The organism is Pseudomonas saudimassiliensis (assembly GCF_000939975.1).
Classification (GTDB): Bacteria; Pseudomonadota; Gammaproteobacteria; order Pseudomonadales; family Pseudomonadaceae; genus Halopseudomonas; species Halopseudomonas saudimassiliensis.
Genome location: NZ_LK391969.1, coordinates 590,693 through 648,363, shown reverse-complemented (window position 1 = coordinate 648,363; position 57,671 = coordinate 590,693). Strand labels below are relative to the sequence as shown.

Annotated in this window: 45 protein-coding genes and 3 tRNA genes (1 of these 48 cut by a window edge); 24 read left to right on the top strand and 24 right to left on the bottom strand. The window is 63.2% G+C overall.

Annotated elements, in window-relative coordinates; translation table 11 throughout:
• Both thiE and VG99_RS03090 read right to left on the bottom strand, forming a co-directional pair.
• A protein-coding gene (gene thiE, locus VG99_RS03095) for a thiamine phosphate synthase (protein ID WP_044498273.1) crosses the window boundary here: on the bottom strand, positions 1 to 462 show its 5' portion. 165 nt of this gene lie to the left of the window's left edge; only the first 462 of its 627 coding nucleotides appear in the window; it begins with the start codon at positions 460 to 462; its stop codon lies beyond the left edge, outside the window.
• Positions 459 to 1,259, bottom strand: a complete 801-nt coding sequence (locus tag VG99_RS03090) for a hydroxymethylpyrimidine/phosphomethylpyrimidine kinase (protein ID WP_044498272.1) — start codon at positions 1,257 to 1,259, stop codon at positions 459 to 461. The genes thiE and VG99_RS03090 overlap by 4 nt, the downstream gene beginning before the upstream one ends.
• A 128-nt stretch (positions 1,260 to 1,387) precedes the next feature.
• Here VG99_RS03090 and VG99_RS03085 point away from each other — a divergent pair, with 128 nt between their 5' ends.
• The 3 genes from VG99_RS03085 to VG99_RS03075 all read left to right on the top strand — a co-directional run bounded on the left by VG99_RS03085 (position 1,388) and on the right by VG99_RS03075 (position 6,314).
• The gene (locus VG99_RS03085) at positions 1,388 to 1,810 is read left to right on the top strand and encodes an Mpo1 family 2-hydroxy fatty acid dioxygenase (RefSeq protein ID WP_044498271.1); all 423 of its coding nucleotides are present in this window, start codon (positions 1,388 to 1,390) and stop codon (positions 1,808 to 1,810) included.
• Positions 1,811 to 1,964: 154 nt separating this feature from the next.
• Positions 1,965 to 3,122, top strand: a complete 1,158-nt coding sequence (locus VG99_RS03080; RefSeq protein WP_044498270.1) for an efflux RND transporter periplasmic adaptor subunit — start codon at positions 1,965 to 1,967, stop codon at positions 3,120 to 3,122.
• Positions 3,123 to 3,188: 66 nt separating this feature from the next.
• On the top strand, positions 3,189 to 6,314 hold the full coding sequence (locus VG99_RS03075; protein WP_044498269.1) for an efflux RND transporter permease subunit: 3,126 nt from the start codon (positions 3,189 to 3,191) through the stop codon (positions 6,312 to 6,314).
• A 110-nt stretch (positions 6,315 to 6,424) separates the two neighbouring features.
• On the opposite strand, the gene VG99_RS03070 is transcribed toward VG99_RS03075, so the two are convergent.
• Entirely contained in the window at positions 6,425 to 7,036 is a 612-nt protein-coding gene (locus VG99_RS03070) for a pseudouridine synthase (RefSeq protein WP_044498268.1), read from the bottom strand.
• A 352-nt stretch (positions 7,037 to 7,388) separates the two neighbouring features.
• The gene (locus tag VG99_RS03065; RefSeq protein ID WP_044498267.1) at positions 7,389 to 9,158 is read right to left on the bottom strand and encodes an SLC13 family permease; all 1,770 of its coding nucleotides are present in this window, start codon (positions 9,156 to 9,158) and stop codon (positions 7,389 to 7,391) included.
• A gap of 244 nt (positions 9,159 to 9,402) precedes the next feature.
• Here VG99_RS03065 and VG99_RS03060 point away from each other — a divergent pair, with 244 nt between their 5' ends.
• A complete protein-coding gene (locus tag VG99_RS03060; protein WP_158023875.1) occupies positions 9,403 to 10,407 on the top strand; it encodes a hypothetical protein in 1,005 nt (334 codons plus the stop codon).
• 63 nt (positions 10,408 to 10,470) lie between these two features.
• Here the strand turns inward: VG99_RS03060 and VG99_RS03055 are convergent.
• Both VG99_RS03055 and VG99_RS03050 read right to left on the bottom strand, forming a co-directional pair.
• A tRNA-Leu gene (locus tag VG99_RS03055) sits at positions 10,471 to 10,557 on the bottom strand.
• A gap of 91 nt (positions 10,558 to 10,648) precedes the next feature.
• A tRNA-Leu gene (locus tag VG99_RS03050) sits at positions 10,649 to 10,735 on the bottom strand.
• Positions 10,736 to 11,002: 267 nt separating this feature from the next.
• Between VG99_RS03050 and rnr the strand changes: the two genes are divergently transcribed.
• From rnr to VG99_RS03010, 8 genes are all read left to right on the top strand, one after another.
• A complete protein-coding gene (rnr, locus tag VG99_RS03045; protein WP_044498266.1) occupies positions 11,003 to 13,486 on the top strand; it encodes a ribonuclease R in 2,484 nt (827 codons plus the stop codon).
• Positions 13,487 to 13,507: 21 nt separating this feature from the next.
• Positions 13,508 to 14,254 (top strand): 23S rRNA (guanosine(2251)-2'-O)-methyltransferase RlmB, encoded by a 747-nt coding sequence (rlmB, locus tag VG99_RS03040; RefSeq protein ID WP_044498265.1) that lies wholly within the window; start codon positions 13,508 to 13,510, stop codon positions 14,252 to 14,254.
• A gap of 469 nt (positions 14,255 to 14,723) precedes the next feature.
• Positions 14,724 to 15,152, top strand: coding sequence for a 30S ribosomal protein S6 (gene rpsF, locus VG99_RS03035; protein WP_044498264.1), 429 nt, complete (start codon positions 14,724 to 14,726; stop codon positions 15,150 to 15,152).
• A 39-nt stretch (positions 15,153 to 15,191) separates the two neighbouring features.
• On the top strand, positions 15,192 to 15,422 hold the full coding sequence (gene rpsR, locus VG99_RS03030; protein WP_044498263.1) for a 30S ribosomal protein S18: 231 nt from the start codon (positions 15,192 to 15,194) through the stop codon (positions 15,420 to 15,422).
• 40 nt (positions 15,423 to 15,462) lie between these two features.
• Positions 15,463 to 16,374, top strand: coding sequence for a YybS family protein (locus tag VG99_RS03025; RefSeq protein WP_044498262.1), 912 nt, complete (start codon positions 15,463 to 15,465; stop codon positions 16,372 to 16,374).
• Between the two features lie 19 nt (positions 16,375 to 16,393).
• Positions 16,394 to 16,840, top strand: a complete 447-nt coding sequence (rplI, locus tag VG99_RS03020; RefSeq protein WP_044501399.1) for a 50S ribosomal protein L9 — start codon at positions 16,394 to 16,396, stop codon at positions 16,838 to 16,840.
• A 168-nt stretch (positions 16,841 to 17,008) separates the two neighbouring features.
• Positions 17,009 to 18,412, top strand: coding sequence for a replicative DNA helicase (gene dnaB / locus VG99_RS03015; RefSeq protein ID WP_044498261.1), 1,404 nt, complete (start codon positions 17,009 to 17,011; stop codon positions 18,410 to 18,412).
• 15 nt (positions 18,413 to 18,427) lie between these two features.
• Complete coding sequence (locus VG99_RS03010; protein WP_044501398.1) at positions 18,428 to 20,632, top strand: YgiQ family radical SAM protein; 2,205 nt, start codon at positions 18,428 to 18,430, stop codon at positions 20,630 to 20,632.
• A gap of 181 nt (positions 20,633 to 20,813) precedes the next feature.
• Here the strand turns inward: VG99_RS03010 and VG99_RS03005 are convergent, their stop codons facing one another.
• The 11 genes from VG99_RS03005 to VG99_RS02955 all read right to left on the bottom strand — a co-directional run bounded on the left by VG99_RS03005 (position 20,814) and on the right by VG99_RS02955 (position 34,358).
• On the bottom strand, positions 20,814 to 23,585 hold the full coding sequence (locus VG99_RS03005) for a response regulator (protein ID WP_162182776.1): 2,772 nt from the start codon (positions 23,583 to 23,585) through the stop codon (positions 20,814 to 20,816).
• 136 nt (positions 23,586 to 23,721) lie between these two features.
• Positions 23,722 to 25,002 carry a phosphoribosylamine--glycine ligase gene (gene purD, locus VG99_RS03000; protein WP_044498259.1) on the bottom strand — a complete coding sequence of 427 codons (1,281 nt, stop codon included), beginning with the start codon at positions 25,000 to 25,002 and terminating at the stop codon, positions 23,722 to 23,724.
• Between the two features lie 177 nt (positions 25,003 to 25,179).
• On the bottom strand, positions 25,180 to 26,787 hold the full coding sequence (purH, locus tag VG99_RS02995; RefSeq protein WP_044498258.1) for a bifunctional phosphoribosylaminoimidazolecarboxamide formyltransferase/IMP cyclohydrolase: 1,608 nt from the start codon (positions 26,785 to 26,787) through the stop codon (positions 25,180 to 25,182).
• A 61-nt stretch (positions 26,788 to 26,848) separates the two neighbouring features.
• Positions 26,849 to 27,175: a DNA-binding transcriptional regulator Fis gene (gene fis / locus VG99_RS02990; RefSeq protein WP_044498257.1), complete on the bottom strand. Its 327-nt coding sequence runs from the start codon at positions 27,173 to 27,175 to the stop codon at positions 26,849 to 26,851.
• Positions 27,172 to 28,188 carry a tRNA dihydrouridine synthase DusB gene (gene dusB, locus VG99_RS02985; RefSeq protein ID WP_420848274.1) on the bottom strand — a complete coding sequence of 339 codons (1,017 nt, stop codon included), beginning with the start codon at positions 28,186 to 28,188 and terminating at the stop codon, positions 27,172 to 27,174. Before dusB ends, fis begins: the two co-directional genes overlap by 4 nt.
• Positions 28,189 to 28,339: 151 nt before the next feature.
• Positions 28,340 to 29,533, bottom strand: a complete 1,194-nt coding sequence (locus VG99_RS02980; RefSeq protein ID WP_044498256.1) for a zinc-ribbon and DUF3426 domain-containing protein — start codon at positions 29,531 to 29,533, stop codon at positions 28,340 to 28,342.
• 81 nt (positions 29,534 to 29,614) lie between these two features.
• Entirely contained in the window at positions 29,615 to 30,496 is an 882-nt protein-coding gene (gene prmA, locus VG99_RS02975) for a 50S ribosomal protein L11 methyltransferase (protein WP_044498255.1), read from the bottom strand.
• Positions 30,497 to 30,629: 133 nt separating this feature from the next.
• Positions 30,630 to 31,970 (bottom strand): acetyl-CoA carboxylase biotin carboxylase subunit, encoded by a 1,341-nt coding sequence (gene accC, locus VG99_RS02970; protein ID WP_044498254.1) that lies wholly within the window; start codon positions 31,968 to 31,970, stop codon positions 30,630 to 30,632.
• A 19-nt stretch (positions 31,971 to 31,989) separates the two neighbouring features.
• Positions 31,990 to 32,445, bottom strand: a complete 456-nt coding sequence (gene accB / locus VG99_RS02965) for an acetyl-CoA carboxylase biotin carboxyl carrier protein (RefSeq protein WP_044498253.1) — start codon at positions 32,443 to 32,445, stop codon at positions 31,990 to 31,992.
• 33 nt (positions 32,446 to 32,478) lie between these two features.
• Complete coding sequence (gene aroQ / locus VG99_RS02960; protein ID WP_044498252.1) at positions 32,479 to 32,922, bottom strand: type II 3-dehydroquinate dehydratase; 444 nt, start codon at positions 32,920 to 32,922, stop codon at positions 32,479 to 32,481.
• A gap of 260 nt (positions 32,923 to 33,182) precedes the next feature.
• Positions 33,183 to 34,358 (bottom strand): NnrS family protein, encoded by a 1,176-nt coding sequence (locus VG99_RS02955; protein ID WP_044498251.1) that lies wholly within the window; start codon positions 34,356 to 34,358, stop codon positions 33,183 to 33,185.
• Positions 34,359 to 34,431: 73 nt separating this feature from the next.
• On the opposite strand from VG99_RS02955, the gene VG99_RS02950 reads away from it, so the two are divergent.
• Positions 34,432 to 34,866, top strand: coding sequence for a membrane protein (locus VG99_RS02950; protein WP_044498250.1), 435 nt, complete (start codon positions 34,432 to 34,434; stop codon positions 34,864 to 34,866).
• Here the strand turns inward: VG99_RS02950 and VG99_RS02945 are convergent.
• Complete coding sequence (locus VG99_RS02945) at positions 34,861 to 35,400, bottom strand: hemerythrin domain-containing protein (protein ID WP_082049974.1); 540 nt, start codon at positions 35,398 to 35,400, stop codon at positions 34,861 to 34,863. The genes VG99_RS02950 and VG99_RS02945 overlap by 6 nt on opposite strands.
• A 162-nt stretch (positions 35,401 to 35,562) precedes the next feature.
• Between VG99_RS02945 and norR the strand changes: the two genes are divergently transcribed.
• The 3 genes from norR (at position 35,563) to VG99_RS02930 (ending at position 40,800) form a co-directional block, all read left to right on the top strand.
• Positions 35,563 to 37,092, top strand: coding sequence for a nitric oxide reductase transcriptional regulator NorR (gene norR, locus VG99_RS02940; RefSeq protein WP_044498249.1), 1,530 nt, complete (start codon positions 35,563 to 35,565; stop codon positions 37,090 to 37,092).
• A gap of 159 nt (positions 37,093 to 37,251) precedes the next feature.
• A complete protein-coding gene (locus tag VG99_RS02935) occupies positions 37,252 to 38,682 on the top strand; it encodes an alpha/beta hydrolase (protein WP_044498246.1) in 1,431 nt (476 codons plus the stop codon).
• Between the two features lie 111 nt (positions 38,683 to 38,793).
• Positions 38,794 to 40,800 carry a peptidase U32 family protein gene (locus VG99_RS02930; RefSeq protein ID WP_044498245.1) on the top strand — a complete coding sequence of 669 codons (2,007 nt, stop codon included), beginning with the start codon at positions 38,794 to 38,796 and terminating at the stop codon, positions 40,798 to 40,800.
• A gap of 145 nt (positions 40,801 to 40,945) precedes the next feature.
• Here VG99_RS02930 and VG99_RS02925 read toward each other — a convergent pair.
• From VG99_RS02925 to VG99_RS02900, 6 genes are all read right to left on the bottom strand, one after another.
• Positions 40,946 to 41,019, bottom strand: a tRNA-Gly gene (locus VG99_RS02925).
• A 44-nt stretch (positions 41,020 to 41,063) separates the two neighbouring features.
• On the bottom strand, positions 41,064 to 42,317 hold the full coding sequence (locus tag VG99_RS02920; RefSeq protein ID WP_044498244.1) for a cytochrome P450: 1,254 nt from the start codon (positions 42,315 to 42,317) through the stop codon (positions 41,064 to 41,066).
• A gap of 79 nt (positions 42,318 to 42,396) precedes the next feature.
• Complete coding sequence (locus VG99_RS02915; RefSeq protein ID WP_044498243.1) at positions 42,397 to 43,395, bottom strand: LLM class flavin-dependent oxidoreductase; 999 nt, start codon at positions 43,393 to 43,395, stop codon at positions 42,397 to 42,399.
• A gap of 81 nt (positions 43,396 to 43,476) precedes the next feature.
• Entirely contained in the window at positions 43,477 to 44,970 is a 1,494-nt protein-coding gene (locus tag VG99_RS02910; RefSeq protein ID WP_044498242.1) for an L-lactate permease, read from the bottom strand.
• 38 nt (positions 44,971 to 45,008) lie between these two features.
• The gene (locus VG99_RS02905) at positions 45,009 to 47,339 is read right to left on the bottom strand and encodes an EAL domain-containing protein (RefSeq protein WP_044498241.1); all 2,331 of its coding nucleotides are present in this window, start codon (positions 47,337 to 47,339) and stop codon (positions 45,009 to 45,011) included.
• A gap of 10 nt (positions 47,340 to 47,349) precedes the next feature.
• Positions 47,350 to 48,522 (bottom strand): tetratricopeptide repeat protein, encoded by a 1,173-nt coding sequence (locus VG99_RS02900; RefSeq protein WP_052508673.1) that lies wholly within the window; start codon positions 48,520 to 48,522, stop codon positions 47,350 to 47,352.
• A 202-nt stretch (positions 48,523 to 48,724) separates the two neighbouring features.
• On the opposite strand from VG99_RS02900, the gene flhA reads away from it, so the two are divergent.
• The 8 genes from flhA to VG99_RS02860 all read left to right on the top strand — a co-directional run.
• Complete coding sequence (gene flhA, locus VG99_RS02895; protein ID WP_420848285.1) at positions 48,725 to 50,830, top strand: flagellar biosynthesis protein FlhA; 2,106 nt, start codon at positions 48,725 to 48,727, stop codon at positions 50,828 to 50,830.
• Positions 50,831 to 50,852: 22 nt separating this feature from the next.
• Positions 50,853 to 52,190 (top strand): flagellar biosynthesis GTPase FlhF, encoded by a 1,338-nt coding sequence (flhF, locus tag VG99_RS02890; protein ID WP_044498239.1) that lies wholly within the window; start codon positions 50,853 to 50,855, stop codon positions 52,188 to 52,190.
• A gap of 25 nt (positions 52,191 to 52,215) precedes the next feature.
• Positions 52,216 to 53,040, top strand: coding sequence for a flagellar synthesis regulator FleN (fleN, locus tag VG99_RS02885; RefSeq protein ID WP_044498238.1), 825 nt, complete (start codon positions 52,216 to 52,218; stop codon positions 53,038 to 53,040).
• Positions 53,037 to 53,774 (top strand): RNA polymerase sigma factor FliA, encoded by a 738-nt coding sequence (locus VG99_RS02880; protein ID WP_420848273.1) that lies wholly within the window; start codon positions 53,037 to 53,039, stop codon positions 53,772 to 53,774. The genes fleN and VG99_RS02880 overlap by 4 nt, the downstream gene beginning before the upstream one ends.
• 112 nt (positions 53,775 to 53,886) lie before the next feature.
• Positions 53,887 to 54,264, top strand: coding sequence for a chemotaxis response regulator CheY (locus VG99_RS02875; protein WP_204216680.1), 378 nt, complete (start codon positions 53,887 to 53,889; stop codon positions 54,262 to 54,264).
• 15 nt (positions 54,265 to 54,279) lie between these two features.
• Entirely contained in the window at positions 54,280 to 55,083 is an 804-nt protein-coding gene (locus VG99_RS02870) for a protein phosphatase CheZ (RefSeq protein WP_044498236.1), read from the top strand.
• Positions 55,084 to 55,131: 48 nt separating this feature from the next.
• The gene (locus VG99_RS02865; protein WP_044498234.1) at positions 55,132 to 57,210 is read left to right on the top strand and encodes a chemotaxis protein CheA; all 2,079 of its coding nucleotides are present in this window, start codon (positions 55,132 to 55,134) and stop codon (positions 57,208 to 57,210) included.
• An 11-nt stretch (positions 57,211 to 57,221) separates the two neighbouring features.
• On the top strand, positions 57,222 to 57,671 hold a 450-nt coding region (locus VG99_RS02860), incomplete at its 3' end, for a response regulator (protein ID WP_044501393.1).

Below are 57,671 nucleotides of genomic sequence, written 5' to 3'. Positions count from 1 at the left end.
AAAGCGCTGGCGGGCGTCGCGCAGCAGTTCCAGGGTCGCGGTTGGGGCACCGGGTTTGGTAGCGGACTGGAAGAACCGGCCAAAGGCAATATAGCTGGCGCCGGCAACTACTGCCTGCTCGGCATAATCGAGGCTGGCGTGGCAGGTGGCGCCGACCAGCGCCTGCGGGCCGAGTTGCTGGCGGGCCTCGCGCAGGCTGCCGTCGTCCCGTCCCAAGTGCACACCTACCTGCAACTGACTGGCCAGCGCCAGATCATCATTGATCAGCAAGTGGGCGCCATATTGGGCGCAAAGCGCCTTGAGCTGGGTCGCTTCTTCAAGGCGCCGCCCGGCGTCGGCGCTCTTGTCCCGGTACTGGACCAGGCTGGCGCCACCGGCGAGGGCGGCTTCCACATAGGGCAGCAGGCGGCCGTCAGCCAGCAGGGTGCTGTCGGTAATCGCGTACAGGCCCTTCAGGCTCATTGGCAGAAGTCCAGCGGCAGGCGGCGCGGTACATATTGACCCTGGCCGGGCTGCTCGGCGTCCCGCAGGGTGCGCCAGGTATAGTCCAGGGCGGTCCTTACGGCGCTGACCAACTCCTCGCCCAGGGCCAGGCGGCCGGCCAGGGCGCTGGCCAGGGTGCAGCCGGAGCCATGGTAACTGCCAGGTAGCCGCGGGCAGGTAAAGGTATGGGTGCTGCCGTCGCGGCAATACAGCCGGTTATGGATGTCCTGCTCATCGCCGTGACCGCCGGTGATCAGCAGGTTCTGGCAGCGTTGCAGCAGCTTTTGGGCGCACTCGTCGGCAGTGCCGTTGGGCAGCTCGGCGAGGATGCGCGCTTCGGGCAGGTTGGGGGTGACGATCCGGGCGATAGGTAACAGCTTCTCGCGCATGGCATAGCCGACCTCATCCTTGCCCAGCGAGCCGCCGCCACCGGCGCGCAGCACCGGGTCGCAGACCAGCGGCAGTTCCGGGTGCGCCTGCATGATCTCGACCACGGTATCGACCATCTCCAGATTGCCAAGCATGCCCAGCTTGACCGCCGATACCGGCATGTCATCGAGCACGGCCTGCGCCTGGGCCAGCACCCATTCACGATCAAGCACACGGAAGTCGATCACGTCGACGGTGTTCTGCACCGTCAGCGCGGTTACCGCCGGGGCGGCATGGCAACCCTGGGCAATCAAGGCTTCTATATCGGCCTGCAGACCGGCGCCGCCACTGGGGTCATGGCCGGACAGGCAAAGTACTACGGGACGAAAGGGAGTAGGCGTATTCATGCGCTAAGCTTACCATCAGCAGGAGGGTATCGGTATGGCAGGCGGATGGCCGCAAGCGCCTTTCTGGCGCGGCGCACCGCCTTCAATGAACCCAGGACTATAACAATTACCGGCGATGGAAGCTGCTGATGAAGACGATCGAACAATGGTTTGAGGAATACGGCGAGAGCCACCAGAATCCGCTGAACAAGCTGGCGCACTGGATCTGTGTGCCGCTGATAACCTTCAGTGTGCTGGGCATCTTGTGGGCATTGCACCCGGTGGTGGCCATGGTCACGGTTGGACTGGCGCTGGTGTTCTACGCGTTGCTGTCCTGGCAATTGGCGGCGGTGATGCTGGTGCAGAGCCTGCTCATGCTGTGGATTCTCAGCCTCTTGCCGCAGGTCTTCTGGCCCTCGGTGATCATTTTCGTGCTGGCCTGGATCGGCCAGTTCATCGGGCACCATGTCGAAGGCAAGAAGCCGTCGTTCTTCAAGGACCTGCAGTTCCTGCTGATCGGGCCGGCGTGGTTGCTGGGCTTTGTGTTCCGCAAGTTGGGCTGGCGATACTGATGGTTTGGCCCGTTCGCCTCGAACGGGTCGCAAAGCTGTAACTCCAGGGCAAATTCGTGGTCTGTTATGGGGCGGACCGCGTGTACTATTGCCCGCTTCTAGTCCGTTTGCACTACCTATCTTATCTTCGTACTCCATCCTCAAGGAACGTCCGATGCGCACCCGCTCGCATTTTTTCCCTCCCCTGGTCCCGCTCATACTGCTGGCCTTGCTGGTCTCCGGTTGTGATCGACAGGATCCCGCCTCCGCCGACCAGAGCCAGCCGCTGCCCAAGGCCAAGGTGCAGGTTATCGAACCGGCTGCGCACATGCTGACCGAGGACCTGCCGGGGCGTATCGAGCCCGCGCGAACCGCGGAAGTGCGTGCGCGGGTTCCGGGCATCGTGCTGGAGCGGCTGTTCGAGGAGGGCGCCGATGTGAAAGCGGGCGACGTCCTGTTCCGGATCGACCCCGCGCCCCTCGAGGCGGCGGTGGCTCAGGCCCGTGGCGAGCTGGCCCGGGCCGAAGCCAGCATTTACCAGGCCAACAGTCTGGTCCGACGCTATGAGCCCCTGGCCGCGGCCCGCGCCATCAGTCAGCAGGAATATGACAATGCCATCGCCGCGCAGAAGAGCGCCGAGGCAGAAAAGCTGTCGGCCCAGGCGGCTTTGGAAACGGCTCGGCTGAATCTGGAATACGCTACCGTACGCGCGCCCATTGCCGGCCGGATTGGCCGGGCACTGGTCACCGAAGGGGCGTTGGTCGGCCAGGGCGAGGCGACGCCGATGGCGCGTATCCAGCAACTGGATCCCATCTATGCGGACTTCACCCAGTCGGTAGATGACCTGCTGCGCCTGCGCGCGGCTGCGGCCGAAGGCCGTATCGAGGTGCAGGAGGATGGCGCCGCCCGAGTCCGCATCACCCTGGGCGAGGATGGCTACAGCCAGGAAGGGCGCTTGCTGTTCTCCGATGTCTCGGTTGAGCCGAGCACCGGACAGGTGACCCTGCGGGCGCAGCTGCCGAATCCTGACGCGGTGCTGCTGCCGGGGATGTATGTACGGGTGCAGACCGAGCTGGGGGTGGAGCCGGACGCGGTATTCATCCCCCAGCGGGCGATACGCCGCGGCACCGACAGCATCCCCCGGGTGCTGGTAGTGGATCAGGAAGGGACAGTGCAGCAACGCACTGTGGAGCTGGGCAGTATGCACGGCAGCGACTGGCGGGTGGTATCCGGCCTGGAGCAGGGCGAGCGGGTTATCGTCGATGGCGTCGCCGCCTTCCAGCCCGGCAGCAAGGTCGAGCCGGTAATCGCCACCCCGTCCCAGGGCGAATGAGCGTAGGGCCGGAGCCACTGGGTCCCCGCCGCCATTCACCCTGTTTGCCGAACCAGAGGAAAGAGCATGCCGCAGTTCTTCATTGATCGCCCCAATTTCGCCTTCGTGGTGGCGATATTCATCTGCCTGGCCGGCCTGCTGGCGATCCCATCGCTGCCGGTGGCCCAGTACCCCAACGTGGCGCCGCCGCAGATCATGATCTATGCCACCTATCCCGGCGCCTCGGCGACCATCCTCAACGAGACGGTCACCAGCCTGATCGAGGAAGAGCTCAACGGGGTCAAGGGGCTGCTGTACTACGAATCGTCCAGCAGCTCCAACGGCATGGCCGAGATCAACGTCACCTTCGAGCCCGGCACCGATCCGGACCTGGCGCAGGTCGACGTGCAGAACCGCCTCAAGCGCGCCGAGGCGCGGCTGCCACAGCCGGTAATGCAGCAGGGGCTGCAGGTGGAGCAGGCGAGCAGCAACTTCCTGATGATCTACGCCCTCAGCTACAAGGACGGGGACAAGGACCCGGTCGGGCTGGCGGATTACGCCGCGCGCAACATCAACAACGAAATTCGCCGTATCCCGGGCGTCGGCCGGGTGCAGATGTTTGCCTCCGAGCGGGCCATGCGGGTGTGGTTGGATCCATCGCGGCTGGTTGGCTACGGGCTGTCGGTGGAGGATGTGAACCGGGCGATCGCCGCGCAGAACGTGCAGGTGCCGGCGGGCAGTTTTGGTGAGCAGCCGGGCACCAGTGAGCAGGAGCTGACCGCCACCCTGATCGTCCAGGGTATGTTGGAAACCACCGACGAGTTCCGCGACATCGTGTTGCGCGCCAACCCGAACGGGTCCGTGGTGCGCCTGGGCGACGTCGCCCGGGTGGAGATGGGGCGCGAGGAGTACCGCTTCAGCTCCCGGCTCAATGGCCAGCCCACTGCGGCGGCAGCGGTGCAGCTGACCTCCGATGCCAACGCCATCGCCACCGCCACCGCCGTCAAGCAGCGGCTGGAGGAACTGTCGGCGCTGTTCCCGGCGGACATGGAATACGCCATTCCCTACGACACCTCGATCTTCGTCGATGTGGCGATCAAGAAGGTGGTGGCCACCCTGGCTGAGGCAGTGGTACTGGTGTTCCTGGTGATGTTCCTGTTCCTGCAGAACTTCCGCTACACCCTGATTCCCACCATCGTGGTGCCGGTCTGTCTGCTGGGGACCTTCGCCGTGATGTCGGTGCTCGGCTTCTCGATCAATATGATGACCATGTTCGGCATGGTGCTGGCCATCGGAATCCTGGTGGACGACGCCATCGTAGTGGTGGAAAACGTCGAGCGGATCATGGCCGAGGAGGGGCTCTCGCCCAGGGAGGCGACGCGCAAGGCGATGAAGCAGATTTCCGGCGCCATTGTCGGCATCACCATGGTGCTGTCGGCGGTGTTCTTCCCGCTGGCCTTCATGGGCGGGTCGGTCGGGGTGATCTACCAGCAGTTCTCCCTGTCGCTGGCGGTGTCCATCCTGTTCTCCGGCTTCCTCGCCCTGAGCATGACCCCGGCGCTATGCGTCACCCTGCTTAAGCCCATACCCAAGGGGCAGCACACGGAAAAGCGCGGGTTTTTCGGCTGGTTCAACCGCCGCTTCGGCAGTCTGACCCAGGGCTACCAGCGCACTACCGGCGGCCTGGTCAAGCGCTCGGGCATCTTCATGTTGGTGTACCTGGCGATCGTCGCCGTGCTGGTGTTCTCCTTCCTGCGACTGCCCGAAGCCTTCCTGCCGCCGGAAGACCAGGGTTACCTGATTGTCGACGTGCAGCTGCCGCCGGGCGCCACGACGCCACGGACCGAGAAGACGGTCGCGGCGATGGAGGAACACTTCCTGTCGCGGCCCAGCGTGGCAGGCATCGTATCGGTGATGGGTTTCAGTTTTTCCGGCATGGGGCAGAACGCGGCGCTGGCCTTCCCGACCCTGGTGGACTGGTCCGAGCGTGGCGCGGAGGAGTCGGTGCAGGCGGAGAGCCAGCGGGCCAACGCGGCCCTGCGCTCAGTGAGCGACGGCACCATTTTCGCCGTGCAGCCGCCATCCATAGAAGGACTGGGCACCTCCGGCGGTTTCGCCCTGCGCCTGCAGGACCGCGGCGGACTGGGGCGTGAAGCCCTGGTAGCGGCGCGTAATCAGCTGCTGCAGAAGGCCAACAGCTCTCCGGTGATTGCCTACGCCATGATGGAGGGGCTGGAGGACGCGCCCCAGCTACGGCTGAATATCGACCGGCAAAAGGCCGAGACCTTCGGTGTCGGTTTCGATGCCATCAGCGCTACGCTCTCGACGGCCTTCGGCTCCGCACTGATCAATGAATTCACCAACTTCGGACGCATGCAGAACGTCGTGGTACAAGCCGATGTGGATAAGCGCATGACGCCGGAAGACGTCAATCGGCTGTATGTGCCCAACAACCGCGGCGAGCAGGTGCCATTATCAGCCTTCGTCGACATGGAGTGGGAAAGCGGCCCCGTGCAGTTCGTGCGCTATAACGGCTACCCGGCGTTCCGCATCTCCGGTGATGCCGCGCCTGGCTACAGTAGTGGAGCAGCCATGGCCGAGATCGAGCGGATCGTGGGGGAATTGCCAAGCGGGATCGGCTACGAGTGGACCGGGCTGTCGTTCCAGGAAAAGGTCGCCGGTGCCCAGGCACCGATGTTGCTGGGGCTTGCCCTGGCCGTGGTCTTCCTGCTGCTGGTGGCGCTGTATGAAAGCTGGGCCATTCCGCTGTCGGTAATTTTGATCGTACCCATCGGCGCCCTGGGCGCCGTGTTGGCGGTCACCCTGGTAGGCATGCCCAATGACGTCTACTTCAAGGTGGGCCTGATCACCATCATCGGTCTGTCGGCGAAGAACGCCATCCTGATCGTCGAGTTTGCCAAGGACCTGTACGCCGAAGGGCGTACCCTGAAGGAGGCGGCAATCGAGGCAGCGCGGTTGCGCTTCCGGCCGATCATCATGACGTCGCTGGCCTTCATGCTCGGTGTGCTGCCGCTCGCCATCGCCACCGGCGCCGGTGCCGCAAGCCAGCGGGCCATCGGCACCGGGGTAATCGGGGGAATGATCACCGCGACTGCGCTGGGTGTGCTGTTCGTGCCGGTATTCTTCGTCTGGATACTGTCGCGCCGCAAGCAGGAGCGGCGGGCCGCTGCGACGCCGGTCAGTGGCGACTGAGTGATGCGGTACGGTATGGAGGCCGTCAGGCCGTCTCGATTATAGGCGCCGATGGATTTACCGCAGGTCGAGACGGAGCTCGACCTTGCGCCCCAAGGCAAGTGGCGGGATCAGAGTTCTCGCCACTGCCCGGGCTGCAGATCACCTAATGTCCATTCCCCGATGCGCACCCGCACCAGCCGCAGGGTCGGCAGCCCGACGGCGGCGGTCATGCGGCGCACCTGGCGGTTGCGGCCTTCGCGGATGGTGATGGCCAGCCAATGGGTGGGAATGTTTTTGCGAAAGCGCACCGGTGGATTGCGCGGCCAGAGTACGGGCTCGGCAATCTGCTCCACCTCTGCCGGGCGCGTAGGGCCATCATTCAACGTCGGCCCCGCGCGCAGCTGCGCGAGCTGCTCCTCACTCGGTTCGCCTTCTACCTGCACCCAATAGGTCTTGGCCAGCTTGTGCTTGGGATCGGTGATGCGCGCTTGCAGGCGTCCGTCATTGGTCAGCAATAATAGGCCCTCACTGTCCCGATCCAACCGTCCGGCAGGGTAGACCCCAGCAATATCCACAAAATCCTTAAGCGTCGCGCGGCCTTGGCCATCGGTGAACTGGGTAAGCACATCGAAGGGCTTGTTCAGCGCGATCAGGCGCGGATTGGCCGGTGGCGCAGCAGCCTTGCGCCGGGGCTTGCCAGGCGGACGGGGTGGTGCGGATCGGCGCGGGCGCTGTTTCATGGTCGCTCGGGATAGTGAGGGGATGGGTATGCTAATTAGCTTCACTAGCAGCGTCCAGAAGAACACCAAGCAGTCCGCTTCACTTGATACCCATACCGTCAGCCATGCGAAACTACACAGGCTCCGGCGGGTAGGCCTCGTTGCAGAACCGTCTACGGCCAGGGACGGCCGTAGACGAGCGCCATGGATGGCGGGGTGCGCGTTCTGCAACGGGGCCTACCCGTCGGGGCCAGACTCCAAACGCGCAGCGAGTCCACCCACCGGGGCCAGACTCCAAACGCGCAGCGAGCCTACCAAACGCGCAGCCGGTCTACCTACCCAGGCCCAGCCGCAAACATGCCGCCCAGGCCACTCAGAACGGCCAGAAGATCGGAATAAAGATCACCCCCAGCACCCAGAAGATCAGGTTCAATGGCAGCCCCACCTTGATAAAGTCGACGAAGCGGTAGCCACCCGCGCTGTAGACCATGGTGTTGGTCTGATAGCCCACTGGAGTGGCGAAACTGGTGGAGGCGGCGAAGGTGATGGCGATAAGGAAGGGGGTAGCGTCGACCCCGAGCAGGTTGGCGGTCGACATGCCGATAGGGGTCAGGATCACCGCGGTTGCGGCGTTGCTCATGAACTCGGTGAGGGCCAACGCCATGAAATAGAGCACTGCCAGTACCGCCAGCGGGCCCAGATGGCTGACCAGCCCCAGGCTGTTGGCCACGATGAACTCCGCGGCGCCGCTCTGGCTCATGGCCACGCCCAGCGGTAGCAGACCAGCCAGCAGGATGATGATGCGCCAATCGATCGCATCGTAGACCTCATCCGCGTTCAGGCAACCTGCCAGGGTCATGGCCACCGCACCGATCAGGGCGCTTATGGCGATGGGCGCCCAGCCAATGGCGGAGATGACGACCACCAATGCCATGGTGATCAGCGCGAAGGGCGCACGCCAGCCCATGGGTCTATCCGCATCGCGCTGGCTGAGCACGATCACGTTGCGGTCCTTGCGCAGCGCCGGCATCTCGCTTTCCGGGGTCAGCATCAGCAGTACGTCGCCGACGTTCAATCGTACATTCTTCAGCTGATCGCGCAGTACCTGGCCCCGGCGATGCACCGCCAGTACCGTGGCGTCGTGCTGCCAGCGGCGGTCGAGCATCGCCAGGGTGCTGCCGATGACCCGCGAGCGGGGGGCGACCATCACCTCGGTCAATACCTGCTGGGTGCCTTCCTCCAGATTGCGGGTCTTGAGCTGGAATTCAGAGTCTATTTCCAGGCCCGTCTGGTTCTTCAGCTCATCCAACTTTGACCAATCGCCACGGGCCAGCAGGATGTCCCCTTCTTCCAGGGTCTGCGAGCGGGGCGACCAGACCTTCTCATCGCCGCGCAGCAATTCCAGAACGAACACACCAAATTCCTCTCCCAGCTTGGCCTCGCCAACCGAGGTGCCAATCAGAGAGGAGTCGGGCATGACCCGCAGCTCGGTGATGTACTTGCCCAGCTCATAATGTTCGACCAGTTCCGTGGCGCGGGTGGAAGGCAACAGCCAGCGGCCCAGAATCAGCAGGTAGGCGCAGCCCGCAACAAAACAGATCACCCCCAGGGGCGTGAACTCGAACATGCTGAAACCGGGGTGCCCCAGGTCCCGCGCCATGGCATTGACCAGCAGGTTGGTCGAGGTGCCGACCAGGGTACAGACGCCCGCCATCTGGGACACGTAGGACAGCGGAATCAGGGCCCGGGAGGCAGACATGCCGATGGCGGCGGTGGCCGTCATGACGATGGGCATGAACACGGCGACGACCGCCGTGTTGTTGACGAAGGGGCCGACCACGGCCAGCACGCCAAACAGCGTAAGCAGAAACATGAAGGGCGACCGGGCCTTGCCCAGCAAGCGACCGATCCCCGACAGCGCCCCGCTGTTCTGCAATCCGGCAGCCAGAATGAACATGGCCGCCACAGTGATCGTAGCCTGGTTGCTGAAGCCGCTCAGGGCTTCACCGGGGTTGACCAGGCCAAGAATGGCCAGGCCGGACAACACCAGCAGCGCCACGGCATCAATGCGAAGTTTTTCGGTTGCAAAGAGGACTATCGCCACCAGGGCAATGCCCAATACCAGCGCTATCTCTGTTGTCATTCTTGTTCCTTGAAGGGCGGTTCGAAGCCAGGCTTCGCCAGGGAGTGCACGATAGCTGTCATCCGTTTGGCTGTACAGCCGTCGAAGCGCCTCGGTTCGGCTGCTCGGGCTGTCTATCCTGCATATCGGGTCTGGCGCCTTGAATCTGTCGTTATGCAGACTGCGTCACACTGCCTGGTGCGCCGAATATGGGATAATGCGTGGCAACGGAGTCCCGTACCCGCAAGCCAAGGAGGCACCTGCGATGAGTCTGATCAGCTACGCGCCCACAGCTTTTTCATCTGCCCGGCTCCCGGCACTCGCGGCCACGAGTCCAGGCAGCGCACCGCTGAGACGGGGCGGATGGCGTATGCCCTGGGGTAATGCCCGGCAGGTTGTTCCTGACTTCCTCATGAGTCCGTCTCCGACGGAGCTGCGCCGAGAAGAGCATGAGGAGCGCGAGCGGACGATCAACCCCGGTGAAGGTCTCTCCAAGGCGCAGACTAACTTTCATAACCACCTCACCCATGAATACCTTCGTTTTGCTCCCGACGCGCTGACTACCCGTTTGCTGCGGGGCGTGAAGCTGTGGAGCAAGGTGGTCTTCTGGTTTCTGGCTGTCATGGGGTTGTGGGTCACGATTACCGGGACATGGAGCGCAGAGGAAGAACGCCTGCGAACCTTTCTGACCTTCTTTCTGTTTACCGTCGTGCTGACCTTTCCCAGCCTGGTCGGATGGGGAGTTTCCGCTTTTCTGATGAGCAGGTTTTTCGCGCGCCTGATCCGGCCGGCTAGAGGACCTGCGTGGGAGTTGAGCCGCCGTACAGGGATGGTTACGCTGTTCAGCTACCGCGGCAAACAGGTAATTACCCAAAGTGCGCCTTTCCATGAGTTCGATGCCTATACCCGAACCCGCAGAGGCCGTCACGAGTTCTGGTTGGAGCACCGCTATTCGAGTGCTTGCATCTCCTTTCTTCCCATCTGCGGGCCGCGCCCCTGCTTTGTGAGCCTGTGGGCGCTGTGGGACTTCCTCCAGAACTATATGGACACCAGCCAGCCGCTGCCGGATATGCCTGGACTGGAAAGGTATCGCGGGAATGATCCGACTACAGTGGCGTACGACAGGGAGATTGGGCGCGACCCCAGATACTGGGTCGATATGGATGATGAGGCTTTTTGGCAGGCGCAGGTATCCATGGAAGAGCAAGTAGAGACGCTGAATACCGATTCGCGGCCCGATCTGATGGCGCGGTACGTGACGTTTTCTTAGGGAGCCAGCCGAAGCAGCGGGCAAAAACAACAAAGCCGAGCATAAGCTCGGCTTTGTTTGAATTGGTGCCCAGGAGAAGACTCGAACTTCCACGGCCGTGAGGCCACTAGCACCTGAAGCTAGCGTGTCTACCAATTTCACCACCTGGGCGTGTCTTTCGATTTTGCGTTGCTGCTCAATCATGCCGACAGGGCATCAGTGCTCTAACTGAAAAACCGGACTGGCGTCCGGTTTTCGGAATTGGTGCCCAGGAGAAGACTCGAACTTCCACGGCCGTGAAGCCACTAGCACCTGAAGCTAGCGTGTCTACCAATTTCACCACCTGGGCAATGTCACTTGACACGTCTGCTATGCTGAACCTGTCTGGCCCGCAGTGCAACCGATGTCGTGTTGACGGCGCGAATGATACGCAGCAGGAAAAATCTTGTAAACCCCTGTTTGCAAAAAAATTATCCCCATGGAAATAAGGTGCAAGAAATCGCGTTTCGCGGTTCAATAGGCGTCTATGACGAAAAAGACCAAACCCCAAGACTCGATGCCCGCATCGAGCACAGCTGTTGACTCGCACTCTGCAGAGTCGACCAGTTGGATCGACATGGATCCGGCCGCCCAGCGTGAAGCAGAGAAATACGAAAACCCCATCCCCAGTCGCGAACTCATCCTCAAGCTGTTGGCCGAGCGTGGCGCCCCGGCGACGCGGGCGCAACTGCAGCAGGAGTTCGGGCTGGAGGACGAAGACGGCATCGAAGCCCTGCGCCGCCGCCTGCGTGCCATGGAGCGTGATGGCCAGCTCATCTATACCCGCCGCGGCGCCTACGCGCCGGTGGACAAGCTCGACCTGATCAGCGGTCGCGTCCAGGGTCACCGTGACGGCTTTGGCTTCCTGGTGCCCGATGACGGCGGCGAGGACCTGTTCCTCGGTCCGTCGCAGATGCGCATCGCCTTCGATGGCGACCGCGTGCTGGGCCGCGTTACCGGTGTCGACCGGCGTGGTCGCAGCGAAGGTGCCATCGTCGAGGTCATTGAACGGGCCCATGAGCTGCTGGTTGGCCGCTACTACGAAGAGGGCGGCATCGGTTTCGTGTCCGCCGACAATGCCAAGATCAAGCAGGAAGTACTGATTGCCCCCGGTTGCTCCGGCGGCGCCCAGCCGGGCCAGTACGTGGAAGTGAAGATCACCCAGTGGCCGACCATGAGTCGTCAGGCCCAGGGAGAGGTGATAGAAGTGGTCGGCGACTACATGGCGCCGGGCGTGGAAATTGAAGTGGCGCTGCGCAGTTACGATATCCCCAGCGTCTGGCCCCAGGAAGTGCTGGACGAAGCCGCACGCCTGCAGGAGCACGTTGCCGAGAAGGACAAGCTCAAGCGGGTGGATCTGCGTCACCTGCCGCTGGTCACCATTGACGGCGAAGACGCCCGCGACTTCGACGATGCGGTTTATTGCGAACCGCGCAAGGCCAGTGGCTGGAGATTGTTTTCCGGCGGCTGGAAGCTCTATGTGGCGATTGCCGATGTCTCCCATTATGTGCCGCTTGGCTCGGCGCTGGATGCCGAGGCGGAGTTGCGCGGGACCTCGGTGTATTTCCCCAGTGAAGTGATCCCGATGTTGCCGGAGGCCATTTCCAACGGTCTCTGCTCGTTGATGCCCAAGGTAGATCGTCTGGCCATGGTCTGTGAAATGACCGTCTCCAAGAGTGGCGAGCTCACCGATTTCCAGTTCTACGAAGCCGTTATCCATTCCCATGCGCGACTGACCTACAACCAGGTCTCCGCCATGCTGGAGAATCCGCGGAGCCGTGAAGGCAAGGCGCTGAGCAGCGAATACGCCGAGGTGTTGCCGCACCTGAAGAATCTGTATGACCTATACCAGGCGCTGGCCAAGGCCCGCCATGGTCGCGGCGCCATCGACTTCGAGACTACCGAGACGCGTATGCTGTTCGGTAAGGACCGCAAGATCAGCGAAATCCTGCCGACCACCCGTAATGACGCGCACAAGATCATCGAGGAATGCATGCTGTGCGCCAACGTGGCCACTGCGCGCTTCCTGCAGGAACTGGATATCCCCGGTCTGTACCGGGTGCATGACGGTCCCAAGCCCGAGAAGGTCGAGCGCCTGCGCCAGTTCCTCGGCACCATGGGGTTGTCGCTGACCCGCAAGAAGGGCGACCCGACCCCTGAAGACTACGCCGCGGTGCTGGCGAAGGTGCAGGACCGCCCGGACGCCCAGTTGATCCAGACGGTAATGCTGCGCTCGTTGAGCCAGGCGGTGTATACCCCGCATAACGCCGGGCACTTCGGGTTGAATTACGAGGCCTATACCCACTTTACCTCGCCGATCCGGCGTTACCCGGACCTGCTGGTGCACCGCGCCATCCGCTCGGTGATCCGTTCGCGCAAGAAGACCGACCTGGTGCAGCGCTGCGGTGCTGGTGTGCTGCCCAAGGCGGCGGTCTACCCTTACGACCTGGCGGCGCTGGAGAAGCTGGGCGAGCAGTGCTCGCAAAATGAGCGCCGCGCCGACGAGGCGACCCGCGATGTGGTCAGCTGGCTCAAGTGCGAATTCATGCAGGATCGCGTCGGGCAGAACTTCGATGGTCTGGTCACCGCAGTGACCGGTTTCGGTCTGTTCATCGAGTTGAAGGATATTTATGTCGAGGGCCTGGTGCACATCACCGCGCTGCCGGCTGATTACTACAACTTCGATCAGGTGCACCACAGCCTGGTAGGCGAGCGCTCCGGCCGCGTCTATCGGTTGGGTGACTCGATCCGTGTGCAGGTGGCGCGGGTTGACCTGGATGAGCGCAAGATCGATTTCGAGATGGCGTCCGACCGACCCGCTGAGCCGGATCACAACAACAGCCGCGCAGTGCGCGAAAAGTTGATGAGTGAGGCGCGCAAGGCCGGAAATTCGAACTCCCGTTCGGCCAAGCCGGGCCGCTCTGACAAGGGTGGCAAGTCCGATCGAGGGCGCGGGGCGTCCGCGCCCTCGACTGCCCGCAGCGGTTCCCGGCAGGGTGGCAGTGAGCGCAAGCCCGGCGGCAAGCCGCCCCGGGCACCGCGCAAGCGCAAGGTGGAATGAGTGCAGTGAGCAAAGCTGAACATGAGTGATCTGGAATATATCTACGGCCTACATGCGGTACAGGCCATGCTCGAGCGCGCGCCGCGGCGGGTAAAGCAGCTGAATGTGCAGCGCGGCCGCCTGGATGCGCGCATGCAGGCGGTCCTCGACCTGGCTGCCAGTGCTGCGATCGATATCGAGCGAATCCTGCCGGAGGATCTCGATCGCCTGGCCGATGGCGGGGTGCACCAGGGTGTCGTCGCCAGGGTCACGCCCAGCCAGCTGTGGTCCGAAGACATGTTGACTCACCTGCTCGACAAGGAGGAGGGCGTGCCCCTGCTGTTGGTGCTCGACGGTGTGACCGACCCGCATAACCTCGGTGCTTGCCTGCGCAGCGCCGATGCAGCGGGTGCCCAGGCGGTGATCATTCCGAAGGATCGCTCGGCCAGCCTGTCGCCCACGGTGCGCAAGGTGGCCTGTGGCGCGGCGGAGACCGTGCCGCTGGTAGCGGTCACCAACCTGGCACGTACGCTCAAGCAGTTGCAACAGCGTGGCCTCTGGGTGGTTGGCACAGCAGGGGAGGCGGACCAGCTGTTGTATCAGGTCGACCTCAAGGTGCCGACGGTCATCGTCATGGGCGCAGAGGGCGCCGGCATGCGCCGCCTGACGCGGGAGCATTGCGACTACCTGGCCAAGCTGCCTATGGCGGGAGGGGTCAGCAGCCTGAACGTCTCGGTTGCTGCGGGTGTGTGTCTGTTCGAGGCGGTACGGCAGCGTACGGCTGATTGAACTCGTTTGACGCCATTCGTGGTGTTTTGTGGGTGCCTGCAAGGGAGAGGCCAGCCGACAGGGCCGTGCCGACACGCCGTAGATACTTCCCTGTAGGCTCGCGGTTGCCATCCATGGCAACCGACGGTCGGCCCGACCCTGTCGGCCAACCTCTCCCGCGAGCTATAAGCTGCTGAGGGTCTAAACCAGCAGCCGCACAAAGCTTGCTCCCTTTGCATCGGGAGCGGCCTACCTGCGACCGTCGGTTGCCAAGGATGGCAACCGCGAGCCCCCATGGATGGGTTCACGGCGTGTCGCAGGTAGGCCGCTGCCGGTGTAAAGGAACGCGGAACATGAAGCAACTTATGTGAGCTTTCCGCTTTTCCTTGCCAGTTCGCTACCACTTCCCTAGAATGGCCGCCCCAAACCTGAGTTCTACTCCTTGCCAGACCATTTTGGGTGGCTGGCTATAACCCGTAAGGAGCACATAATGCGTCATTACGAAATCGTTTTTCTGGTTCACCCGGACCAAAGTGAGCAGGTCGGCGGCATGGTCGAGCGTTACACCAAGCTGATCGAAGAAGACGGCGGCAAGATTCACCGTCTGGAAGATTGGGGTCGCCGTCAACTGGCTTACCCGATCGACAAGATCCACAAAGCTCATTACATCATGCTCAACGTCGAGTGCAGCGCCAAGGCACTGGAAGAGCTGACCGAAAACTTCCGTTACAACGATGCCGTTATTCGTAACATGGTTATCCGTCGTGACGAAGCCATCACCGAACAGTCTGACATGCTCAAGCCTGAAGACACTGGTCGTGGTGAGCGTCGTGAGCGTCGTGAGCGCAATGACGAAGACACCGATTCCGGTAAAGACGCTGATGACAGCGACGATACCGATGCCGGTGACGACGAGTAAGTTTTTCGGTTCCCATTCCAGTTAAAAGGAGACGCTGCCATGGCACGTTTTTTCCGTCGCAGAAAGTTCTGCCGTTTCACCGCTGAAGGCGTTAAAGAGATCGACTACAAAGATCTCAACACCCTGAAAGCCTACGTCACCGAAACCGGCAAGATCGTACCCAGCCGTATCACCGGTACAAAGGCCAGATACCAGCGTCAGCTGGCAGTCGCCATCAAGCGCGCCCGCTACCTGGCTCTGCTGCCGTTCACCGACAGTCACGGTCGCTGAGCAGTAGCTCGAACCCGTAATCAGGGGATACCGAACCGGCATGCGTGGTCTGGCTGAATACATCATGCGCGGTCGCAAGGAGGCCACTCTTGCAGTGGCCATCGCTGCGGCCATACCACTGCTGTTCTGGTTCAGTGCGGCCGCCCTGGCGCTGGTTATTCTGCGCCGCGGGCTGCCGGAAGCGCTACCGGTACTCGCCTGGGGCATGTTGCCGGCGCTGGCTTGGGCCTTCGTCGGTGATCTGACCCCGGTGTTGGTGATACTCGGCAGTGCCGGTCTGGCCGTGGTGCTGCGCCAGCACAACGATTGGGTCCGCGTGGTGCTGCTGGCAGTGCCGCTGGGCGTGGTCTACGCACTGGCGTTGCTGCTGGCGCTGGCTGAGCCCTTGCAGGCCATGGCCGATGGGTTCCGCGAGATGCTGCCCGAGCTGCTGCCCCAGATGGGGCTGCAGCTGGATGGGGCAGAGCAGGCCACCCTAGTGGCCCGTCTCGACGCGTTGATGATCCCCGTGCTCGGTGGGGTGATGGGGGCCATGCATATGCTGATGGCCCTGATCAGTCTCATGCTGGCGCGGTCCTGGCAGGCCCGGTTGTATAACCCGGGCGGTTTTCGTCAGGACTTTCATCGGCTGCGCCTGCCGCCGCTGGTTGCCATCGGCCTGTTGGCCGTTGTCATCGTTGCTCCGCAATGGCCGCAGCTGGCCATGTTGTCGCCGGTGGCCAGCGTGCCCTTGTTGCTGGCCGGGCTGGCACTGGTGCATGGCGTGGTGGGTATCAAGAAGCTGGGTTCGGGTTGGTTGATCGGGATGTATGCGCTGTTTGTCATCTTCATCCGGTTTGCCTACCCCCTGATTATGTTTGTGGCATTTGTAGATAGCTTGTTCGACTTTCGCTCACGCATGAGGCCGCCCTCCGGGTCGCCCGGTGATGACGACCCGAACAGCCAAGGTTGAATTCAAAGAGGTCATCGCAATGGAAGTTATCCTGCTCGAAAAGATCGCGAATCTGGGTAACCTGGGCGACAAGGTCGCCGTTAAAGCTGGTTACGCTCGCAATTTCCTGTTGCCGTTCGGTAAGGCAACTCCGGCTACCGCCGACAACGTAGAAGCCTTCGAAGCGCGTCGCGCTGAGCTGGAAAAGGCTGCTGCTGAACGCAAGGGTGAAGCTGAAGCCCGTGCTGCCAAACTGGCTGAGCTGACGGTTACCATCGCCGCCAACGCTGGCGAGGAAGGCAAACTGTTCGGTTCCATCGGTACTCGCGACATCGCTGATGCCGTGACCGCCGCTGGCGTTGAGCTGGAAAAGAGCGAAGTGCGCCTGCCTGAAGGCCCGCTGCGCGCTGTCGGTGAATTCGATGTTGCTGTGCAGCTGCACACCGACGTTGAAGCTACCGTCAAGCTGGTAGTGGTTGCCGGCTGAGGGGAAGCCCTCGGACTGTTGAGTCGCTCATCACCCACTTCCGACCTGTAGTCGGCAGCGGGTGATTTGCCCAGGCTCAGCGGTTAGACTTGCCAACACGGCGCTTGTCCTCCGACAGCGCCGTGTTGTTTTTTGTGAAGCCTGCCCATCCAGGATCGAGCCTGTACCATGAGTGATCAGATTTACGCCGAGCGTCCCGAACTGGACCTCCAGACCACTGCATTGAAGATCCCACCCCATTCCATCGAAGCCGAACAGGCTGTCCTCGGTGGTGTGATGCTGGAGAACACCGCATGGGAACGGGTCGCCGAGCTGGTCAGTGAAACGGATTTCTACCGTCACGACCATCGCCTGATCTTCCGCGCCCTGGTGCGCCTGGCCGGACGCAACCAGCCGTTCGACGTGGTGACCCTGGCGGAAGACCTGGATCGCGAAGGGCTGATCGATCAAGTGGGCGGGCTGGCCTATCTCGGGCAGTTGGCCAAGAACACGCCGTCGGCGGCCAACATCGGCGCCTATGCGCAGATCATCCGTGAGCGCGCCACCATGCGCCAGCTGATCAGTGTCAGCACGGAAATCACCGATACCGCATTCAACCCCAAGGGCATGCAGCCCAACGAGGTGCTGGACGAGGCTGAGCGCAAGATCTTTGCGATCGCCGAAAGCCGGCCAAAGTCCGGAGGGCCCGAGTCGGTCAACACCTTGCTGACCAAGGCAATCGATCGTATCGATACCCTGTTCAACAGCGAAGGGTCGATCACCGGCCTGTCCACCGGCTTCACCGACCTGGACGGCATGACCTCCGGCCTGCAGCCGGCGGACCTGGTCATTGTTGCCGGTCGTCCGTCGATGGGTAAGACGACTTTCGCCATGAACCTGGTCGAGAACGCGGTCATGAACAGTGACAAGGCGGTCCTGGTGTTCTCCCTGGAGATGCCAGGCGAATCGCTGATCATGCGTATGCTGTCCTCGCTCGGGCGAATCGACCAGACCAAGGTACGCTCCGGGCGTCTCGACGATGAGGATTGGCCGCGGCTGACCTCGGCGGTCAATCTGCTGAATGACCGTAAGCTGTTCATTGACGATACTGCCGGCCTGTCGCCCATGGAAATGCGCGCCCGGGCCCGCCGGGTGGTGCGCGAGCACGGCGACCTGGGCTTGATCATGATCGACTACCTGCAGCTGATGCGCATTGGTGGCGCCTCCTCCGAGAACCGGACCAACGAGATCTCCGAGATCTCCCGCTCGCTCAAGGCTCTGGCCAAGGAGTTCAACGTGCCGGTGGTGGCGCTGTCACAGCTCAACCGCTCGCTGGAGCAGCGGCCCAACAAGCGCCCGATCAACTCGGACCTGCGCGAATCCGGCGCGATCGAGCAGGATGCGGACGTCATCATGTTCGTCTACCGGGACGAGGTTTATCATCCCGACACCCAGGACAAGGGCATTGCCGAATTGATCATCGGCAAGCAGCGTAACGGGCCCATCGGCACCTGCCGCATGGCCTTTATTGGCAAATACACCCGATTTGAAAACCTCGCGCCCGGTTCATACCAGGGCTACGGGGAGGAGTAGGTAATGGCACTTAGCATGCCGGCCGCCAGGCCGCTGTTCGATCATCCCCGCTATTGGGCCGAATGTTTCGGACCGGCGCCCTTTCTGCCGATGAGTCGCGCGGAAATGGACCAGCTCGGCTGGGACAGCTGCGACATCATCATCGTGACCGGGGATTCCTATGTGGATCACCCGTCCTTCGGCATGGCCATTATTGGCCGCCTGCTCGAAGCCCAGGGTTTCCGGGTAGGCATGATCAGTCAGCCGGACTGGCACAGCAAGGACGACTTCATGCAGTTGGGCAAGCCCAACCTGTTCTTCGGAGTCGCCGCTGGCAACATGGATTCGATGATCAACCGCTACACGGCCGATCGCAAGATCCGCTCCGATGATGCGTATACGGCGGGCGGCAAGGCCGGCAAACGCCCGGACCGGGCCAGCCTGTCCTACTGCCAGCGCTGCCGTGAGGCCTACAATGACGTGCCGGTGATCCTCGGTGGGATCGAGGCATCGCTACGGCGTATTGCCCATTACGATTATTGGCAGGACAAGGTCCGCCCGTCCTTGCTCATCAATACCAAGGCCGACATCCTCATCTATGGCAATGCCGAACGGGCGGTGGTAGAAGTGGCCCATCGCCTCAGCCGCGGCGAGCCGGTGGCCAGCCTGACGGATATCCGTGGCACTGCCTTTATCCGCAAGGATACCCCCGAGGGCTGGTTCGAGCTCGATTCCACCCGGGTTGATCGCCCGGGCCGCATCGACAAGATCATCAACCCCTACGTCAACACCCAGGACACTACTGCCTGTGCGGTGGAGCAGGCCAAGGAAGGGGAAGCGCAGGAGGCTGTGGCGGACTCCGATGTGCAAGTGGTTGAACTGCTGCACCACCCGCGGCTGGAACGCGACCGCACAGTGATCCGTTTGCCGTCCTACGAGAAGGTACGCAACGATCCGGTTCTCTACGCCCACGCCAACCGCGTTCTGCACCTGGAAACCAACCCCGGCAATGCCCGGGCGTTGGTGCAGCGCCACGGCGAGCGGGATGTCTGGTTCAACCCGCCGCCCATCCCGCTGAGCACCGAAGAAATGGACTACGTGTTCGGCTTGCCCTTCGCGCGCACGCCCCATCCGGCCTATGGCGACGCGAAGATCCCCGCCTACGACATGATTCGCTTCTCGGTGAACATCATGCGCGGCTGCTTTGGCGGCTGTACTTTCTGTTCCATTACCGAGCATGAAGGTCGCATCATCCAGAGCCGGTCCCATGAGTCCATCCTCAACGAGATCGAGGAAATTCGCGACAAGGTGCCGGGCTTTACCGGGACCATTTCCGATCTCGGTGGGCCGACGGCCAACATGTACCGCCTGGCCTGCAAGAGCCCGGAAATCGAGGCGTCCTGCCGCAAGCCGTCCTGCGTCTGGCCGGGTGTGTGCGACAACCTGAACACCGATCACTCCTCGCTGGTCGGCCTGTACCGCAAGGCCCGGGAGCTGCCAGGGGTCAAGCGTATCCTCATCGCTTCGGGGCTGAGGTACGACCTGGCGGTGCGCTCACCGGAATACGTCAAGGAGCTGGTCACCCACCATGTCGGTGGTTACCTGAAGATCGCCCCCGAGCACACGGAAGAAGGCCCGCTGTCGAAGATGATGAAGCCGGGCATCGGCACCTACGACACCTTCAAGCGGATGTTCGAGAAGTACAGCAAGGAAGCGGGCAAGGAGCAGTACCTGATCCCTTACTTCATCGCAGCCCATCCGGGTACCAGCGATGAGGACATGATGAACCTGGCGCTCTGGCTCAAGCGCAGCGGCTTTCGCGCCGACCAGGTGCAGGCGTTCTACCCGTCGCCCATGGCCACCGCCACGGCCATGTACCACTCCGGCAAGAACCCGCTGCGCAAGGTGGGGTACAAGTCCGAGGAGGTGGGCATCGTCAAGGGCGAGAAGCAGCGCCGGCTGCACAAGGCCTTCCTGCGTTACCACGATGCGAAGAACTGGCCGCTGCTGCGTGAAGCGCTCAAGGAAATGGGGCGCAGCGACCTGATCGGCAATACCAAGCAGCATCTGATCCCGACCTACCAGCCGGCGGTCGAGGGCTACCAGAACGCGCGGCGCAAGCCGTCCAGCGAGGCGGGCGGCCCCAGGGCCGGCCGGCTGTTGACCCAGCACACCGGGCTACCCCCGCGGGAAACCGGTGCGGCCAAGGGCAAGCGGCGCGGGGCACGTCCCCAGCGCTGACGCTATGGCGGTCATTGAGGGATTTCAATGGCTGCATCGGGCGGGTCGGAGCATCATGGTGGGCAGTTCAACAGGAGGAGCTGCCCATGTCGTTCAAAATACTCGTCAATACCGTGCTCGCCAACTATGCCGCGGCCACTACCGGGGCGGCAGCTGTACAGGCGGACCTGCAGGCCGAACGCTAGTTCGGTTCGGCCCGGGCCGAGCGCTGTTCCTTCCAGTAATCCAGCAGGGACTTCAGCTGCGCCAGGTCAATGGGCTTGGCCATATGGCCGTTCATACCGGAGCGGCGTGCCCGCTCCCGGTGCTCGGGCAGGATGTGCGCGGTCAGCGCAATGATGGGAATCGGCGCGATTGCGTGCTGCTGTTCCCAGCGGCGGATCTGCTCGGTCGCGGTGAAGCCGTCCATTTCCTGCATCTCGCAGTCCATCAGCACCAGATCAAAATTACCCTGGGTGACCGCTTCCACGGCATCCCGCCCGTTGCTCACTGCCTCGCAATCGACCTTCAGCTTCGACAACATGCCCTGAATCACCCGGGTAGACACCACATTATCTTCCGCCACCAGTACCAGGAAGTCGGCCTGCTCCGAGGATGGCTTCAGCTCCCGGCGCGGCGCGGCGTCCGCCTGTTCGCGGCGCTGCAACCAGCCATCAATCAGCGCGGACCGTAGCGCCTGACCGGACACCGGCTTGTTCAATACCCGGTGGATGCCGGCATTGCGGGCCACGATACGACTGGGCAGCTGGTTCATACCGGTCAACATGAACACCAGCAGATCGTTGCCGATGATGGGGTCGTCCTTTACCTTGCTGGCCAGCTCCAGCCCCGTCATGCCAGGCATGGACTGGTCCACGATGAGAATGTCGAAGGGGGCATCCAGGTTGGCCTGGGCGCGGAGCATGGCCAAGGCCTCACGTCCGCTGGAGGCGGTACGGGGCGCCATCTGCCACGCGCTGGTCTGTTGCTGCAGGACCTTGCGGCAGGTCGCATTGTCATCGACGATCAGGATACTGCGATCAATGAGGCACTGGCCCTGTTGATCCACGCCGACCGAGCCTTCGATAAACCGCGCCGGTAACGACACCCAGACGGTAGTGCCCTGGGTCGTACCCGTACCCACCAGGCTGCCCGCGCCCTCCTTGATGCCCAGCTGGCCGTCCATCATGCGGATCAGCTGCTGGGAGATGTACAGCGACAGCTGCCCCTGGCCCTCGAGCATGCGCAGCAACCGCTCGTTCGGGCCGGAGCTATCCAACAGGCTGCTGCGCGATTCCTCGCTCATGCCGTGGCCGCTGTCCTGGATCGCCAAGCGCAGCAGGGGACGGTCCGTGCCCTGGCGTTCAAGGCCGACCGCAAGCAGGATTTCGCCTTCGTCGGTGTGCAGGGTGGCGTTGTTCAGCAAACTCATGATCACCTGGCGCAGCCGGGTGGGATCGCCTTCCATGAACTGGGGGACATCGGGGTGGGTGAAGCCGATGAGTTCGATGGGTTGGCTGGCAAGACGATGGCGGTGGTTTTCCAGGCAATCATTGATTACCGCATGCAGGTCGAACCGCAGGTTATCGAGCGCCAGTTGGCCGGACTCCAGGCGGGAGATGTCGAGAATGTTGTTGATCAGCCCGAGCAGCTCCGCGCCCGAGCCGTGGATGGTCTGGACATAGTCCCGTTGCTTGGCTGACAGGGCGGTATTGAGCAGCAGCTCGGACATCCCCAGTACGCCATTCATGGGTGTACGGATTTCATGGCTGATCCGTGCGAGAAACTCCGCGCGGGCATTGCGTTGGGCGAGCAGGGCGGTGTCCTCGTGCCGCTGCCGGATGCGCCTGATCATGTTGCGCTGGACGCGGCGATACAGGCTGCCGGCGTAGCAGACCAGGGCGCTCCAGACGAGAAAGTCGACCAGATGCCGGTTGAGATCGTGGGGCGGCAGACCCAGCACCTGGGCGAGCAGCCAGCTACCGATCAGCAACAGGGTACCGCCGAGGAACAAGCGGTCGATCTGCTCGCGGCGCCACAGCATGACGGCGCTCAGCAACAGCATGGTCAGCGGCAAGCCGATACGAATGGTTGAGAGCAGCGGCTCCAGCAGCTCAGGCATGGCAATACTGAGCATCAGCAGGACGGCGCCGATCAGCAGGATAACAATGCGCTCGGCGCGATCGCCCGATGTGCCAGGAGTGGGATAGAGGCCATGCAGGGTAGCCGCCAGCACGGACAGGCCGGCCAGTTGCAACAGCGCGCCGGTGCGGCCCTGGAGAAACGCCCAGTTGTGCAGGGCCCAACCCACGCTGCTGAGGCTGCTCAAGCTGAACAGCAGCGCGCTGACCGCCATCAGCAGATGCAGGGGATCCCGGCGCAGCAGACCTTGCAGTAGGCAGTTGAGGGCCAGCCCCAATAGCAGCCCTACCAGCATCCCCTGCAGAGCCTGCTGATAGGTATGAATGCGGCTGGCTTCGCTAAGCGGGTCCAGGCTGATATGGGTGCTGGCTGCATAGTCGTTCTGCAACCGGATAAACAGCTTCTGCTCGGCGGTCCCCTGCACGTTGATTGGGAAAGCAAACCCCTCGTGGGGCAGGGGGACCGCCATCCGGTCAGCCGCGACCCCGCCGGTAAAAGCCGTGCGCAGCACATTGTCCCGGAGCGCGTATACATTGATGCGGGCAATGCTCGGGTTATGCAGTTCCAGCAGATAGGTATCCTGGTGCTGCAAGGGCACCTGAATCCAGAGGGCGGCGGCCCCGCCGGGCAACTTGACCGGCCCTTCGGTACCGGGCACGAACAGGTTGGCGTAACGGTTGGAAAGAATATCGTTGAGTACCAGCTGGCCGCTGGTATCGATGAAGGTCTGATAGCCCAAGAGCGATGCGCTGACGGCATGGGCTCCCTGGTTGCCGATAAGCAGGCACAGGCCCACCAGACTGGCACACAACAACCTGAGAGTCTGCTTCAATTTCTTCTGTCCTGTCCTTGGGCAATGAACGACCATTCTGGGGAGGTGCAGGAGCAAGCGCAAGGCTGGCCCGATGATATTTCTCCGGGCTCGCCATCAGCCCGCCGCCCGGTCCACCGGCCGGCGGGCCCACCTTTCAGCTTTCCCGTTCGATGGCGCGGTAACCGATATCAGAACGATAGAAACAGCCGTCCCAGTTGATCCGGGTTGCCAGCGCATAGGCGTTCTGTTGCGCCGCCTTGACGTTGTCACCCAGTGCCGTGGCACAGAGTACCCGGCCGCCCTGGGTCACGACAGCGCCGTTGGTCAGGGAAGTACCGGCGTGGAACACTTTACCGAGCGGGCTGACCGCTTGCTCCAAACCGTTTATGGCAATGCCCTTGCGGTAATCACCCGGATAGCCGCCGGCCGCCAGGACCACACCCAGGCTGGGCCGTGGATCCCAGTGGGCCTCGGTACGATCCAGTTCGCCGGCGAGGGCGGCCTCGACCAGTTCGACCAGGCTGCTCTGCAGGCGCAGCATGATCGGCTGGGTCTCCGGGTCGCCAAACCGGCAGTTGAATTCGATTACCTTGGGTGCGCCGGATGGATCGATCATCAGGCCGGCATAGAGGAAGCCGGTATAGACGTTGCCTTCGGCTGCCATGCCGCGAACGGTTGGCCAGATCACCTCATCCATCACCCGTTGGTGTACCGCATCGGTGACGACCGGAGCGGGGGAGTAGGCGCCCATACCGCCGGTATTGGGGCCGGTATCGCCGTCGCCGACCCGCTTGTGATCCTGGCTGGTGGCCATGGGCAGCACGTTCTCACCGTCGACCATGACGATGAAGCTGGCTTCCTCGCCCTCCAGAAACTCCTCGATCACCACCCGCGACCCGGCATCGCCGAAGGCGTTGCCGGCCAGCATGTCGGTGACCGCTGCTTCGGCTTCTTCGAGGGTCATGGCGACGATCACGCCCTTGCCCGCCGCCAGGCCGTCGGCCTTGATGACGATAGGGGCACCTTGCTCCCGCAGGTAGGTCAGGGCCGGCTCGACTTCGGTGAAGTTGGCGTAGGCGGCGGTGGGAATGGCGTGGCGGGCGAGAAAATCCTTGGTAAAGGCCTTGGAGCCTTCCAGCTGGGCGGCGCCGGCGGTGGGGCCATAGCACTTGAGGCCGCGCTCGCGGAACAGATCGACCACGCCAGCCACCAGCGGGGCCTCCGGGCCGACAATGGTCAGGGCGACATTGGCGGCAGCAAAGTCGGCCAGCTTGTCCAGCTCCAGCACGTCGATGGCGACGTTTTCGCACTTGGCTTCGGTCGCCGTGCCGGCGTTGCCGGGTGCGACAAATACCTTCTCGACGCGCTCATCCTGCGCTACTTTCCACGCCAGTGCGTGCTCACGCCCGCCACTGCCGATAATCAATACGTTCATCTGTCGTTCCTCAGAAGAATGAGATCGTTTTCCCAACCATTCGGCAAAAGGTCGCGATCAAGCTGGTAGATGCAAGGCGCCCGGGGCTTTGACAAGCGCAGTTGCCAGGTGGCAATGAGCATTGGCGAAGTCACGGGCAACGCAGCAGATGCCGGCTTCAGCGCGGCCGTACCCTATTCAGTGGCGGAAGTGGCGCATGCCGGTGAACACCATGGCAATGCCAGCTTCATCCGCGGCGTCGATCACTTCCTGGTCGCGCATCGAGCCGCCAGGCTGGATCACCGCGCGGATGCCGACGGCGGCGGCATTGTCGATGCCATCGCGGAACGGGAAGAAGGCGTCGGAGGCCATGACCGCCCCCTCGACCTGCAGGCCGGCATGTTCGGCCTTGATGGCGGCGATGCGGGCGGAGTTGACCCGGCTCATCTGGCCGGCGCCGACACCGATGGTCTGGCGATTGCTCGCATAGACAATGGCGTTGGATTTGACGAACTTGGCCACCTTCCAGGCAAAGATCAGGTCATGGATTTCCTGTTCGGTCGGCGCGCGCTTGGTCACGACCTTGAGATCGGCTTCGGTGATCATGCCGGTATCCCGGCTCTGCACCAGCAGCCCGCCATTGACGCGCTTGTAGTCCAGGTCCTGGATCCGTTCGGCCGGCCACTGCCCGCATTCGAGCAGCCGCACGTTGGCCTTGGCAGCGACCACTTCACGGGCCTCGGCGCTGACGCTGGGAGCAATAATGACCTCGACAAACTGGCGCTCGACGATGGCCTTGGCCGTCTCGGCATCCAGTTCGCGGTTGAAGGCGATGATGCCGCCGAAGGCCGATTCGCTGTCGGTGGCAAAGGCCAGTTCGTAGGCCTTGCGGATGCCACCGTCGGTTTCCGGTACCACGGCCACACCGCAGGGGTTGGCGTGCTTGACGATGACGCAGGCTGGCTTGCTGAAGCTCTTCACACACTCCAGCGCCGCATCGGTGTCGGCCACGTTGTTGTAGGACAGCTCCTTGCCCTGCAACTGGGTAGCGGTGGCGATGCACGCCTCCGCCGGCTGCGCTTCCCGGTAGAAGGCCGCGCTCTGGTGCGGGTTCTCGCCGTAGCGCATGTCCTGGGCCTTGATGAACTGGGCATTGAAGGTGCGCGGGAAGGCAGCGCGGTCGTCAGTGCTCAGGGTATCGCGGCCCTGGTCGATGGTGCCCAGGTAGTTGGCGATCATGCCGTCATAGGCGGCGGTGTGCTCGAAGGCCTTGAGCGCCAGGTCGAAACGCTGGGCGTAGGTCAGGCCGCCATCCTTGAGGCTGGCCAGCACGCTTGCATAGTCGCTGGCGTTGACCACGATGGCGACGTCCTTGTGGTTCTTCGCTGCCGAGCGGACCATGGTCGGGCCGCCGATATCGATGTTCTCGATCGCATCGGGCAGGGTGCAGCCCGGCTTGGCCACGGTGGCAGCGAAGGGATAGAGGTTGACCACCACCATGTCGATCGGCTGGATGCCGTGTTCGGCCATGACCGCCCCATCCAGGTCACGGCGGCCGAGGATGCCACCATGGATCTTCGGATGCAGCGTCTTCACCCGGCCGTCCATCATTTCCGGGAAGCCGGTGTAATCAGCGACTTCGACGGCATCGATGGCATTGTCACGCAGCAGCTTGTAGGTGCCGCCGGTGGACAGGATTTCCACGCCCAGGGCACTGAGTTGTTGGGCGAAGTCGACGATACCGGTCTTGTCCGAGACACTGATCAGCGCACGGCGTACCGGCAGGCGGGTGGTTTGGTCGGTCATCTTGGTCCATATCCTGTTGGTGAAAGCAGCGTCACACTGCAAGCGAAAGGCGTCGGGCTGCTCAGAGCAGGCCGTATTGTTTGAGTTTCTTGCGCAGGGTGCCCCGGTTCAGCCCCAGCACCTCCGAGGCGCGGGTCTGGTTACCCCGCACGTAGTCCATGACGCTCTCCAGCAGTGGCGCTTCGATCTCCGCCAGCACCATGTTGTAGACGTCGGTCACATCCTGGCCATCCAGGTGTTCGAAGTAGTTGCGCAGCGCCTGCTCGACACTGTCACGCAGGGTCCGCGAGCCGGCCAGGGGCTCGCTAGGGGGGCAGGATAATTCTGCCTCGGGGGTATCGCTCACGGGAAGGGTTCCGTCGATCTGGGAAGTGTTCAGTTGGTTCATGCCGCGAGGCCTCCGTCCATCAAGCGGTTGAAGAAATCGGCGATGGCCTGGCGCTGCTGGGCACCACACTCCATGCGGTTGAAGCCGCGGCGAAACTCTTCCGCCCCCGGCAGGGCTTCGAGCTGCCAGCCAACATGCTTGCGGGCGATACGCACGCCTTGCTGCGGGCCGTAGAACTCGTGCAGGGCATCAAGGTGCTGCAGCAGCAGTGACTGTTGCCAGGCCAGCCCCGGTTCGGGGAGCTGCTCGCCGTGCTGCAGATAGTGTTCAATTTCCCGGAAGATCCAGGGACGACGCTGGGCAGCGCGGCCAATCATGACGGCGTCGGCCCCGGTCTGCCGCAGCACCTGGCTGGCCTTCTCCGGCGAGTCGATATCGCCATTGGCGAACAGCGGGATGGAGATAGCCTCACGGATGCGGGCGATGGTGGCGTATTCCGCTTCGCCGGTATACAGCTCGCTACGGGTTCGGCCATGGACCGCCAGGGCCTGAATGCCGCTCTGCTCGGCGATGCGGGCGATCTCCACCCCGTTGCGGTGCGCAGGCTCCCAACCAGTGCGGATCTTCAGCGTTACCGGAATATCCACCGCCGCGACCACTGCCTCGAGAATATCGGTCACCAAACGCTCGTCACGTAGCAGTGCGGAGCCGGCGGCCTTGTTACAAACCTTCTTCGCCGGGCAGCCCATGTTGATGTCGATAATCTGGGCCCCATTGTCGCGGTTCATGCGGGCGGCGTCGGCCATCATCTGCGGATCGCCACCGGCAATCTGCACCGAACGGGGCGCCGGTTCGCCACTGTGGTCCAGGCGCTGCCGGGATTTGCGGCTATGCCACAGGCGGGTATCGCTGGTCACCATTTCCGACACCACCAGTCCGGCGCCCAGTTCGCGGCACATGACACGGAACGGACGGTCGGTCACCCCGGCCATGGGGGCCAGGATAGCGCGACTGGTTAACTGATAGGAGCCGATGCTGATCACTGCAGGTCCATCCCTGTACTCGCTGGTCAATGGTATACGCCCCAAAACCGCAGGCGTGTTCGGGCAGGGTCAGAAAAGTGAAGAGGGCCGCTATCATACCTGCTACCGATGACCATATAAAGTCTGTTCTGGCTGATATTTGATCAATGGATCGGCGGGGTCGCACTGACCCCGCTCCGGATCAGGGGCTGAGGAACTCCAGGCTGTAACCGCTGGCCTGGGGCCCTGGATCGAGCATGCTCAGGCCAACATGGATGGGCGTCTGCGGCGGCATCAAGCGCACCCCGGCCAGCTCGCCCGATAGATATTCTTCCGGCCGGAAGCGGCGACTGGCAACATCGTGGCCCCCCGCATCGGTGAACTGCATCTGCAGCACCGGAAACGGCTGTTCGAAATCCGCGCGGTTGTACAGGATCACGTCGATCGCCAGGGCATTGGGAAATTCCGGGTGTTGCCGTACCAGCAGGTTGGCGCTGCGGATGCGGCTGATATCCACCCGCGCCGGCAGCTCGCACTGGGCCAGGAAGCACAGATTTTCCAGCAGCGGCCGGCTGCGCTGGTCCCGGGCCAGGGCGTCGAAATGGTAATAGACAAATTGCGCCGGCAGGGCGAGCAGCGCCAGCAGGCAGAGGCCGCCCCACAACCAGGGCCGCTGGCGCGGCCGCGGTGGCGTCGACTCCAGCAGGACATCATCCAGGTCCGCCCACAGCAGCGGGTTGATCACCGGCTCCCGGCGGTCGGTTGCCGCTTCATCAGCGTCAACATCGCGCGCCGCCGCGGCTGGCCGCGGCGGCGGCGCGATAGCAGTGATGGCTGGCTCGGCAGCGGGGGGCGTTGGCAGAGGACGATCGGTGGGTTGGTCGCGGCGGAAGATGCCGCGGTCGGTATAGCTCTCATCAACCGGGCGCAGGCTTTCTATGCCGAGCCGGTTATGGTCAAAGTCCGGCCCGAAATCCTGCGCCGGGGGCGTGGCGAGAAAATCCTCATGCAGGTCGCCGAAGCTGTCGGCCGGTGGGGCGTCTGCTGCAGCCGCTGGGCTTGGCGCGGGCGAGGCGGGTTGCGCGTCTTCCAGGCCGGTGCGTTGATGGCCGGTCATGCTGCCCGGGTTGACCTCGTCAATGATCGACTCATCCAGCCCCAGGGCTTTCAGGTCCGGCTCGTCCAGGTCATCGTCCAGCAGTGACGAGGACGGGGCCGCAGCGGGCGGCGGAGGGGGAATCGGCGTGGGCGCTGGTGGCACGGTAGTGGCTGCTGCTTGGAACACTTCCAGGCAGGCCCCACAGCGCACATTGCCGGCGGCGACCTGCAATTGTTCCGGGGTCAGCCGGAAGCGGGTCTGGCAATAAGGGCATTGGGTGACCAGCGGCTCGCTCATTAGAATCCTTCTCGGGCGATGAATCGGGACAGCAGCGCAGGGCGATCTGGAAGATATTGTGCCCGCAAGCGCGCCCCGGCGCTACGCGCGGCGCACGCCGCTGACCCGAATCCAGTCATCCTTGTCCGCCACCGGATCCAGTTCGAATGCGTCGCGATAGGCAGCGAGGATCTCCTCGGTCTGCTCGGCGAGGATGCCGGATAGGGCGATGCGCCCGCCGGGCTTGACCAGGCTGGCCAACTGCGGGGCCAGGCTGACCAGGGGGCCAGCAAGAATATTGGCCACCAGGACATCCGCCGGGGCGGCTGGCATGTCCGCCGGCAAATACAGCGGTAGTCGCTCGTCTGCCAAGCGGTTGCGTTGGGCATTGTCCCGGGAGGCTTCCAGCGCCTGGGGGTCGATATCGGTGCCGGTTACCCGTTCGGCCCCCAGCAGCAGGGCGGCGATGGCGAGGATGCCCGAGCCGCAACCAAAATCGATCACCTGCAGGTCATTCAGTTCCTGGCTATCGAGCCATTCCAGGCACAATGCGGTGGTGGGGTGGGTGCCAGTGCCAAAGGCCAGGCCGGGGTCCAGCAGCAGGTTTACTGCGTCCGGCTCCGGCGCTTCGTGCCAGCTGGGCACTATCCACAGGCGGCGGCCAAAGCGCATGGGCTTGAAGTTGTCCATCCAGCTGCGTTCCCAATCCTGGTCGGCGATCTCTTCGAGCTGGTGTTCCGGCAACGTGCCCGGCCACAGCTGGCGTAGCTGATCGAGCAACCCCTGCTGGTCGCTATCGGCTTCGAAGAGCGCCAGCAGATGGGTGTGCGACCACAGCGGCGTGGTGCCCAGGTCGGGCTCGAAGATGGGCTGGTCCTCGGCGTCCATGAAGGTCACCGATACGGCGCCCAGCCCGAGCAGCAGATCCTCCATCGGCTCGGCCTGCTCGGGAGTGATGGCAAGACGCAGTTGTAACCAGGGCATAGGGGCTTCCTTGGGGAGGGCTTCAGGCTGTCAGCGATCAGCCCAAAGCGAAAAACAAAAGGGAGCGACAGGTCGCTCCCCAAAACGCGCATCATACTCCGTGCGCTTGCAGCTTGCAGCTTGCAGCTGCTGCTCAGCTGATACCCAGCTTGTGCTCCAGGTAGTGAATGTTCACACCACCCTTGCAGAACTCGGCATCACGCACCAACTCGCGGTGCAGCGGGGTGTTGGTCTTGATACCGTCCACTACCAGCTCGTCCAGGGCGTTGCGCATGCGCATCATGGCTTCGTCCCGAGTGGCACCGTAGGTAATCAGCTTGCCGATCAACGAATCGTAGTTCGGCGGTACCTTGTAGCCGCTGTACAGGTGTGAATCCACCCGCACGCCATTACCACCGGGTGCATGGAAGAAGGTCACAGTACCTGGGCTCGGCAGGAAGCTGTTCGGGTCTTCGGCGTTGATCCGGCATTCGATGGCGTGGCCGCGGATGACCACGTCTTCCTGCTTGATGCTCAGCGGCTCGCCAGCGCAGACGCGAATCTGCTCCTTGACGATGTCGATGCCGGTGACCATTTCCGAAATCGGATGCTCCACCTGAATCCGGGTGTTCATCTCGATGAAGAAGAACTCGCCGTTTTCATAGAGGAACTCGAAGGTGCCGGCGCCGCGGTAACCCAGATCGATACAGGCCTGTACACAACGGGCCTGAACCTCGGCGCGGGCCTTCTCATCGATACCGGGGGCTGGTGCTTCCTCGATGATCTTCTGGTGGCGACGCTGCAGGGAGCAGTCGCGGTCGCCCAGGTGGATGGCGTGGCCCTGGCCGTCGGACAGTACCTGCACTTCCACGTGACGCGGGTTGGTCAGGAATTTTTCCAGGTAGACCATGGGGTTGCCGAAGGCAGCGCCCGCTTCGGTGCGGGTCAGGCGGATCGACTTGATCAGGTCTTCTTCCTTGTGCACCACGCGCATGCCGCGACCACCACCGCCACCGGCGGCCTTGATGATCACCGGATAGCCGACCCGACGGCCGATCTTCAGGCACTCTTCCTCGTTCTCGGGCAGCGGTCCATCGGAGCCGGGTACGGTCGGTACGCCGGTCTTCTTCATGGCGGCAATCGCCGACACCTTGTCACCCATCAGGCGGATCACCTCGGCGCTGGGGCCGATAAAGGTGAAGCCGGAGTTCTCGATCTGCTCGGCGAAGTCGGCGTTTTCCGCGAGGAATCCATAGCCGGGGTGGATGCCGTCGGCACCGGTCACCTCGGCAGCGCTGATGATGCGCGGAATGTTCAGGTACGACTCGGTCGCGATCGCCGGGCCGATGCAGACGGTTTCGTCAGCCATCGCCAGGTGCATGAGTTCGCGGTCGGCAGTGGAATGCACTGCCACGGTCTTCAACCCCAGCTCTTTGCAGGCGCGGATGATGCGCAGTGCAATTTCGCCGCGGTTGGCTATGAGTACTTTCTGCATCGCAGCCTCCGGGTCGGGCTCAGGCGATGCTGAACAGGGGTTGATCGAATTCTACCGGCTGGCCGTTATCCACCAGGATGGCCTGGATGACGCCGGTCTTGTCCGCTTCGATGTGGTTCATCATTTTCATGGCTTCAACGATGCACAGCACGTCGCCGGCCTTGACGGTCTGGCCGACTTCAACAAAGGAAGGCGACTCGGGCGACGGCGAGCGGTAGAAGGTGCCGACCATCGGCGAGCGAACCAGGTGACCGGAGGGCTCGGCCGGCGCGGCTTCAGCGGCCGGGGCAGCGGCAGCAGGCGCAGCGGCGGGAGCCGGCGCGGCAACCGGCGCCTGGAAGTATTGCTGAGGCATGGCGACCTGCTGGCTGTGCCGGCTGATCCGCACGGATTCTTCGCCTTCGTGAATTTCCAGCTCGTCGATGCCGGACTCTTCAAGCAGTTCGATGAGTTTCTTTACTTTGCGGATATCCATTGGTTCTTGCGCTCCAGGGCAATGTGGGTCAATTCAATGTTGTTCGAGTTTGCGTACAGCCGCTTGCAGAGCCAGCGCATAGCCTTCAGCTCCCAGTCCGCAGATGACTCCCTCGGCGATGTCCGAAAAATAGGAGTGATGGCGGAAAGGTTCGCGTCTGTACACATTGGAAAGATGCACTTCGATGAATGGGATGCTCACCGCCAGCAATGCGTCACGTATTGCGACGCTGGTATGGGTAAAGGCGGCCGGATTGATGATGATGAAGTCGATTGCCTCGTTACGGGCGGCATGGATGCGGTCGATCAGCACATGTTCGGCGTTGCTTTGCAGCGCCTCCAGCTGGTGACCATCACGCTCGGCCTGCTCAATCAGGCGACTGTTGATCTGCGCCAGGGTGACCGCGCCGTAGACACCGGGTTCGCGGCTACCGAGCAGGTTGAGATTGGGTCCATGCAGAACCAGGAAGCTGGCCATTCAGAATATTCCGGGCGTTGGTTGGCAATTGACTCGACGGTCATCAATGGGCGGAGAGTTTGCCGGATTCGATGGGAGCTGTCCAGAAGCAGTGGTATGCCTCCAGATGCCAGCATGATGGCCGGATTTTTGCGGAAATTGCTCGGAATGGTGGATCTGCTGGGCTGCGATCCCTCTGCCCTGGTCCCTATCCCGCGAGGGAGAGAGGGGAGACGGGGAGAGGGACCGAGACGAAGATCGAGAGGGGCAGCGAGCCGGCGTCAGCCCGGCTTCCCATCCGGCCGTGGCGCCAGCAGAATCGGCGCGTAATACCAGACGAACAGTCCGAAGGCTGTTGCCCAGCACAGGCTGGCCAACCAGAAGCCGGTCTGCGGGAGGGGAATGCTCAACCATACCCGCAGGGGCACCGCCAGGTTGAGCAGAATGAAGGCCAGGCTCATTGCCGCCGGCGGTTGCAGAGGGCGACCGGTATGGCCGAGGCTGACCCGGGAAATCATCGCCAGGATCATCCCGGCCATACCGCCGATGGCCAGCAGGTGGGTGGCCTGGCTGAAGCCGCCGAACCAGCCGCCGTGCCACAAGGCCATGGCAATCAGCGCCAGGGCCAGCCAGGCATAGGACAGGTGCAGGGACCAGAGCAGCGGCACCGTCCAGAGCTGCGGATGATGCCAGCGCAGCAGGCGGACGATATGCCCCAGGCCGAGCAGCAGGTAGATAGGTGCCTGCCAGGGCGACGGCACCAGGCCCACGCCGCTGAGCATCAACAGCGCCACCAGAATGCTGCCCGCCATGAGCAGGTTGTCCAGTCGCGGCCAGGCTGCGACCGGTTCCTGCAATCCGAGACCACGCTGGGTGAAGAAGGGAATCACGCGGCCGCCGATCAGCCCCATCAACCCGGCAATCAACCAGAGTGCCGCTACCGCGCCGTGGCGCTGCAGCGCAAAATCGCTGCGCTCCAGCCCGATCAATGCCAGCAGGTTGCAGAAGCTGAGCAACAATAGCATCAGCACGATGGGGTAATTGCGGGTCTGGCGCACCTTCCATAATGATTGGCCGATGGCCAGGGCCACCAGGGGCAGAAATAGCAGATCGACCGGAATGAGCAGCCAGTGGGGGGCGCCGAACAGCCAGAGCAGACGCCCAGCCAGCCAGAGCCCAGCCAACAACAGCACTGGTGTCCCGGTCAGTGCCGGCACGCCGGTCCAGGCCTGGATGGCGGTCAACAGAAAGCCGGCAACGATGGCGACGCCAAACCCGAACACCATTTCATGCCGATGCCAGGCCAGCCAGCCGCCTGCGGGGTTCAGGTCGACATGGCCGAAGAAAGCGGCAATCCACAGCGGGATGGCAAACACGGCAAACAGGCTGCCCGCGAGGAACAAGGGGCGAAAGCCCAATGCAAACAGCACGGGTAGGGAGGTAGGACGGTCCGGCATGAAAATCTCCTGGTTGCTTGTTATGCTCTTTGCGCGCCTGAATCAGGCAACGCCTTTCTCTCTGGAACACTGTATGACATATCTGCTGATAAAAACGCTGCATCTGCTCGCCGCCATGGCCTTTATTGGCACACTGTTCTTTCAGGTGCTGATTCTGGCACCGGCGGGCCGCCGTTTGGATGCTTCGGTCCGCGGCCCCATGAGCCAGGCGCTGGGTCAGCAGGCCCGGCGGGTGATTCATTGGGTCGCCCTCGTGCTCTACGGCGCCGGGCTGACCTTGGCGTGGCGCTATCGTGGCGTCCTGGCTGACCCCTTTGCCAGTCACTTCGCCACTCTGCTCAGTCTGAAGATCCTGCTGGCACTGCTGATCATCGGTCACTACGCGGCGCTGATCTTCCTGCGCCGCGGCCAGCGCATCGGCGAACGGGGCATGCATCTGATCAACGTGAGCCTGCTGGTGCATGCCGTGCTGCTGGTCATCTGTGCCAAGAGCATGTTCGTGTTATAGCGCCTTGCCCGCCGCTGGCCCCATGAACAGCACCTCGTTCTCCAGCTGGATATGCTGGGTCAGATCCTGACAGAAGGTGTCCAGCCCGCGGTACAGGGTCTGCCAGGTATTGCAGGCGTGGGCTGGGACGGTGATGTCATTGGTTAGCGCAAACAGCTGGTCAAGCGCCTGGTCGTGTTGACCATGCTCGAAGCGCATCACACTGATCGGCCCGCGTGACAGACTATGTTCACCGCGCAGCAACATGGGAAAGAGGATCTGTTCTTCCTTGGTCATGTGGCTTTCCAGCGCCTGCTGGATATAGCAAAGGTGGTCAGTCAGCCCGTTCGGGCACTCCGCGTGGTCGCCATGCACCTGTTCCACGCGTCGAGCGAGGCGAATCAGCTCCGGCAATTGTTCGCGATGACGCTCATGGTAGCGGGTCAGGATGTAGGGAATCAGCTCATCCGCCGGGGCCTGCGCCCAGAACTGTTGGTCATCGCCCGGCAACGGGCTGGCGATAGCGGTGGAAAGGTCAGGTGACTGTTGGGACATGCTGATTACTCCGATAGGGGAATGAACAACCGCAGCTGTTACTTCTTCGCTGCAAAGCACATGCCATCTATAATCCGTTGAATTTCAACGTTAATTATTTTGCATGGTCATTTGTACCCGAGTGCGTTATGGTGCGCCAAACCACATAGGGTGTATCCGACCATGATTGAAGATTTACTCTTGCCCGACCTGGTGGCAGAACTGCCGGCCGCCGTTCGGCTGCAACGGCTGGTGCAGGTGTTGCGCGAAAGTTTTGCCTGCGGAGCGGTGGTGCTGTTGCAACGGGAGGATGATTGCCTGCGGCCGGTGGCCGCGGTCGGGCTGGTGCAAGACGCCCTGGGGCGGCGATTCGACCTGGCACGCCATCCGCGTCTGGCGGCACTGCTGTCGCGCCGGGAAATAACCTGGTTCGAATCCGACAGTACCTTGCCTGATCCCTACGATGGCCTGCTGGATGAGTCGCCTGGCGAGCCGCTGCCGGTGCATGACTGCATGGGCGTGAGCCTGCATGTGGAGGGTGAACTCTGGGGCGCGCTGACCCTCGATGCGCTCAAGGCTGGAACCTTCGATGAGCGTGCCCGCATCAAGTTGCGCCGCCTGCTGCCGCTGGTCGAGGCGCTGTTGCGGGTGACCCGCCTTGAGCAGGAAAACCGTGCGCTGCGCATGGTGCGCGCCGACGATCACCGGGCGCTGCCGGGGGTACAGCAGCATGGCATCGTCGGGCACAGCCCGGCGGTGACGCGCCTGTTGGACGAATTGGCGGTGGTGGCGGACTCGGACCTGACGGTGCTGATCACCGGGGAAACCGGGGTCGGCAAGGAACTGTTTGCCCACTGGCTGCACCGACATTCGCCCCGCGCGAGCAAGCCGCTGGTGCAGGTCAACTGTGCAGCACTGCCGGAATCCCTGGCCGAAAGCGAACTGTTCGGCCACGTCAAAGGTGCCTTTTCCGGTGCCAGCAGTGACCGGGGCGGCCGCTTCGACGCCGCCAATGGCGGCACGTTGTTCCTTGATGAAGTCGGCGAGCTGCCGTTACACGTGCAGGCCAAGTTGCTGCGTACCCTGCAGAACGGTGAGATCCAACGCCTGGGCGCCGACCAGCCGCTGCGGGTGGACGTGCGCATCATCGCCGCCACCAACCGCAACCTCGCCGACTCGGTAGCCAAGGGCGACTTCCGCGCCGACCTCTATCATCGCCTTTCGGTCTATCCGGTACCGGTCCCACCCCTGCGGGATCGGGGGAATGATGTGCTGCTGTTGGCCGGCCATTTTCTCGAACTCAACCGTGCCCGCCTCGGCGTGCGCAGCCTGCGTCTGTCTACCGACGCCGAGCAGGCGCTGCTCACCTACGATTGGCCGGGTAACGTGCGGGAGCTGGAGCATGTCATCAGCCGTGCGGCAATCAAGGCCCTGGGGCGCAACGGGTCGCGCCAGTCGATGCTGTCGCTGGATGCGGCGCTGCTGGATATTCCCGTCGGCGGTGGCGGCGCCAGCGCCAGCGGGACTGAGGCCCTGGCCGCCGCTGACGCCGGAGACATCCAGCCGCTGCGCATCAGCGTGGAAGCCTGCCAGCGCGAGCAGATCCGCCAGGCCTTGCTTGCGGTGGAGGATAACTGGAGCGCTGCCGCGCGCCTGCTGGAGCTGGATGCCAGTAATCTGCACAAACTCGCTCGGCGACTGGGGCTCAAATAAGACGCGCCGGGCGACGGCATCACCCATTTGAGTGGTGCCGTTACAAGGTGATATCAGCGTAGTTTATGCAGCGGCAGATCATACAGTTTCGTCTACGCTGATGAATGCGCTGGGCCGCTCCGCGCCCAGGTAATCAAATAAGAACAACGGAGGTTTACCTTGCGCATTACACCTTTCCCCCTGGCTGCGTTACCCCTTACCCTCAGTGCGCTATTACTGGCTGGTTGTCTTGGCGGGGGCGGCGGCTCCAGCGATAGGGACGAGACAGCACCGCCGGAGATGACCCGGGAGCATGATGAGCGTGTCTTTGTTCCCGTAAACGGCGACATCCCGGCGCTTGCCGGTCTGACTACAGGCCGGTATACCGGCATCTACGAAGGGCTGCAGGGCGATGCCGTATATTCTGCAGAGATACCCAGCCAAGGATGGAATGGCGGGCTGGTCATGTACACCCATGGTTATGCGGGTGAGGCTGAGGAGCTACCAGTCAGTGTGCCCAACGAGGCGTGGCGCCGCGCAGTGCTAGGTAAAGGCTATGCCTGGGCTGCATCTTCCTTTTCGGCCAACTATTACGACGCCCGCGCGGGTATTGAAGATACCAACAAGCTGGCGCTCGAGATCATGGACTATATCGAAAGCGACTATGGCGAGCGCTACGACGTACCCCAGCAATTCCTCATTTCCGGTTTTTCCATGGGTGGGCATATTGCGGCCGCAGCCGTGGATAAAGAGAACCGGGAGCGTACCCTGTACAAGGTGGACTATGCCGGCGCAGCACCTTTTTGCCAGTCTGAGCAGAATCAGTTCCAATGGCTGGGTGATTACCCCCGGGTGATGATGGAACTGAGTGGTTTCGGTGACAGGGACTACTCCGAATTCCAGGAGTTGCTGCCCCAGATGCTTGGCACGCTGTTCAATCTTAACGGAACCGCACCCAATTGGTTAAGCCCGCGGGGGCCGGAGGGCGAGTGGCTAACAGGTATAGCGCGTAACCTCACCGGCGGCGACCGTCCCATCTTCGAAAACGGTTTTGCTAGCACCTTGCAGTATGTCGTGCTGGGCACTGGCGGTTCCGGAGGGGATATCAATGGCATCCTGGCCCGCAATGGCTATGGCAACGAGGATCAGGTCTATCGCTGGACTACGGGTGAGGAGCTGACTCCAGAAGAGGAAGAGTTCAATGACCGCATCGCCCGGGTCAGCGCCGATCCCGACGCCAACCTGCCGCGTGAGGACGGTGTGCGCTGGATTCCGCTGGTAAATGGCGATTTCGACGTGCCTGTTCTGACCATGCACACCTTGGGTGACTTCTACGTACCCTTCCGCCATCAGCAGCTGTATCGCGAGCGGGCTGAGGAAAATGGCAACGAAGATCTGCTGGTGCAGCGGGCCATCCGAGCCCCCAGCCATTGTGATTTCAGCGGCGATGAAATCTTCACCGCCATGGTGCAATGGATCAACTGGGTCGAAGGTGGCCCGAAGCCGGCGGGCGATGAAGTACTGGATCCAGCGGTAGTAGCAGACGCTGACTACGGCTGTACTTTCACCACCCCGCAACGCTCCGGCTTGCCTGTCTGCGGAGCCAATTGAGCTGAACCAGCCATGGCGAGGGATCGCCATGGCTGGCCGCGCATCACCCCGCTCGTGCAGCATGCGGCAGTAACAGCTACAATCTGCCGTTTTCCAAGCGACGGTCCTGTCATGCCCCTTCCCAAGCACCACCTCGAACTGCTCAGCCCGGCCCGGGATGTGGCCATTGCCCGTGAGGCCATTCTGCACGGGGCCGATGCCATCTATATCGGTGGCCCGAGCTTCGGTGCGCGGCACAACGCCGAGAACAGCGTGGCGGACATCGCCGAGCTGGTGCGTTTTGCCCGGCTATTCCACGTGCGGATCTTCGTCACGCTCAATACCATCCTGCATGACGATGAACTGGAAGGGGCCCGCCAACTGATCCACCAACTGTACGATGCTGGCGTCGATGCGCTGATCGTGCAGGACATGGGCATCATGGAGCTGGACATCCCGCCGATCGAGATCCACGCCAGCACCCAATGCGACATCCGCACGCTGGACAAGGCCCGGTTCCTGGATCAGGCCGGTTTCTCGCAACTGGTACTGGCCCGCGAGCTGAACCTGCAGCAGATCAAGGCGATCCATGAGCAGGTGGACTCGACGCTGGAATTCTTCATCCATGGCGCCCTGTGCGTAGCATTTTCCGGGCAGTGCAACATCTCCCATGCCCAGACCGGCCGCAGCGCCAACCGCGGCGACTGCTCCCAGGCGTGCCGGCTGCCCTATACCCTGAAAGACGAGCACGGCGGGGTGGTGGCCTATGAAAAGCATCTGCTATCGATGAAGGACAACAACCAGAGTGCCAACCTGCGTGCGCTGGTCGAGGCCGGCGTGCGCTCCTTCAAGATCGAGGGGCGCTACAAGGACATGGGCTATGTAAAGAACATCACCGCCTACTATCGCCAGCGTCTCGACGACATCCTCTCGGATCGCCCCGACCTGGCCCGGGCCTCGAGCGGTCGCACGGCGCATTTCTTTGTTCCCGATCCGGACAAGACCTTCCACCGTGGCAGCACCGACTACTTCGTGACCGACCGCAAGATCGATATCGGTGCTTTCGATTCACCGACCTTCACCGGCCTGGAGGTAGGCGAGCTGCAACAGGTGCGCAAGGACGACCTGCTGGTGGTCACCCACGAGCCGCTGTCCAACGGCGATGGCCTCAACGTCCTGGTCAAGCGGGAAGTAGTAGGTTTTCGGGCCAACGTTGCCCAGGAACTGGCGCGCTACGAGGAAGACGGGCAACCGCGCTGGCAATACCGGGTTGAACCCAACGAACTGCCCGAGCAACTGCGCCGTGCGCGCCTGCCCCAGCGGCTCAACCGCAACCTGGATCACAACTGGCAACAGGCGCTGCAGAAGACCTCGGCCGAGCGCCGCATCGGGCTGCGCTGGCAGGCAGAACTGAGCGCCGACAGTCTCAGGCTCACCGGCATCAGCGAAGAGGGTATCCAGGTAAGCCGGCAGCTTGACGGTCCCTTCGAACCCGCCAAGAAACCCGAGCAGGCGCTGGAGCAACTGCGGGACCTGTTGGGTCAACTGGGTACCACCCAGTACCACGCCGAGCAGGTGGACCTCGGTGGCGATTTCGTACCTTTCGTGCCGAACTCCCAGCTCAAGACCCTGCGCCGTGAATTGATCGAGCAACTGAGCGAGGCCCGGGTCGCCGCCTTCCCCCATGGCTACCGCAAAGCCGTCAGCGTGCCGCCGCCGGTGTATCCGCAGACGCACCTGACCTTCCTCGCCAACGTGTACAACCACAAGGCCCGGGCGTTCTACCAGCGTTACGGCGTGGAGCTGATCGACGCGGCCTACGAGGCCCACGAGGAAACGGGTGACGTGCCGGTGATGATCACCAAGCACTGCCTGCGCTTTTCCTTCAACCTGTGCCCGAAGCAGGCCAAGGGCGTCACCGGTGTGCGCACCAAGGTTGCTCCGATGCAACTGGTGCATGGCGACGAGGTGCTGACCCTGAAGTTCGATTGCAAACCCTGCGAAATGCACGTGATCGGCAAAATCAAGGGCAACATCCTCAACCTGCCACAACCGGGCAGCGGTGCCAATATCGTTGGCTCGATCACGCCGGAAGACCTGCTCAAGACCATTCGTCGCAAGCCGCGGCAGAACGTCTGAGGGCTGTTCGGAGCCGGTCGAGCAGGCGCTCGATCGGCAGCAGGCGCGAACAGTTATGCCGCCCTGTGTTCCGGGGCAGATTATGGTCTTGAGGTATGCAAAGGGAGCGCTGGGGAAAAGTGCGGCGCCATTCAACTGTTCTGAATGGAGCGGGTGAAGGGAATCGAACCCTCGTCGTAAGCTTGGGAAGCTTCTGCTCTACCATTGAGCTACACCCGCAGCGCGAGGCATTCTACGCTGGTTTCTGCGGCTTCGGCAATCTCTTATGGCGACTTCTCGCCATGCACCTCACTGAGTACCAGGCGGCTGCCGACCATGGCGGGCATGCGCGACAGGCGGATGCTCAGGTCCTGGGGTGGCAGTTTGTAGCTCATCCGCTGGGTAAGCAGCCGCAGGGCGCTGCGCATCACTTCCACGGTCAGCCATTCGCCCGCGCAGCGATGGCCATGGGAGTATTCGCCGCCGCCCTGGGGGATGAAGTTGTAGGGGCTGCGGTCCCACTCCAGGAAGCGTTCCGGATAGAAGCGTTCGGGTTGTTGCCAGAGGCGCGGATCGTGGTTGGTGCCATGCAAATCGAGCAGCATCCAGTCGCCCCGGTGGAACTGGTGGCCGCGCCAGGCAAAATCCTCCAGTGCGACACCGCCCACGGCGGGGAAGAACGGGTAGTAGCGCCGAACCTCGTTGACGAACAGGTCGGCCAGCCCCGCCTCGCCAGCGCGCAGCCGCTGCTGGTACTCAGGATGGTGATGCAGGGCCAGGGCGGAGTAGGTGATATAGCGAGCGACAGCGACGATCGGGCGCAACAGGTTGAGCAACTCCACCGCGGCGGTCCGGTAGTCCACGCCGTGGCCGTGCAGGGCAGTGTGATGGGCGATGATATCCAGCGGGGTTGCCGGGTCGGCCCGGCGATGGCTGCGCGCCTGGCGGATAAGCTCCTGGGCCCAGTGTTCGGTGCGCTGGCGCAACAATTGGCCTTTCCAGTTGCGCGGGCCGATGCTGCCGGCGCCTTCGATCATGGCGGCCAGCTCGGTCGCGCGCTGCGCCGCCTGGCCCTCGTCCAGGGTGATGCCGACCCAGCGGCAGGCGCTGCGGCACAGGATGTATTCGGCTTCGGTCTGCAGCACCACCTCTGGCATGGTCTGCCAGCGGGCCAGGCGCGCCTGCCATTCCTCCTCGAAGATCGCCACCAGTTGCTCCAGGCGGGCCGGGCCCATTAGCGCCATGAACATTTCCTTGCGCCGGGCATGCTCCTCCCCGTCGAGGGTCAGGCTGCTGCCCTTGTCCTGCAGCAGCGAGAGGGTGGTCGGCGGCATGGCGTGATTGCGGGTAAAGCGCCCAGGCACGTAGAACATGCGCGCTGCCTCTTCGCCGGTAACGCAGTACACCCGCCGCAGCATGATGCGGGTCTGGAAGATATTGCTGCCGTAGTCCCGGCAGCGATCGGCTATGAAGTTGTAGCCGTTCTGTAGAAAGGCAGCGCTGCTGTCAAAGGCGGTGTCCCGGGGGATGGTGGTCATGGCCGGCTCTCGATTTTCCAAACGGGTGTAGCGCTTTGGAAAGGCCGAGGCCGGCAAAGTTCGGGTAATCGGCCTGGGGCTACAGCCGCGAGGCCGCGGCCATCAGGCGTTCGTAGCTGGCACAGCGCTGGTCCTGATCATAGATTGGACTGTTGACGATCAGCTCATTGGCGCCGCTGCGCCCCAGCAGGTCGGCCATCTGCTGGGCCACGGTCTGCTCGTCGCCGATCAGGGTGCCGGCCAGGGTCGAGAGCACCTGATGCCGCTCATGGGGTTGCCAGAGCGCGTCCATGTCCGCCACCGGCGGGCGCAACTGGCCGCGCTCGCCGCGGATCATGTTGAGGAAGGACTGCTGGTGGGAGCTGGCCAGGTAATGGGCTTCGTCGCGTGTCTCGGCAACAAAGGCGTTGATGCCGAGCATGGCGTAGGGCTGCTGCAACGTGGCCGACGGCACGAAGTTCTCCTGATAGGCGCGCATCGCGGCCATCAGGTAATCGGGCGAGAATTGACCGGCGAAGGCGAAGGGCAATCCCAGGCTGGCGGCCAGTTGCGCGCTGAAGGTACTGGAGCCGAGCAGCCAGATGGGCACATCCAACCCCGCACCCGGCACCGCCACCAGGCGCTGGCCGGGCTCCGGTTCGGCAAAGTAATGGCGCAGCTCTTCCAGCATCTGCGGGAAATCTTCACCGTCGGTGCGGCCGCGGCGCAGGGCGCGGGCGGTCGCCATATCGGTTCCGGGGGCACGCCCCAGGCCCAGGTCGATGCGCCCGGGATAGAGCGACTCAAGCGTGCCGAACTGCTCGGCAATCTGCAGCGGCGAATGGTTCGGCAGCATGATGCCGCCCGAACCGAGGCGGATGCGCTCGGTGCCGGCGGCCAGGTAACCGATGACGACCGAGGTAGCAGCGCTAGCGATGCCGACCATGTTGTGGTGTTCGGCCACCCAGAAGCGCTGGTAGCCCAACTGCTCCGCATGGCGAGCCAGGCGCAGGCTGTTGCGCAGGGCCTGGGCGGGGGTCGAATCCAGGGTGACGGGGCACAGATCCAGAATCGAAAGCGGTACGGCTGGGGTCGTCATAGGGGCTCCGCAACAGCAGGAATGTGCCAGCCATGCTACCCCCGGATGCCCGCGGGGCATAGTCCTGAAGCCACTCAGGAATCAGCGCGTCGTCCCGCCGGTGGCAGCGACCCACCACGCCATGCCCATCAACAGCGCCACTGCCGCCACGGCAAAGGGCAGCAGTTGCCCATAGACTCGTCGTTCTTCGCCGAAGCCGTTGGCCAGGCTGGCGGCGATCGACATGCGTACCGGGGAGAAAAAGCCCAGGCACATGCCCGAGGCGTGTTGCAAGGCGGCGACCGCCGGGATGCTCAGGCCCGCCTGCAGCGCCAACGCCACTTGCGATGGCATGAACAGGCTATTGGCCGGGTTGCCGCTGTTGGCCAGCACGGCAAAGCCGCCGGATAACAGCGGCGTAACCAGGATCGCGTTTTCGCCCAGGCTGGCAAAGGTGGCAGCGGCAAAGGCGCCGGAAATACCCGAAGCGGTCAACACCTCCGCCATCATGGCAAACAGGAACAGCGTCAGCACGGCATGTTGCCCGGTGTGCCAGGCAGTACGGGCTTCCCGGGCCAGGTTGCCAGTCTGCCGGCGCAGCAGCAGGGTGAGCAGCGCGCCGGCAATCAGCCAACTGCCGGCATGGAACAGCGGCGACCAGGCGGGCAGATCATGGAACAGGGTCACCTGGCCGACGGTGCTGAGTGCACCACGCAGGTCAGGCACCAGTCGGCTCAGGGCCAGACCACTTATCAGCAGGACATAGGGCAGCACCTTGCGCGCCGCTGCTCGAGCCTGGCGCCGGTTCGGTCGCAGATCCAGCAGGAGACGGACCACGATCAGCGGGCCGAAGGCGGCTAGCAACGCGGTTTCCGGCCCCAGGTGCCAGGTGGTTAGCACCAGCGCAACCAGGCTGACCGCGATCCACGCAACCTCCCGCAGGCATTCCGACCAGGGGGCGCCGATTCCGGCCCGCCGCGCCGTCTGCCAGAACAGGGCGAGCCAGACCAGCATCAGCAGCGCCACCGGCACCGCGCTGTACACCGCCAGTTGCACCGCGGGAATACGGGCGTAGGCTGCGGCCAGCAGGGTGCCGCTGCTCATGGCGCCCCAGGGGATGACGGTCTGGCTCAGCAGGGCGAAGATCATCAGATGCCGGGCCGCAAAGTCGAAGCGGCGAAGCAGGATCACCGTGCCCAGCATACCGACGCCGAAGCCGGTCACCGACTCGGCAAAGGGGCCGACCAGGAAACAGGCGAAGAAGACCAGTCGACGGCGGGCCAGGGGCGTCCAGCTGCGCTCGTCCAGCTCATTATCGGCGGCCGGGGCGGCGGTGTAGCCCGTAGGATCGCGGGCCGCCACCTGCCAGAACAACAGACCGCCGAGGATGTAGGGAGCGATCACCGCGCCGATCCACAGCCCGCGCAGCAGCGCCTCGCTCAACTGACCGACCGCAAAGGGGGTGGGGCCGGCCAGCAGGGCGACCGGAAGGGTGGTCAGCAGACCCAGGACAGCGGCGACGGTGATATTGGCGCGGCCGCTGAGAATGGTCACCAGAACGACCACGGCAGGCAGCGACCAGAGCAAGTACATCATGTGTTCTTCTTGCGTTATGGCGGGCGACCGTCCGCATTCTAGTCGTCGATGTCAGCCAGGCATAGTCCGGCGGGCAACCCGGGGGCCGGCATGCCGATATACGCGCCCTGGGCGAAATCGATGCCCAGCGCGCGCACTTGCGCCATCACCGCGTCGTTATGGACGAATTCCGCGACCGTCTGCATGCCCAGTTCCCTGGCGAAGCGCACTATGCCCTGGGTCAGCGCCCGGGCATCCGCATCGCTGTCGAGCTGGCGGATAAGGCTGCCGTCGATCTTGATCAGGTCCACATCCAGGCGCAACAGGTGCTCGAAATTCGAATAGCCGGTGCCGAAATCGTCGATGGCGATCCGGCAACCCAGCGCCTTGGCCTCGTCAATAAACTGGCGTACCGCACGGTAATTCTCGATACCTTCCGATTCCAGTATCTCGAAGATCACCCGCTGCGCCAGCGCCGGGTCCTGCAGGCGCTGGAGAATGTAGCCGCTCAGCTCGGCATCCAGCAGGTCATCGCAGGACAGATTGAGAGAGAACTGCAGGTCGCTGTCGGAAAAAAGCGCAATGCATTGATCCACCATGCGCCGGGTAATCTGCCGATACAGGCGGATCTTGCGCGCCACCGGCAGGAAGTTGGCCGGGCTGATGGCCGAGCCATCGTCATCCAGCATGCGCACCAGACACTCGTACTTGTCGATGCGGCCGGTACCCAGGTTCATGATCGGCTGGAACCAGGGCACGATCCGGTCATGCTCCAGCGCAGTACGCAGCCGGTTGGACCAGAGCAGGTTGTGCTCATAGGTCTCGCGCATGCGATGGGCGGGGTCGTGGATCAGGTAGTTGAGCTGGTTCAGGCGGGCCAGCTTCAGCGCGATACTGGCCGAGGGTAGCAGTTGTTCGCTGGCCAGCGGCGAACCGTCGGGCTGGGTCGTCGCGGCCAGCCCCAGGGTCACCTGCAGCGGAATCGGCTGCTGCTGCCAACTGACGGTCAGCCCCTTGCTGAAGGCCTGCAGGTTCTCCAGGCGTTGTTCCAGTAAACCTTGCCCGGGGCTGTCGGGGAATAACAGGGCCATCTCGTCCCCGGCCATGTGATACACCCGTACCGCCCGCCAGCCCGGCGTGTTGGCGACGTGCTGGAGCAACCCTGCGGCGAGCTCCCGAATCACGTGGTCGCCGCAGGAGCTGCCGTAGAAATCGTTTATTTCCTTGAACGCGTCGATGTTGAGCAGGATCAAGGTGCGTGGATGCTCCTGCTGCAGGTCAAGGAGCAACCGCTCCCGATTGGCCAGGCCGGTGAGCGGGTCGGTATAGAGACTGTTGAGCTGGCGCAGGGTACCGGCCACCATGTAGAGAATGAGCCCCGATAGCAGCACCAGGATGCCGACGATGATCGCCACGATGCGGAAATTGCTCGCCCGCATGGGCGCCAGTACCGCGTCGATCTCCGCCTGGGGGATGCCGATGCCGAAGACCATGCCGGCCTCGGTGGGGGCGTAGAACAGGGCATACTCCGCATCGCCGACCTGCAGCGTGCGGTTCTGCATGGGCGAACCGGGGTAACGACTGGCCAGCGCGCCCGGCAGCTGTTCGGATGGCGGCTCGCCGGTCAGTTGCAGGGCCGTGATGGCATCCATCAACCGCTGGGCCTGCTGCACATCAGCTGCCTCGGCGAGGCTCGACAGGTTGCGGTTTTCCCGGTCGAGCAGGAAGGAAAAGGTGCCGGGGGTGATGCGCACCCGGCTCACCAGGCGGATGACCTCATCGGCCTGCCAGTCGGTGGCGGCCAGCCCGATCGGCTTGCCATGATTGTCGTGCAGCAAGGTGCTGACGCTGATGACCACATTGTCGATCCGCGATTTGTAATAGGCCGCCGTCCAATGGTAGGGCGCGTCCTGGCCCTGGGTCGGTGGCAGGATGCGCTGGTACCAGTCCTTGTCGCGGAAATCGGTTTCGCGATACAGGGTGTGCGCGGCGGTATTGCCGCGGTAGCCATAGACGCCGATGGCGGCGAAGCGGTAGCTGCCGGGATCGAACAGGATGCCGCCGCCGTGCACATCCCGCAGCTCCCGCAGCGTGGCACCGACACTGCGCTCCAGCTCGGCCAGGTTGTCCCGCCCGGTCAGGTTCTTCTGCCGGGCGAAGAGTTCGCCCAGGCGGGCGAGGGCGCCGGTGTTCTGCTCCATCAGGTAGTGGTGGGCGTTGATGCGCTCCAGGTTGGAGTGAAAGGTATCGGCGATCTGCTGCTGGCGTTGCTCTGACATGGCCTGCTGGGCGAAGTTGAGATTGAGGCTGGACATCAAGCCCATTCCGACAATGAACAGCCCGATCAGCAAAAGCAGGGTCAGGATGATGGAACTCTTGCGCCGGGTCATGGCGGCGGGCTCAAGGTAGTCGTCCTGCGCGCCCGGCCTCAAGCCGCTGCCGGGCGAGCTGGATCTGCTCGGCAGTAAGCTGGCCCGCCAGCGTGCGGACCCGCGCCTCGGCCCGCGATTCGCCGTTGAGCAGCGCCAGGCTCAGCCAGACGTAAGCTTCGGTGTAATCGGGGGCGCCGCCCAGCCCGTCCATGTAGCTGGCGCCCAGGCGGTACTGGGCAACCGGTGATCCCAGGGAGGCGGCGCGCAGCAACCATTGCCGGGCATTGGCCTGCCCGGCGCCGCGTTCCTGCAGATGCAGGTCAGCCAGCTGCAGTTGCGCCTCAAGGAAATCCTGCCCGGCCGCCAGCTCCAGCCAGCGTTGGGCAACGGCCCGGTCGACGGGCACACCGCTGCCGTCCAGGTAGGCCATCCCGGCCTGGTACTGGGCAGCGGCCACCCCGCGTCCGGCCGCGTCCTCGATCAGCGTCAGCGCCTTCTGCTGATCGACAGCGGTGCCCAGGCCCTGCTGGTAGAGCTGGGCGAGTAACAGTTGCCCGGGGCCGTACTGCTGCTCGGCGGAGCGGTTGGCCCAGACCAGCGCCTGCTCGGCCTTACCGTTTACCTTGAGGATGCTGGCCAGGTGCTGCTGCGCCTTGGCGTCCCCGGCTTCGGCCGCTGCGCTGCAAGCCGGCAGCGCCTGTTGGTAGTTCTTGATAGTGAATAGCAGATAACAACTGTTGATCTGGCGCTGCGGCACCCTGGGCGCGTCCTGGGCGGACAGTTGATCTGCCCGGGGCGCGCTTGACTGCCGGGTCGGCGCACTGTGGTCCACCCGCTGGGCGAACGTGGCGACTTGCCCAGGGCAGGAATACTGATAGCCCGCACGCAGCCGGGCGAGGGTCTCCGGCGTTGGCGGCTCGGCGGCGTAGCGGGTGCCGATGGCCCGGCAGCGGCTGTCCCGTTCCCGGGCTACCTGTTGATAGGCAGACGTGGCAGCGTCCTGGGTGTGTTGTTCAAGGAATTGGGTCAGGGGGTCGATCCGCGGCTGGTCGAGTAGCCGCTGCGCCTCCGGGAACCAGGTTGGCGCGGTGGCCTCAGCCGGACGCGGCTCGCCGGTGCGCGGCCATAGTCTTGCCCACTCGGGCGAGGCGGCACACCCGGCCAGACAGCAGGATAGCAACAGTGCGGACAATGCGCGCATGAACTCTCTCGTTAGCGAAACCGCCATCCGGTGACACAGGATTATGCACACTAGTGACTGACGGCACAGAAACAATGTCCTGGTCGGTGAATGTTTTTTTCAATTTTGTGGAACAGTTCTTGCCTTGAACAGGCTCAGGGAAGCTTTCACGTCAATATTTTGTCCGGGGTACCTTAGGGGAATGGCTGTCAATCGCGGTGAAATGATCAGTTCCATGCGCAGCAATCTGGCGGGCTTGCGCCATGGTAGCCTGGGCGTGCCGATCCTGCTGTTGGCCATGCTGGGCATGATGATGCTGCCAGTGCCGCCCTTTCTGCTGGACGTTTTCTTCACGTTCAACATCGCGCTGTCGCTGGTGGTGCTGCTGGTCTGCGCCTATGCGCTGCGGCCGCTCGATTTTGCTGCCTTTCCGACCATTCTGCTGGTGGCCACCCTGCTGCGCCTGGCGCTGAACGTAGCATCGACACGGGTGGTGCTGCTGCATGGCCATGAAGGTGGCGATGCGGCGGGCAAGGTGATCCAGGCGTTCGGCGAGGTGGTGATCGGCGGTAACTTCGTGGTCGGCCTGGTGGTGTTCATCATCCTCATGATCATCAACTTCGTGGTGGTGACCAAGGGTGCGGGGCGGATTTCCGAAGTAAGCGCACGCTTTACCCTGGATGCCATGCCCGGCAAGCAGATGGCGATTGACGCCGACCTCAATGCCGGCCTGATCGACCAGAACGAGGCCAAGACGCGTCGGATGGAGGTCGCCCAGGAAGCGGATTTCTACGGCTCCATGGACGGTGCCAGCAAGTTCGTGCGCGGGGATGCGGTCGCGGGTCTGCTGATCCTGTTCATCAACGTCATCGGCGGCCTGGCCATTGGCATGGCCCAGCACGGGCTGGGGTTTGCCGAGGCCGGGGAAATCTACGTGCTGCTGACCATCGGCGACGGCCTGGTGGCGCAGATTCCCTCGCTGCTGCTGTCCACCGCGGCGGCCATCATGGTCACCCGGGTCTCTACCTCCGAAGACATGGGCGGGCAGGTCAAGCGGCAGATGTTCGCCTCGCCCAAGGCGCTCGGCATTGCCGCCGCCATCATGATTGTCATGGGGCTGATTCCCGGCATGCCGCACCTATCCTTCCTTGGGTTGGGTGCGCTCGCCGCCGGCGGCGCCTATTTCATTGCCCACAAACAGCGGCTCAAGGCCGAGGCCGAACAGGTCGCCGAGCAACAGCGGGCGCAGCTGCCCGCCGTGGCCCATCCGGAGAACCGCGAACTGGGCTGGGATGATGTCACCCCGGTGGACATGGTCGGCCTGGAAGTGGGTTACCGATTGATCCCGCTGGTGGATCGCAGCCAGGGCGGGCAGCTGCTGGCGCGTATCAAGGGGATTCGCAAGAAGCTGTCCCAGGACCTGGGTTTCCTGATGCCGTCGGTGCACATCCGTGACAACCTGGACCTGGCACCGAACGTCTATCGCATCACCCTGATGGGTGTTGGAGTGGCTGAGGCCGAGGTGTACGCGGACCGTGAACTGGCGATCAACCCGGGGCAGGTGTTCGGTGAGATCAAGGGCATCGCCGGCAAGGACCCTGCGTTTGGCCTGGATGCAGTGTGGATCGAGCCGGCGCACAAGGACCAGGCCCAGTCACTGGGTTACACCGTGGTGGATGTGAGCACCGTGGTCGCGACCCATCTCAATCAGATCCTCCACAAGCATTCCCATGAGCTACTCGGTCACGAAGAGGTCCAGCAGTTGCTCAAGGTGCTGGCCAAGGCTTCGCCGAAACTGGCCGAGGAGCTGGTTCCCGGGATCATTTCGCTGTCCGGGCTGCTCAAGGTGCTGCAGGGATTATTGCAGGAGCAGGTACCGGTACGGGACATCCGCACCATCGCCGAGGCCATCGCCAATCAGTCGGGCAAGAGTCAAGATACCGGCGCGCTGATCGGCGCGGTGCGCATCGCCCTGTCACGCTCCATCGTGCAAAGCATTGTCGGGCTTGACTCCGAGCTGCCCGTGATCACCCTTGAGCCCAGGTTGGAACAAATATTGCTTCAAAGCCTGCAGAAGGCCGGACAAGGCAACGATGACGGCATTCTGCTGGAACCGGGCATGGCGGAGAAGCTGCAGCGGTCCCTGGCGGACATGGTGCAGCGGCAGGAAATGATGGGCAAGCCGGCGATCCTGCTGGTTGCCGGCCCGGTACGCAACATGATGGCACGGTTCGTTCGCTACGCGGCGCCCGGCGCCCATGTGCTGTCCTACCAGGAAATTCCGGACAGCAAGCAGGTCACCATCGTTGCCACCGTTGGACAGAATTGATTACACAGGGTGAGAACAGGCCATGAGAGTCAAACGTTTTTTTGCGGCAGACATGCGCTCGGCAATGAAGCTGGTACGGGACGAGATGGGCGCCGACGCCTCCATCATCGCCAACCGGCGCGTGGCCGGCGGTGTTGAGCTGACCGCGGCGCTGGATTATGAAGCGCCCCGGCTGACGCCGCCGACCCCTGGCCTGGACCTGGAACTGAAGAAGACCCAGGAGCGCATCCTCAGCGCCCGGGCCAGTCTGGAGGAGGGCGAGCGCCCCGCCGAAGGCCCCAGCGTCAACCGTCAATTATTTGGTGACAGCATGCGCCAGGCGGCCGAGCAGGGTTCCGCCGTGGCCCAGGGGCTGATCGAGCGGCTGCACAGCGAGCGCGCTGCGCCTGCCGCCGAGGCGGCAGCGCATCCTGCCCCGGTGGGTGGTGAGGAGCTGGACGCCATGCGTTCCGAGATTGCCGGCCTGCGCGAGATGCTCGAATCCCAGTTGGGCGGCCTGGCGTGGGGGCAGGTCAATCAGCACCAACCGCGCCAGGCCAGCCTGTGGCGCAAGCTGATTCACCTGGGCCTGCCAGCCGAACTGTGCAAGGAACTGTTGACCAAGGTGGCCGAGGTCACCGACGTACGCCAGGCCTGGCGCCTGCTGCTGGCCCATCTGTCCCAGGGCCTGCCGGTGCTGCGCGACGAACTGATCGAGCGCGGCGGCGTGATCGCCCTGGTCGGCCCTACCGGCGCCGGCAAGACCACCACCCTGGGCAAGCTGGCCGCGCGTTATGTGCTCAAGCACGGCAGTCAGAACGTGGCGCTGGTGACCATGGATACCTACCGCATCGGCGCCCATGAGCAGCTGCGTACCCTGGGCCGGATCCTCAACGTGCCGGTGCGGGTGGTCGATGAACAGAACAGCTTGGCCGAGGTACTGGAAGAGTTCGGGAACAAGCGCCTGGTGCTGGTGGATACCGCCGGCCTGCAGGCACAGGACCCGCACCTGCGGGGCCAGTTGAGTGAGCTGGCTGCCCAGGGCGCCCGCGTCAGCACGCTGCTGGTGCTGGCCGCGACCAGCCAGTACCGGGTGCTCAAGGCGGCCTGGCATAACTATCGCGGCTGCAACCCGGTGGGCTGCATTCTGACCAAGGTCGATGAAGCCGCCACCCTCGGCGAAGCGCTGGGGCTGGCCATGGAGCAGCAACTCCCGGTAGCCTATGTGGCCGATGGCCAGCGCATTCCGGATGATCTGGCCCGTGGGGTAGGCCACCAGTTGGTCAGCCGCGCCGTTGGCCTGGCGGGGAATGAGACCGCTGAGGATCAGACCATGGCCGATGTATTTGCCGGTATACTTCACAATCAGCGCGCAAGTTAACGATTTCAGAAGGCGACAGCACAGAATGGGCAATCATCCGGTTCAGGTAATTGCGGTAACCGGCGGCAAGGGCGGCGTGGGCAAGACCAATGTGTCGGTCAACCTGTCCCTGGCGCTGGCCGAGCTCGGGCGTCGCGTAGTGTTGATGGACGCCGACCTGGGCCTGGCCAACGTGGACGTGCAATTGGGCCTGCGACCCAAGGCGACGCTGGCTGACGTCTTGGCTGGCCATTGCGACCTGCGTGAGGTGATGATCAACGGGCCGGGGGGGATTCGTATCGTCCCCGCTGCCTCCGGCGCCGCCGATATGGTCAACCTCGGTCCACGGGAACATGCCGGTCTGATCCAGGCCTTCAGCGATATCGGCGATGACCTGGATATCCTGGTGGTCGACACCGCTGCGGGTATCGGCGATTCGGTGGTCAGCTTCGTGCGGGCCGCCCAGGAGGTGGTCGTGGTGGTCTGTGACGAGCCGACTTCCATCACCGATGCCTATGCACTGATCAAACTGCTCAACCGGGACCATGGCGTGTCCCGCTTCCGGGTGCTGGCCAGCATGGTCCACAGCCCCCAGGAAGGTCATAACGTATTCAACAAGCTGGTGCAGGTAACCGACCGCTTCCTCGAGGTGACGCTCCAGTACGTCGGCGCGATTCCCTACGACGAAACCGTGCGCAAGGCGGCTCAGCGGCAGCGGGCCATCTTTGATGCCTTCCCCCGCAGCAAGGCTGCGCTGGCCTTCCGCGCCATTGCCCGCAAGGTCGATGCCTGGCCGCTGCCGTCCAGCCCTCGCGGGCATCTGGAATTCTTTGTCGAGCGTCTGGTACAGCGGAGCGAAGTGGCCCCATGAGTGTAGGAGGAGGTGGCGTCAATATGTACGCGCGCACCATGGGCGCCGCCACCGAACAGGATCGCCTGGTGCAGCAGTTTGCGCCGCTGGTCAAGCGTATTGCCTATCACATGCTGGCGCGCCTGCCGGCCAGCGTGCAGGTGGAAGATCTGATCCAGGCGGGCATGCTGGGGCTGCTGGAAGCGTCCCGCAAGTTCGACCACAGCAAGGGCGCCAGTTTCGAGACCTATGCCGGCATCCGCATCCGCGGCGCCATGCTCGATGATGTGCGCAAGGGCGATTGGGCCCCCCGCTCGGTCCATCGCAATACCCGGCTGGTCAGTGGCGCGATTCGCGCCGTTGAAGCGAAAGTCGGTCGTGACGCTAAAGATCACGAGGTTGCTGCCGAATTGGAGATGAGCCTCGAGGATTATTACGCGATTCTCAACGACACGGCCGGCAGCCGCCTGTTCAGCTTCGAAGACCTGCTGGAGGCCGGCGCACCGGCCGAAGTCGGTTCCGACCACGAAGCCTTCGATGGAGTGGAGGATGAACGTTTCCGCAACGCATTGGCCGAGGCGATCTCCCGGTTGCCCGAGCGCGAGCAGCTGGTGCTGTCGCTGTATTACGATGAAGAGCTCAATCTCAAGGAGATCGGTGCGGTGCTGGGTGTCAGCGAATCGAGAGTCAGTCAGTTGCACAGCCAGTGCGCCGCGCGACTGCGCGCCCGGATGGCCGACTGGCGCGACGGTTGAGCGGCGTTTCAGGCGTATCCCTGATTAATGACAACAGTTTAATGAAGTGCAGAACAGGAGCACCCTGACTGCACTTCTTCTGGTTTGTATGGAGGTCGACTTGGACAAGAACATGAAAATTCTCATCGTCGATGATTTTTCGACGATGCGGCGCATTATCAAGAACCTGTTGCGCGATCTGGGGTTCACCAATACCGCGGAAGCGGATGACGGCACCACCGCGCTACCCATGCTGCAGAGTGGCAGTTTCGACTTCCTGGTGACCGACTGGAACATGCCCGGCATGAGCGGTATCGACCTGCTGCGGGCGGTACGGGCGGACGAACGCCTGAAGCACCTGCCGGTCCTGATGGTCACCGCTGAAGCCAAGCGGGATCAGATCATCGAGGCGGCCCAGGCCGGGGTCAATGGTTATGTGGTCAAGCCCTTCACTGCCCAGGCGCTGAAGGAAAAGATCGAAAAGGTATTCGAGCGAATCGAGGCAAAGTAGCCCTCGGGGGACGTTATGGCACTGAGCAGTGAACCCGGCCAGATAATCGCTGATGAATTCGAGCATTCCCTGAAAAACAATGCCCGGAAGCTGGTGGACCACCTCGAAGAGGGGGATTACCGCGAGGCAGTACTGGTCATCCATGAGATCAATCAGGCCCGCGACCGCGGCCTGTATTACGAAGTTGGCAAGCTTACCCGCGCGCTGCACAACTCGATCATCAATTTCCAGATAGACACGGCCCGCACCCTGGATGGCGACGCCGAGGCGACCGAAGCCTCGAAGATCTCCGACGCCTCGGACCGGCTGGACTATGTGGTGCGGCTGACCGACAAGGCCGCCAACCGCACCATGGATCTGGTCGAGAGCAGCGCCCCGGTGGTGTCCGCCTTGGGCCAGGAAGCGGCAACGCTGCGCGCCGAGTGGGAGCGCCTGCAGCGCCGCGAGATGAGCGCAGCGGAGTTCCGTGAACTGTCGCGCAACATCCTGGCGTTCCTCGAGCGCAGCGAGCAGCAGAGCGCCGAGGTGTCATCGAACCTGAATGACATTCTCATGGCCCAGGATTATCAGGACCTGACCGGCCAGGTGATCAAGCGAGTTATTACCCTGGTGCACGATGTCGAGGACAGCCTGCTGAATCTCGTTCGCATGGCCGGCCAGGTCGACCGTATGGCGGGCATCCAGCACAACTTTACTGGCCCGGAAGTGAAAAAAACCTCGCACCAGGGTGAAGGTCCGCAGATTCATGCCGATAAGAGGGATGATGTGGTGTCGGGGCAGGATGAAGTTGATGACCTGCTGTCCAGTCTCGGGTTCTAGGGGCTGACGACACCGTTGGTATTTTGTCGCAGGGCAAGGGAGCGTTGAATGAGCTTTGATGCGGACGAAGAGATTCTCCAGGACTTCCTGGTGGAAGCCGGGGAAATTCTCGAACTACTGTCGGAACAGCTGGTGGATCTGGAGAACCGCCCTGGCGATACCGACCTGCTCAACGCGATCTTCCGCGGCTTCCACACGGTCAAGGGCGGTGCCGGCTTCCTGCAGCTGGACGCCCTGGTTGCCTGCTGCCATATCGCGGAAAACGTCTTCGACATCCTGCGCAAGGGCGAGCGCCAGGTCGACGCCGAACTGATGGACGTGGTGCTGCAGGCGCTCGATACCATCAACAGCATGTTTGCCCAGGTGCGTGAAGGCGAGGCGCCGACCCCCGCCGAGCCGCAGCTGCTGGCAGCGCTTTCCGCGCTAGCGCAGCCCGCCCTCGCGGCGCAGGCCCCTGCACCTGTCGCGGTCGCCGCTGAGCCGGGGCCCGTGCCAGCGGAGCCAGACCTGGCTGACGGCGATATCACCGACGACGAATTCGAACTGCTGCTCGAGGCTCTACACGTCAAACCGGAAGCGGGCGAGGCGCCGCCAGCCATGGCGCCCGCGCCGACCGGCGATGACATTACCGACGATGAGTTCGAGGCCTTGCTCGATCAGTTGCATGGGGCGGGCAAAGGCCCGGGCGCGGCCGAACCCGCCGCGCCGGTATCCCCTACGACTGCCGCTTCTGAGCCCGCCGCCGGCGCCGGTGAGCTGATCACCGACGACGAATTTGAAGCCCTGCTGGATCAGCTCCATGGTCCCGGCAAGGGTCCGGGCGAGGCGCCCGTCGTACCCCCGACGCCCGCGCCGACCGCCCCTGCATCGGTACCCGCCGCTCCCGTGGCGGCGGCCAAGCCGCCCGCCAACCCGCGGCCAGAGAGAAAGTCTGACGCCAGTGGTGACGCCCCCGCCGTGGAAACCACGGTACGGGTTGATACCGCCCGGCTCGACGAGATCATGAACATGGTGGGCGAGCTGGTGTTGGTGCGTAACCGCCTGGTACGCCTGGGCCTCAGCAGTGAGGACGAAGAGCTGGCCAAGGCGGTGGGTAATCTGGATGTGGTCACCGCCGATTTGCAGGCCTCGGTGATGAAGACCCGCATGCAGCCGATCAAGAAGGTGTTCGGCCGCTTCCCCCGGGTGGTGCGTGATCTGTCGCGCAGTCTGAAGAAGGAGATCACCCTGGAGCTGATCGGCGAGGATACCGACCTGGACAAGAACCTGGTCGAAGCCCTGGCCGATCCGCTGGTGCACCTGGTGCGCAACTCGGTCGATCACGGCATCGAGATGCCCGAAGAACGCGAAGCCGCGGGCAAGCCCCGGGTGGGCAGCATGGTGCTTGCGGCGCGGCAGGAAGGCGACCATATCCTGTTGACCATCACTGATGACGGTCGCGGTATGGACCCCGAAGTGCTACGGGCCAAGGCGGTGGAGAAGGGCATGATGGAGCGCGACGCCGCCGAGCGGTTGAGCGAGAGCGAATGCTTCAACCTGATCCTGGCTGCCGGCTTCTCCACCAAGACCGAAGTGTCCGATGTCTCCGGCCGCGGCGTGGGCATGGACGTGGTACGCACCCGCATCGCCCAGCTCAATGGCACCATCGGCATCGAATCGACCAAGGGCGTGGGTACCCAGATTGCCATCAAGGTACCCCTGACCCTGGCGATCATGCCGACCCTGATGGTCATGCTGAGCAACCAGGCGTTTGCCCTGCCGCTGGTCAGCGTCAATGAAATCTACAGTCTCGACCTGTCGCGCACCAACGTGGTGGACGGGCAGGAAGTAATCCTGGTACGGGACAAGGCGCTGCCGCTGTTCTGGCTCAAGCGCTGGCTGATGCCCGGCGCACCGCAGGAAACCGACCGCTCGGCAGCGAGCGTGGTCATCGTGTCGGTCGGCACCCAGCGGGTCGGTTTTGTGGTCGATCAACTGGTCGGCCAGGAAGAAGTGGTCATCAAGCCGCTGGGACGCATGTTGCACGGCACCGCCGGCATGGCCGGAGCGACCATTACCGGTGACGGCCGTATCGCGCTGATTCTGGACATTCCCGGTCTGCTCAAACGCTACGCGCGCCGCGGCTGAGGGGAGAGGATATGGCGGTCAAGGTGTTGGTGGTGGATGATTCGGGGTTCTTTCGCCGTCGGGTGAAGGAAATCCTCGAAAGCGACCCAAGGATCCAGGTGGTGGGCACGGCCACTAACGGTCAGGAAGCGGTGGAGCAGACGCTGGCCCTGCACCCGGACGTGATCACCATGGATTACGAAATGCCGGTCATGGATGGAATTACCGCGGTGCGCCAGATCATGCAGCGCCAGCCGACACCGGTATTGATGTTCTCGTCGCTGACCTACGAGGGCGCCCGGGTCAGCCTGGATGCCCTGGACGCCGGCGCCGCCGATTACCTGCCGAAGAACTTCGAAGACATCTCGCGCAACCCGGACAAGGTCCGGCAATTGCTTTGCGACCGGGTGCAAGCCCTGGCGCGCAGTAATCGCTGGTCGCTGGGGTTTGCTGCTGCGCCGGTGCCGACGCCGGCCAGTGTG

What these genes read in the sequence shown, in the direction of transcription:
- VG99_RS03090 (WP_044498272.1), bottom strand. Translation starts at nt 1,259, where the DNA reads ATGAATACGCCTACTCCCTTTCGTCCCGTAGTACTTTGCCTGTCCGGC.
- VG99_RS03085 (WP_044498271.1), top strand. Translation starts at nt 1,388, where the DNA reads ATGAAGACGATCGAACAATGGTTTGAGGAATACGGCGAGAGCCACCAG.
- VG99_RS03080 (WP_044498270.1), top strand. Translation starts at nt 1,965, where the DNA reads ATGCGCACCCGCTCGCATTTTTTCCCTCCCCTGGTCCCGCTCATACTG.
- VG99_RS03075 (WP_044498269.1), top strand. Translation starts at nt 3,189, where the DNA reads ATGCCGCAGTTCTTCATTGATCGCCCCAATTTCGCCTTCGTGGTGGCG.
- VG99_RS03070 (WP_044498268.1), bottom strand. Translation starts at nt 7,036, where the DNA reads ATGAAACAGCGCCCGCGCCGATCCGCACCACCCCGTCCGCCTGGCAAG.
- VG99_RS03065 (WP_044498267.1), bottom strand. Translation starts at nt 9,158, where the DNA reads ATGACAACAGAGATAGCGCTGGTATTGGGCATTGCCCTGGTGGCGATA.
- VG99_RS03060 (WP_158023875.1), top strand. Translation starts at nt 9,403, where the DNA reads ATGAGTCTGATCAGCTACGCGCCCACAGCTTTTTCATCTGCCCGGCTC.
- rnr (WP_044498266.1), top strand. Translation starts at nt 11,003, where the DNA reads ATGGATCCGGCCGCCCAGCGTGAAGCAGAGAAATACGAAAACCCCATC.
- rlmB (WP_044498265.1), top strand. Translation starts at nt 13,508, where the DNA reads ATGAGTGATCTGGAATATATCTACGGCCTACATGCGGTACAGGCCATG.
- rpsF (WP_044498264.1), top strand. Translation starts at nt 14,724, where the DNA reads ATGCGTCATTACGAAATCGTTTTTCTGGTTCACCCGGACCAAAGTGAG.
- rpsR (WP_044498263.1), top strand. Translation starts at nt 15,192, where the DNA reads ATGGCACGTTTTTTCCGTCGCAGAAAGTTCTGCCGTTTCACCGCTGAA.
- VG99_RS03025 (WP_044498262.1), top strand. Translation starts at nt 15,463, where the DNA reads ATGCGTGGTCTGGCTGAATACATCATGCGCGGTCGCAAGGAGGCCACT.
- rplI (WP_044501399.1), top strand. Translation starts at nt 16,394, where the DNA reads ATGGAAGTTATCCTGCTCGAAAAGATCGCGAATCTGGGTAACCTGGGC.
- dnaB (WP_044498261.1), top strand. Translation starts at nt 17,009, where the DNA reads ATGAGTGATCAGATTTACGCCGAGCGTCCCGAACTGGACCTCCAGACC.
- VG99_RS03010 (WP_044501398.1), top strand. Translation starts at nt 18,428, where the DNA reads ATGCCGGCCGCCAGGCCGCTGTTCGATCATCCCCGCTATTGGGCCGAA.
- purD (WP_044498259.1), bottom strand. Translation starts at nt 25,002, where the DNA reads ATGAACGTATTGATTATCGGCAGTGGCGGGCGTGAGCACGCACTGGCG.
- purH (WP_044498258.1), bottom strand. Translation starts at nt 26,787, where the DNA reads ATGACCGACCAAACCACCCGCCTGCCGGTACGCCGTGCGCTGATCAGT.
- fis (WP_044498257.1), bottom strand. Translation starts at nt 27,175, where the DNA reads ATGAACCAACTGAACACTTCCCAGATCGACGGAACCCTTCCCGTGAGC.
- VG99_RS02980 (WP_044498256.1), bottom strand. Translation starts at nt 29,533, where the DNA reads ATGAGCGAGCCGCTGGTCACCCAATGCCCTTATTGCCAGACCCGCTTC.
- prmA (WP_044498255.1), bottom strand. Translation starts at nt 30,496, where the DNA reads ATGCCCTGGTTACAACTGCGTCTTGCCATCACTCCCGAGCAGGCCGAG.
- accC (WP_044498254.1), bottom strand. Translation starts at nt 31,970, where the DNA reads ATGCAGAAAGTACTCATAGCCAACCGCGGCGAAATTGCACTGCGCATC.
- accB (WP_044498253.1), bottom strand. Translation starts at nt 32,445, where the DNA reads ATGGATATCCGCAAAGTAAAGAAACTCATCGAACTGCTTGAAGAGTCC.
- aroQ (WP_044498252.1), bottom strand. Translation starts at nt 32,922, where the DNA reads ATGGCCAGCTTCCTGGTTCTGCATGGACCCAATCTCAACCTGCTCGGT.
- VG99_RS02955 (WP_044498251.1), bottom strand. Translation starts at nt 34,358, where the DNA reads ATGCCGGACCGTCCTACCTCCCTACCCGTGCTGTTTGCATTGGGCTTT.
- VG99_RS02950 (WP_044498250.1), top strand. Translation starts at nt 34,432, where the DNA reads ATGACATATCTGCTGATAAAAACGCTGCATCTGCTCGCCGCCATGGCC.
- VG99_RS02945 (WP_082049974.1), bottom strand. Translation starts at nt 35,400, where the DNA reads ATGTCCCAACAGTCACCTGACCTTTCCACCGCTATCGCCAGCCCGTTG.
- norR (WP_044498249.1), top strand. Translation starts at nt 35,563, where the DNA reads ATGATTGAAGATTTACTCTTGCCCGACCTGGTGGCAGAACTGCCGGCC.
- VG99_RS02930 (WP_044498245.1), top strand. Translation starts at nt 38,794, where the DNA reads ATGCCCCTTCCCAAGCACCACCTCGAACTGCTCAGCCCGGCCCGGGAT.
- VG99_RS02920 (WP_044498244.1), bottom strand. Translation starts at nt 42,317, where the DNA reads ATGACCACCATCCCCCGGGACACCGCCTTTGACAGCAGCGCTGCCTTT.
- VG99_RS02915 (WP_044498243.1), bottom strand. Translation starts at nt 43,395, where the DNA reads ATGACGACCCCAGCCGTACCGCTTTCGATTCTGGATCTGTGCCCCGTC.
- VG99_RS02910 (WP_044498242.1), bottom strand. Translation starts at nt 44,970, where the DNA reads ATGATGTACTTGCTCTGGTCGCTGCCTGCCGTGGTCGTTCTGGTGACC.
- VG99_RS02905 (WP_044498241.1), bottom strand. Translation starts at nt 47,339, where the DNA reads ATGACCCGGCGCAAGAGTTCCATCATCCTGACCCTGCTTTTGCTGATC.
- VG99_RS02900 (WP_052508673.1), bottom strand. Translation starts at nt 48,522, where the DNA reads ATGCGCGCATTGTCCGCACTGTTGCTATCCTGCTGTCTGGCCGGGTGT.
- flhA (WP_420848285.1), top strand. Translation starts at nt 48,725, where the DNA reads ATGATCAGTTCCATGCGCAGCAATCTGGCGGGCTTGCGCCATGGTAGC.
- flhF (WP_044498239.1), top strand. Translation starts at nt 50,853, where the DNA reads ATGAGAGTCAAACGTTTTTTTGCGGCAGACATGCGCTCGGCAATGAAG.
- fleN (WP_044498238.1), top strand. Translation starts at nt 52,216, where the DNA reads ATGGGCAATCATCCGGTTCAGGTAATTGCGGTAACCGGCGGCAAGGGC.
- VG99_RS02880 (WP_420848273.1), top strand. Translation starts at nt 53,037, where the DNA reads ATGAGTGTAGGAGGAGGTGGCGTCAATATGTACGCGCGCACCATGGGC.
- VG99_RS02875 (WP_204216680.1), top strand. Translation starts at nt 53,887, where the DNA reads ATGAAAATTCTCATCGTCGATGATTTTTCGACGATGCGGCGCATTATC.
- VG99_RS02870 (WP_044498236.1), top strand. Translation starts at nt 54,280, where the DNA reads ATGGCACTGAGCAGTGAACCCGGCCAGATAATCGCTGATGAATTCGAG.
- VG99_RS02865 (WP_044498234.1), top strand. Translation starts at nt 55,132, where the DNA reads ATGAGCTTTGATGCGGACGAAGAGATTCTCCAGGACTTCCTGGTGGAA.